Annotated in this window: 40 protein-coding genes, 4 tRNA genes and 4 pseudogenes; 33 read left to right on the forward strand and 15 right to left on the reverse strand. The window is 38.6% G+C overall.

Translation table 11 applies throughout. The annotated features are described in order from the left end of the window. Nucleotides 1–126: 126 nt before the first annotated feature. The 3 genes from mscS (at nucleotide 127) to DBU79_RS06425 (ending at nucleotide 2,490) form a co-directional block, all read left to right on the forward strand. On the forward strand, nucleotides 127–951 hold the full coding sequence (gene mscS, locus DBU79_RS06410) for a small-conductance mechanosensitive channel MscS (RefSeq protein WP_021306170.1): 825 nt from the start codon (nucleotides 127–129) through the stop codon (nucleotides 949–951). 165 nt (nucleotides 952–1,116) lie between these two features. Then, on the forward strand, nucleotides 1,117–1,650 hold the full coding sequence (locus tag DBU79_RS06415; RefSeq protein WP_134890173.1) for a hypothetical protein: 534 nt from the start codon (nucleotides 1,117–1,119) through the stop codon (nucleotides 1,648–1,650). Nucleotides 1,651–1,716: 66 nt separating this feature from the next. Beyond that, nucleotides 1,717–2,490 carry a hypothetical protein gene (locus tag DBU79_RS06425; protein ID WP_229764033.1) on the forward strand — a complete coding sequence of 258 codons (774 nt, stop codon included), beginning with the start codon at nucleotides 1,717–1,719 and terminating at the stop codon, nucleotides 2,488–2,490. 382 nt (nucleotides 2,491–2,872) lie between these two features. On the opposite strand, the gene ftsZ is transcribed toward DBU79_RS06425, so the two are convergent. The 3 genes from ftsZ to DBU79_RS06440 all read right to left on the reverse strand — a co-directional run bounded on the left by ftsZ (nucleotide 2,873) and on the right by DBU79_RS06440 (nucleotide 7,117). Then, on the reverse strand, nucleotides 2,873–4,030 hold the full coding sequence (gene ftsZ, locus DBU79_RS06430) for a cell division protein FtsZ (protein ID WP_134890174.1): 1,158 nt from the start codon (nucleotides 4,028–4,030) through the stop codon (nucleotides 2,873–2,875). A 130-nt stretch (nucleotides 4,031–4,160) separates the two neighbouring features. Further along, nucleotides 4,161–5,654 carry a cell division protein FtsA gene (gene ftsA, locus DBU79_RS06435; RefSeq protein ID WP_195834241.1) on the reverse strand — a complete coding sequence of 498 codons (1,494 nt, stop codon included), beginning with the start codon at nucleotides 5,652–5,654 and terminating at the stop codon, nucleotides 4,161–4,163. Beyond that, nucleotides 5,654–7,117, reverse strand: coding sequence for a peptidylprolyl isomerase (locus tag DBU79_RS06440; RefSeq protein ID WP_154411901.1), 1,464 nt, complete (start codon nucleotides 7,115–7,117; stop codon nucleotides 5,654–5,656). The genes ftsA and DBU79_RS06440 overlap by 1 nt, the downstream gene beginning before the upstream one ends. Nucleotides 7,118–7,246: 129 nt before the next feature. On the opposite strand from DBU79_RS06440, the gene DBU79_RS06445 reads away from it, so the two are divergent. Then, nucleotides 7,247–8,557 (forward strand): adenosylmethionine--8-amino-7-oxononanoate transaminase, encoded by a 1,311-nt coding sequence (locus DBU79_RS06445; protein WP_154411902.1) that lies wholly within the window; start codon nucleotides 7,247–7,249, stop codon nucleotides 8,555–8,557. Nucleotides 8,558–8,669: 112 nt separating this feature from the next. Here DBU79_RS06445 and gatC read toward each other — a convergent pair whose 3' ends face one another. The 3 genes from gatC to DBU79_RS06460 are packed head-to-tail and all read right to left on the reverse strand — an operon-like array spanning nucleotide 8,670 to nucleotide 11,527. Then, nucleotides 8,670–8,951 (reverse strand): Asp-tRNA(Asn)/Glu-tRNA(Gln) amidotransferase subunit GatC, encoded by a 282-nt coding sequence (gatC, locus tag DBU79_RS06450; RefSeq protein ID WP_154411903.1) that lies wholly within the window; start codon nucleotides 8,949–8,951, stop codon nucleotides 8,670–8,672. 14 nt (nucleotides 8,952–8,965) lie between these two features. Then, entirely contained in the window at nucleotides 8,966–10,441 is a 1,476-nt protein-coding gene (gpmI, locus tag DBU79_RS06455; RefSeq protein WP_154411904.1) for a 2,3-bisphosphoglycerate-independent phosphoglycerate mutase, read from the reverse strand. A 12-nt stretch (nucleotides 10,442–10,453) separates the two neighbouring features. Then, complete coding sequence (locus DBU79_RS06460; RefSeq protein ID WP_154411905.1) at nucleotides 10,454–11,527, reverse strand: hypothetical protein; 1,074 nt, start codon at nucleotides 11,525–11,527, stop codon at nucleotides 10,454–10,456. A 111-nt stretch (nucleotides 11,528–11,638) separates the two neighbouring features. Here DBU79_RS06460 and glyS point away from each other — a divergent pair, with 111 nt between their 5' ends. The 17 genes and pseudogenes from glyS to DBU79_RS06550 all read left to right on the forward strand — a co-directional run bounded on the left by glyS (nucleotide 11,639) and on the right by DBU79_RS06550 (nucleotide 33,596). After that, nucleotides 11,639–13,744, forward strand: coding sequence for a glycine--tRNA ligase subunit beta (gene glyS / locus DBU79_RS06465; protein ID WP_154411906.1), 2,106 nt, complete (start codon nucleotides 11,639–11,641; stop codon nucleotides 13,742–13,744). Further along, complete coding sequence (locus DBU79_RS06470) at nucleotides 13,734–15,032, forward strand: TolC family protein (RefSeq protein ID WP_195834242.1); 1,299 nt, start codon at nucleotides 13,734–13,736, stop codon at nucleotides 15,030–15,032. The genes glyS and DBU79_RS06470 overlap by 11 nt, the downstream gene beginning before the upstream one ends. Continuing rightward, nucleotides 15,029–16,108, forward strand: a complete 1,080-nt coding sequence (locus DBU79_RS06475) for an efflux RND transporter periplasmic adaptor subunit (protein ID WP_154411907.1) — start codon at nucleotides 15,029–15,031, stop codon at nucleotides 16,106–16,108. Before DBU79_RS06470 ends, DBU79_RS06475 begins: the two co-directional genes overlap by 4 nt. Next, nucleotides 16,108–19,167: an efflux RND transporter permease subunit gene (locus tag DBU79_RS06480; protein WP_195834243.1), complete on the forward strand. Its 3,060-nt coding sequence runs from the start codon at nucleotides 16,108–16,110 to the stop codon at nucleotides 19,165–19,167. Before DBU79_RS06475 ends, DBU79_RS06480 begins: the two co-directional genes overlap by 1 nt. 15 nt (nucleotides 19,168–19,182) lie before the next feature. Then, entirely contained in the window at nucleotides 19,183–19,464 is a 282-nt protein-coding gene (locus DBU79_RS06485) for a DUF3240 family protein (RefSeq protein ID WP_000880319.1), read from the forward strand. Between the two features lie 457 nt (nucleotides 19,465–19,921). Further along, nucleotides 19,922–21,568 (forward strand): dynamin-like GTPase family protein, encoded by a 1,647-nt coding sequence (locus DBU79_RS06490; protein WP_154411909.1) that lies wholly within the window; start codon nucleotides 19,922–19,924, stop codon nucleotides 21,566–21,568. A 2-nt stretch (nucleotides 21,569–21,570) separates the two neighbouring features. Beyond that, nucleotides 21,571–23,903, forward strand: a pseudogene (locus DBU79_RS07805) (dynamin family protein). Further along, nucleotides 23,900–26,050 (forward strand): acyl carrier protein, encoded by a 2,151-nt coding sequence (gene acpP, locus DBU79_RS06505; protein WP_154411911.1) that lies wholly within the window; start codon nucleotides 23,900–23,902, stop codon nucleotides 26,048–26,050. The pseudogene DBU79_RS07805 and the gene acpP overlap by 4 nt, the downstream one beginning before the upstream one ends. Nucleotides 26,051–26,181: 131 nt before the next feature. Continuing rightward, nucleotides 26,182–27,120, forward strand: a complete 939-nt coding sequence (locus DBU79_RS06510) for an NAD(P)H-dependent glycerol-3-phosphate dehydrogenase (protein ID WP_050835648.1) — start codon at nucleotides 26,182–26,184, stop codon at nucleotides 27,118–27,120. Nucleotides 27,121–27,133: 13 nt separating this feature from the next. Further along, nucleotides 27,134–28,030: a glycine--tRNA ligase subunit alpha gene (gene glyQ / locus DBU79_RS06515; protein WP_154411912.1), complete on the forward strand. Its 897-nt coding sequence runs from the start codon at nucleotides 27,134–27,136 to the stop codon at nucleotides 28,028–28,030. Nucleotide 28,031: 1 nt separating this feature from the next. Further along, complete coding sequence (locus DBU79_RS06520) at nucleotides 28,032–28,763, forward strand: GTP cyclohydrolase I (protein ID WP_154411913.1); 732 nt, start codon at nucleotides 28,032–28,034, stop codon at nucleotides 28,761–28,763. Nucleotides 28,764–28,772: 9 nt separating this feature from the next. Beyond that, nucleotides 28,773–29,537: a zinc ribbon domain-containing protein gene (locus DBU79_RS06525; RefSeq protein WP_050850154.1), complete on the forward strand. Its 765-nt coding sequence runs from the start codon at nucleotides 28,773–28,775 to the stop codon at nucleotides 29,535–29,537. Continuing rightward, the gene (waaA, locus tag DBU79_RS06530; RefSeq protein WP_154411914.1) at nucleotides 29,538–30,719 is read left to right on the forward strand and encodes a lipid IV(A) 3-deoxy-D-manno-octulosonic acid transferase; all 1,182 of its coding nucleotides are present in this window, start codon (nucleotides 29,538–29,540) and stop codon (nucleotides 30,717–30,719) included. A 24-nt stretch (nucleotides 30,720–30,743) separates the two neighbouring features. Then, on the forward strand, nucleotides 30,744–31,472 hold the full coding sequence (locus DBU79_RS06535) for an RluA family pseudouridine synthase (RefSeq protein WP_154411915.1): 729 nt from the start codon (nucleotides 30,744–30,746) through the stop codon (nucleotides 31,470–31,472). 9 nt (nucleotides 31,473–31,481) lie between these two features. Next, entirely contained in the window at nucleotides 31,482–32,336 is an 855-nt protein-coding gene (gene lgt / locus DBU79_RS06540) for a prolipoprotein diacylglyceryl transferase (protein WP_154411916.1), read from the forward strand. Beyond that, nucleotides 32,333–32,964, forward strand: a pseudogene (gene rdxA / locus DBU79_RS06545) (oxygen-insensitive NAD(P)H-dependent oxidoreductase RdxA). The gene lgt and the pseudogene rdxA overlap by 4 nt, the downstream one beginning before the upstream one ends. Before the next feature lie 65 nt (nucleotides 32,965–33,029). Beyond that, a complete protein-coding gene (locus DBU79_RS06550) occupies nucleotides 33,030–33,596 on the forward strand; it encodes a hypothetical protein (RefSeq protein WP_154411918.1) in 567 nt (188 codons plus the stop codon). A gap of 1 nt (nucleotide 33,597) precedes the next feature. Here the strand turns inward: DBU79_RS06550 and DBU79_RS06555 are convergent, their stop codons facing one another. Then, complete coding sequence (locus DBU79_RS06555; RefSeq protein ID WP_154411919.1) at nucleotides 33,598–34,254, reverse strand: CinA family protein; 657 nt, start codon at nucleotides 34,252–34,254, stop codon at nucleotides 33,598–33,600. 10 nt (nucleotides 34,255–34,264) lie between these two features. After that, nucleotides 34,265–34,879, reverse strand: coding sequence for a recombination protein RecO (recO, locus tag DBU79_RS06560; protein WP_156544415.1), 615 nt, complete (start codon nucleotides 34,877–34,879; stop codon nucleotides 34,265–34,267). Between the two features lie 80 nt (nucleotides 34,880–34,959). On the opposite strand from recO, the gene accD reads away from it, so the two are divergent. The 3 genes from accD to DBU79_RS06575 are packed head-to-tail and all read left to right on the forward strand — an operon-like array spanning nucleotide 34,960 to nucleotide 37,318. Beyond that, nucleotides 34,960–35,829 carry an acetyl-CoA carboxylase, carboxyltransferase subunit beta gene (gene accD, locus DBU79_RS06565; RefSeq protein WP_000505037.1) on the forward strand — a complete coding sequence of 290 codons (870 nt, stop codon included), beginning with the start codon at nucleotides 34,960–34,962 and terminating at the stop codon, nucleotides 35,827–35,829. Nucleotides 35,830–35,842: 13 nt separating this feature from the next. Continuing rightward, on the forward strand, nucleotides 35,843–36,295 hold the full coding sequence (gene rlmH / locus DBU79_RS06570; RefSeq protein ID WP_128045474.1) for a 23S rRNA (pseudouridine(1915)-N(3))-methyltransferase RlmH: 453 nt from the start codon (nucleotides 35,843–35,845) through the stop codon (nucleotides 36,293–36,295). 9 nt (nucleotides 36,296–36,304) lie between these two features. Next, nucleotides 36,305–37,318 carry a LapA family protein gene (locus tag DBU79_RS06575; protein ID WP_154411920.1) on the forward strand — a complete coding sequence of 338 codons (1,014 nt, stop codon included), beginning with the start codon at nucleotides 36,305–36,307 and terminating at the stop codon, nucleotides 37,316–37,318. A 364-nt stretch (nucleotides 37,319–37,682) separates the two neighbouring features. On the opposite strand, the gene DBU79_RS06580 is transcribed toward DBU79_RS06575, so the two are convergent. The 7 genes from DBU79_RS06580 to DBU79_RS06610 all read right to left on the reverse strand — a co-directional run bounded on the left by DBU79_RS06580 (nucleotide 37,683) and on the right by DBU79_RS06610 (nucleotide 40,782). Continuing rightward, nucleotides 37,683–38,045: a hypothetical protein gene (locus DBU79_RS06580; RefSeq protein ID WP_000953800.1), complete on the reverse strand. Its 363-nt coding sequence runs from the start codon at nucleotides 38,043–38,045 to the stop codon at nucleotides 37,683–37,685. A 284-nt stretch (nucleotides 38,046–38,329) separates the two neighbouring features. Further along, the gene (locus DBU79_RS06585; RefSeq protein ID WP_154411921.1) at nucleotides 38,330–39,811 is read right to left on the reverse strand and encodes a Na+/H+ antiporter NhaC family protein; all 1,482 of its coding nucleotides are present in this window, start codon (nucleotides 39,809–39,811) and stop codon (nucleotides 38,330–38,332) included. Nucleotides 39,812–39,936: 125 nt separating this feature from the next. Further along, a tRNA-Ser gene (locus DBU79_RS06590) sits at nucleotides 39,937–40,024 on the reverse strand. A gap of 47 nt (nucleotides 40,025–40,071) precedes the next feature. Continuing rightward, nucleotides 40,072–40,146: transfer RNA gene (locus DBU79_RS06595), tRNA-Cys, on the reverse strand. Between the two features lie 79 nt (nucleotides 40,147–40,225). Continuing rightward, a tRNA-Leu gene (locus tag DBU79_RS06600) sits at nucleotides 40,226–40,312 on the reverse strand. Between the two features lie 64 nt (nucleotides 40,313–40,376). Beyond that, nucleotides 40,377–40,676 carry a TRL-like family protein gene (locus DBU79_RS06605; protein ID WP_154411922.1) on the reverse strand — a complete coding sequence of 100 codons (300 nt, stop codon included), beginning with the start codon at nucleotides 40,674–40,676 and terminating at the stop codon, nucleotides 40,377–40,379. Nucleotides 40,677–40,707: 31 nt separating this feature from the next. After that, nucleotides 40,708–40,782: transfer RNA gene (locus DBU79_RS06610), tRNA-Gly, on the reverse strand. A 327-nt stretch (nucleotides 40,783–41,109) separates the two neighbouring features. On the opposite strand from DBU79_RS06610, the gene DBU79_RS06615 reads away from it, so the two are divergent. From DBU79_RS06615 to DBU79_RS06655, 9 genes and pseudogenes are all read left to right on the forward strand, one after another. Further along, complete coding sequence (locus DBU79_RS06615; RefSeq protein ID WP_000665808.1) at nucleotides 41,110–41,487, forward strand: RidA family protein; 378 nt, start codon at nucleotides 41,110–41,112, stop codon at nucleotides 41,485–41,487. A 21-nt stretch (nucleotides 41,488–41,508) separates the two neighbouring features. Beyond that, entirely contained in the window at nucleotides 41,509–42,741 is a 1,233-nt protein-coding gene (locus DBU79_RS06620) for an NAD(P)/FAD-dependent oxidoreductase (protein ID WP_154411923.1), read from the forward strand. Nucleotides 42,742–42,781: 40 nt separating this feature from the next. Further along, on the forward strand, nucleotides 42,782–44,134 hold the full coding sequence (locus DBU79_RS06625; RefSeq protein WP_154411924.1) for an alanine/glycine:cation symporter family protein: 1,353 nt from the start codon (nucleotides 42,782–42,784) through the stop codon (nucleotides 44,132–44,134). Nucleotides 44,135–44,140: 6 nt separating this feature from the next. Continuing rightward, on the forward strand, nucleotides 44,141–45,274 hold the full coding sequence (gene alr, locus DBU79_RS06630; protein WP_154411925.1) for an alanine racemase: 1,134 nt from the start codon (nucleotides 44,141–44,143) through the stop codon (nucleotides 45,272–45,274). Nucleotides 45,275–45,345: 71 nt separating this feature from the next. After that, the gene (locus DBU79_RS06635) at nucleotides 45,346–46,122 is read left to right on the forward strand and encodes an amino acid ABC transporter substrate-binding protein (protein ID WP_154411926.1); all 777 of its coding nucleotides are present in this window, start codon (nucleotides 45,346–45,348) and stop codon (nucleotides 46,120–46,122) included. Next, nucleotides 46,106–46,819 (forward strand): amino acid ABC transporter permease, encoded by a 714-nt coding sequence (locus tag DBU79_RS06640; protein WP_154411930.1) that lies wholly within the window; start codon nucleotides 46,106–46,108, stop codon nucleotides 46,817–46,819. The genes DBU79_RS06635 and DBU79_RS06640 overlap by 17 nt, the downstream gene beginning before the upstream one ends. Nucleotides 46,820–46,886: 67 nt before the next feature. Then, nucleotides 46,887–47,276 (forward strand): DUF262 domain-containing protein, encoded by a 390-nt coding sequence (locus tag DBU79_RS08060; protein ID WP_154411927.1) that lies wholly within the window; start codon nucleotides 46,887–46,889, stop codon nucleotides 47,274–47,276. After that, nucleotides 47,254–48,581: pseudogene (locus DBU79_RS06650) on the forward strand (GmrSD restriction endonuclease domain-containing protein). The gene DBU79_RS08060 and the pseudogene DBU79_RS06650 overlap by 23 nt, the downstream one beginning before the upstream one ends. 258 nt (nucleotides 48,582–48,839) lie before the next feature. Next, nucleotides 48,840–50,224, forward strand: a pseudogene (locus DBU79_RS06655) (MFS transporter). The last annotated feature ends 483 nt before the right edge of the window (nucleotides 50,225–50,707 follow it).

Raw genomic sequence — 50,707 nt, forward strand, 5'->3', positions numbered from 1 at the left:
CTAGGAATACAACAAAAATCCCAAATTGAGAGAATTTTATAGCTCTTTATAGGATTTTATAGGTTTGTAGTAACGGTAAGTTATCTTGTCTCTTTTAGCGATTTTGTGATTTGCAAGGAAAGATTTATGGATGAAATTAAAACGCTGTTAGTGGATTTTTTTCCGCAGGCAAAGCATTTTGGGATAATCTTAATCAAGGCTGTCATTGTCTTTTGTATAGGTTTTTATTTTTCGTTTTTCTTACGGAATAAAACCATGAAGCTTTTATCCAAAAAGGATGAGATTTTAGCGAATTTTGTCGCGCAGGTTACTTTTATCTTAATCCTTATCATCACCACAATCATTGCGCTCAGCACGCTAGGCGTGCAAACCACCTCTATTATCACTGTTTTAGGAACGGTGGGGATTGCGGTGGCGTTGGCTTTAAAAGATTACCTTTCAAGCATTGCTGGAGGGATAATCCTTATTATTTTGCACCCTTTCAAAAAAGGAGACATCATTGAAATCTCTGGCCTAGAGGGCAAAGTAGAAGCGCTTGATTTTTTTAATACTTCTTTACGCTTGCATGACGGACGCTTGGCGGTTTTGCCTAATAGAAGTGTCGCTAATTCTAATATTATTAATAGCAATAACACGGCATGTCGGCGCATTGAATGGGTTTGTGGGGTAGGGTATGGGAGCGATATTGAACTGGTGCATAAGACTATAAAAGATGTTATTGATGCAATGGAAAAAATTGATAAAAACATGCCCACTTTTATTGGGATCACGGATTTTGGACAAAGTTCGCTGAATTTCACCATTAGGGTTTGGGCAAAGATTGAAGACGGGATCTTTAATGTGAGGAGCGAACTCATTGAACGCATCAAAAACGCCCTAGACGCTAACCACATTGAAATCCCTTTCAATAAGTTAGATATTGCTATTAAAAATCAAGACTCTTCTAAGTGATTGGCGTGAGACGCATTGATTGTAGTGATACTTGAATTTTAAAGGAGAACTTATGTCTAGCGATTTTAAAAACCTTTTCATCGGTGCGGATAATTCTAAACGCACCAAGTTAACTTAATAGCGAAAAAAACCCTATCAATTCTCATTCGTTATCATCTCTTATTGATGCCTGCCTTTAAGGAATACAAGGAAGCTAAAAGCCAACTACCTCTCTTTAAAATCTCTGTCAATCCTAACCAATCCCTATCCGCCCAACTAAACAAGTATGATAAGAAAAAGTCAGCGTTAAGAGCCGTTTTAAACACAAGGTCAAAAAGAGACAATAACCTAGTGGATTATGATGATTTGACTATGGCTCAAAAAATGAATACCACCGCTTTATCTATGAGCCGATTATACGAGCAGATGCTAAACTGCCCAGTAGCAGTTACCTCTGGTTATAGGACTTATAACGATAAAGCCATTATTGCGGATTATGGATTAAAAGAAGCCACCAAGATTTTAGAACTGAATGCGACAACAGAGGGCGAGAAAAAAGAGGAAGTTGAAGCCCTTTTAAAACCCTTTATGCTCACTAACGCTGATAACGAAAAAAGAACCAAGTGGTTGAGAAAAAAGCTAGACCTATACAAGGGCTACATAGGATACAAAATTGTTAAAGGTTATACAGAGAAGCAAGTATGCCACAAGCTAACATAGAAACTAGCTTCATTTGTTTTGAACTCAAACCATTCCATTAATAAAAATCAGTTCAAAGACATCATAGTGAATTTGGGTAGGGAGTTCAACCAAGACAGCATTATTATCAACAGCCCTAAAGATAAGCGTGGGGCTGTATTCACTTTAATATGCACTACCCCTTACCCCTACTTGATGCTTGATGGGGAAAAAACAAGACTTGGAGAACCCTTTGCTGAATTAAAAGACCCTAAATTTAGGAACTCTATCGCTGATGAAGCCTTACCTAATGGCCAGTCAAACCCTGACTTTTTGATTGCTTTCACGGAGTTTATGCGTAGCGTTGCTAAACACAGCTACAGCGAAACTAAAAAAGATAAAATCAAAAGAGATGATAAATCTAAATCCGCTAGGTTTGGGTTCTCTACCTATGAAAGTATAGTAAGAACTTATAAGGCAACCGAACAAAAAGACATTACCGCTAACAGCGTTCTTGCTAAATTAAAAGTCAATTTGATAGAGAACGGACAGAGAAAAATAAGAGGAACTAGGGGTGGTTGGGAAAATTGGAGCAAGTGGATTCCTGGATACTCCTACGACTTGAACGCTTCCTTTACTATGGATAGCGTTCTAGATAACACATACAAACCCAAACCCCTTAAAACTAATCAATTTGATACTAACGCTGGGTATTGTTTTATTAACGAACAAGACCTACTCAATCAGCTCATCAATGTGAGCGCGAAACTATCCCACGACACCTTATTAGCGATAAGACAAACAGAAAACATAAACCTAGTTTATGCTTTGATTAAAGACACCACTTATATGATTTTATCTTTGAGATTGATAAAGCGGTGAGAATTTCAATCAGCTAGTCATTGAAGTCCCCCAAATCCGTCCTTAAGAATGCAGAACTCAATCAAGTTAAAAATGTATTGACCTCACAAATTCATAACGGGGCGTATAGTTTTAGAGGCGATGTGTATAGGAGTAAACACCTGGATTTATACTAGATTGAGTTATAGCGTTTTATTAACTATAAGAATTAGGGGGTGTTTGGGATATTCCCCTTTAAGCACTTTATAAAATCCCCCAAACGCTCTAAAAATCAGCATAACGAAAAATCAAAGTTTTAAAATCAAAACTTTTTAATTTTATTCTAAAAAAATAAATGAGAGCAAACCCAACAAACCGCTTTATTATGACCCTATAAAAATAGGGGGGAAAGCGAGATCTGCAATTAATCTTGCTGGATCCTTATGGCTGTGGGTGTGGATAGTTCTTCTTCAGTAGGGATTCTTAAAAAATCGCTATTACCCACTTTTCTTGTTTGTTTCACCACAGGCTGAGAAGGCGTAGCGATAGATTCCAAACTCGCTCCACCGCTGTTTCTTTCAGCACCGGTTGCAATGATAGTAACGCGCACATGATCAATGGGGATACTCTCGCTCGTGTGTTGGCCAAACTTAACATCAACATCTTGATTGGCTCGTTCTTGAATAGATATGCAAGCTTGAGAATAAGCATACATAGGATAATCAGGGTGGTGCTCAAAAAAGACAATAATGCTCTTAGCCCCATCAATAGAAGCGTCATCAAGAAGAGGCGATTGGATCGCATTTTCCACTGCTAATTTAGCGGATTCTTCGCCAGTGGCCTCACCAATACCCATTAACGCAAAGCCTTTAAAGCCAAGAGCACTCTTTAAATCGGAAAAATCAACATTAATATCACCGGGCTTAGTGATGATCGTAGAAATACCGCTCACAGCCCTAACCAAGACATCATCAACTTCTTTATAGCATTCTTTGGTGCTGGCGTTTTTTTTCATGGTCAAAAGAATTTTATCATTAGGGATAACCAAAATAGAATCGCTAGTTTGCTCCAACTCCTTTAACCCCTCTTCGGCTTTCTTGCTTTTTTGAGATCCTTCGTATTTGAAAGGCTTAGTAACGATAGCAATCGTGAGTGCTCCCACTTCTTTTGCGATTTTAACGATAGTAGGGGTGGCTCCAGTCCCAGTCCCTCCTCCAAGCCCTGTAGAGACAATGACTAATTTGGCGTCCTTAATCGCTTCTCTAATTTCATTAGTGCTTTCTTCAGCGGCTTTCCTACCAATATCAGGAACCCCTCCAGCGCCTAAACCTCCAGTAGACTCTTTGCCTAAAAGGATTTTAACCGGAGCGGGATTGTTTTTGAGATGTTGGCCATCAGTGTTCGTTGCAATGGGGGTAACATCTTGATGCACGCCGTATTCAACCAGGTGTTTAATCATGTTAGACCCCCCACCTCCAACACCGATGACGACAATCTTAGCCCCTTTATAAGCTGGATCGCTTACTTCTTCAATGCTCGCTTGACCAATATTATAATTTTCCATCTCTGATTGATGAACCATAGCCACATTCCCCTTGAGATACGATTTTTGCAAATCTTAAACTTTGATAAATAGCTAAAGGATTATACCATGTTTTCTGGCTTTTGATAACTATCAAGGCGTTTTTATCGCATAAAGAAATTGCTGTATCTTAAAAGATTTTAGAAATCTTATCAAGGAAACTTTTAAAAAAACCTTTTTGTTCGGTGGGTTTTATAGGCAAGAAGTCATCGTTTTTAGCGGTGTTTAAAGGAGCGTTAGGGGTTTTTAAATCGCTCAAATTCCTTTCTGTGGGCGATGAATGGATATGGGGGGTAGGGCTTGATTGATGGGCTGTTCTTGTGTAATCATCGCTTTCATGGTAGCGGATAACCCCTTTAGAGTCTCTTTCATAATTGGTATGCCCCCCTGCTTTGTATAAAATCAAGCCAACCACGACTGAAAAGCGAGGATCTTTCAAGTCTTCAAACATGCCCATGATATTGTATTTTTCCATAGGGGCCGCCAAACGCACCGGGTAATTAGTGAAATGGGTTCTGGCTAATTCCTTGATCCCTTTCATTAAAGCCATCCCACCGGTTAACACAACGCCCCCACCCAAATGCTCTTCTAATCCGCTATCCTGAATGCTCCTGTGGATGATTTTAAAAGTTTCTAAAGCCCTTTCCCTCATGATAGTTTGGATTTCACTAAGCGGCACAATATGGCTTTCATGGCCATCAGAGCCGGTGGTAGGGATTTGGACATTTTGAGAGGGCGTTTCTTCACCACCTTCAAAAGAAAGATCCCCATATTTGATCTTAACTTCTTCAGCGTAAGGGAATGGGGTGTTGAGCATGTGCGATAAATCCGTGGTTAAATGGTGAGAGCCTACGGGTAAGTATTTGTTATAGCGTATGGAATTGCCGCTATAAATCGTAAGGTTGCATGTCTCTCCGCCCATATCCACGCAAGCCACGCCCAATTCCCTTTCATCATTAGACAAGGTGGCAATCGAGGCTGCATAAGAATTGATCACGATGTTTTCAATCTCCACCCCAGATTGGATCATGATTTTTTCTAAATTTTCAATGTTGTTTTTTTCTGTATAGACAATATGGATAAAGACTTCTAAGCGAGTCCCGCTCATTCCTAAGGGGTCATTCACTTCTTGTTTGTCTAAAGTGAAGCGATAAGGGAGGGCATGCAAAATATGTTTATCATTATCTAAGCCTGCTTTAGCGCATGCGTTATTGATAGCACGATTGATTTCATCTATAGTGACCACATTGTCTTTAGTGCTAGCCACACCGGTAATATCTCTAATGCTTTCAGTATAAGCTCCAGAAAAAGAAACAATCGCCTTAGTTTTAGGGTGGTATTCCCCAAAATGGGGCATGGGGTTATTTCTGTCTTCATCAGCGTTCAAACCTGCCATTTTTTTAGCGCTATTAATCACTTCTTTAATGGCGTTAGAAGCGTGAGCAAGGCTATTAATGCGCCCTCTTTTAATGGCTTTTGAATTGATTTCTTTAGAGTCTTGATGGGCTGTGCCAATGATGCGCAAAATCCCTTCTTTAAATTCAGCCACTATCGCGCAAATCTTTCTAGAGCCTATATCAACCCCTATAACGATTTCTTTATGTTCCATGATTTCCCCTTGCATTATTGAATGTATTTGACTATCTTATAGCGTTTTTTCAATTCTTCTATCAACGCTTTATCAAAAAAATCCGTTTTAGTGTTATTGACTAAACGCTGCATATACTGGCTTTCTTCTGCACTAAAGGAGTGGTTGAAATTTTGCTCTGTGATTTGATAGAGCACCACTTTATTACCTATGGTTACAAACCCCTTTTTTTCTTGGCGGTTAAAAAGGGTGTTGATAAACTTAGCGCTTTCTTCTTGGTTAAGTTCGCTAATAGTGCCTCCAAAATTAGGGCTTACATAGCCCACGCTTTTGCCTTTAAAATCCTTAAGTTTTTCTTTAGCTAAGGTTTGTAACGCCGTAAGGGTTTTTTCTTGAGTCAAGCGGGTTTTAAGAGCGCTTTTAGCTTCATTAAAATTTTGTAATTCGTCTTTAATTTGAGAAATGAGCTGCACCACAATAAAACCATCTTTAAAAGGCTCTGGTTTTAGGATTTCAAGGGGCTTGAGAGCGGCGAGTTTTTGCGTGATTTCAGCAGTATAAGGGGAGTTGTTTTCTTCAAAATCTTGCGTGGTGTAGTTTTGCGCGTTCCCTTTTTTGAGAGCGATATAACTCCTTAAGGCTTTTTCATTCGCTTTTTGCATGCTTAAATCATGCTTGACTTGCTCTTGAACGCTTTTAAAATCCTGCAATTTCCCCTCTTTGTCCAAATAAGACACCTTGTTTTTATGGTAGTACTCCTCCAACTCTTTCAAATCAGGTTTTTCTAAACTAGCGTCAAAATATAAAGAGCGTGTTTTAAAGCTTGTGGGCTTTTTAAAATCCTTTTTATGGGACTCGTAATATTTTTTCATCTCTTCTTCATTAAGAGAGATTTTAACATCACTAGGATTTAGAATAAGAATGTCTAATTTGTCTTGCAATTTTGCCCAAAGCGATAAACTGGATTGCTCCAAAGGGGTAGTGGTTTTGGGGAATAGAGCGCTGATTTTTTGAAGGATTAAAAGCCTTTCAACGCTTTCTTCAAAATGCTTGGGGCGGTAATGGCTTTGTTTTAAGATATTTTTATACAATTCTTCATCAAAAACGCCATCTTTTTGAAAAACGCTCGTTTTTCTGATCTCTTTGGCCACTTCTTGCTTCGTAGCGCCAAGCCCTAAATCTAAAGCGAGATTCCTCAATAAGGCTTGATTGATGAGCGAATCTAGAGCGCTTTTTTCCAAATGCATGGCTTTGATTTGATCTTCAGTGAGTTCTTTAAAGTTGGGGATAGACTCAGCATAGGCGTCTTTAAGGCGGCGGTATTCTTGGGCTAATTCTTCTTGAGAAATCTTAATCTGTCCCACTTTGGCAGCGCTATCGCTATCTAAAGAAAAGCTGTATTGCCCCCAGCCTATCATCCCGGCGGCAATAAAAGCGATCGTGCTTATCCATATTGTAACCACTAAATACTTTCTATGATTTTGCATCCATTCAATCATAAGAACTCTAATCCCTTTTAAAAAATCAAAAATGTGAAATTCAGGTTTAAACAACCTTATAGTAAAATCAAATAACCTTATTTTAACCAAAGGTTATTAAAATTATCCTTATTATAGAGGGTTTTTAACATGAATTTTCAAGAAAATTTAGCCGCTTTGGATTTGGAGTATCTTTGGCACCCTTGCTCGCAAATGCAAGAGCATCAAAATTTCCCCATTATCCCCATTAAAAAGGCTCAAGGGATTTATCTCTATGATTTTAATGATAACGCTTACATGGATTTAATCAGCTCATGGTGGGTGAATCTTTTTGGGCATAATAACGCCTACATCAGCCAGCAGCTCAAAAATCAAATTGATGATTTAGAGCATGTCCTTTTGGCTTCTTTTAGCCATAAGCCCATCATCACGCTCTCTCAAAGGCTTTGCCAGCTCACTCATATGGATAAATGCTTTTATGCGGATAACGGCTCATCTTGTATTGAAATCGCTTTGAAAATGAGCTATCACGCCCATTTTTTAAAAAACCAAACGCGCCCTAAAAAGCTTTTTTTATCGCTTTCTAATTCCTATCATGGCGAGACTTTGGGAGCGTTAAGCGTGGGCGATGTGAAACTTTATAAAGACACTTACACCCCCTTATTGCTCAAGAATCTCATCACACCCGTGCCTAAAAACGACAATGAAATAGAAAATAGTTTGAACGCTTTAAGGCGTTTGTTAGATAAGCATCATGAAGAAATTTGTGCCTTCATTGCAGAACCTCTTTTGCAATGCGCAGGGAATATGCATATTTATAGTGCAAAGTATTTAAAACAAGCCGTTTTATTGTGTAAGCAAAAAAACATCCACATTATTTTTGATGAAATCGCTACCGGGTTTGGGCGCACAGGGAGCATGTTTGCTTATGAACAATGCGAAATTGAGCCTGATTTTTTATGCTTGTCTAAAGGGATTAGCGGGGGGTATTTGCCTTTAAGCGTGCTATTAACCTATAATGAAATCTATAACCAATTTTACGCTCCCTATGAAGAAAATAAAGCGTTTTTGCATTCGCACAGCTACACAGGAAACGCCCTGGCATGCGCATGCGCGAACGCTACGCTGGATATTTTTGAAAAAGAAAATGTTATTGAAAAAAACAAGGCTTTAAGCGAGTTTATTTTTAGCGCACTCCAAAACGCATTAAAACCCTTGATAGAGCAACAAGTGGTGTCTAACTTAAGGCATTTGGGCATGGTCTTTGCCTTTGAAGTCTTTATTCAAACCAAAGAGCGTTTGAGTTTGGCGGTTTTTAAAAAAGCTCTAACTAAAGGTTTGTTGTTGCGCCCCTTAAACAACACGATCTACCTCATGCCCCCTTACATTATCACGCATGAAGAAATCAACAAGGCGGTTGCGGGGTTAGTGGAAATTCTTGATGAGTTAAAAAATGGCTGAAAGCGTTTTTAAAATAGTAAAAAGCTTAATTTCAGTCAAGCGATAGCTTTTTCTGTTTGTTTGGTTTCAAAAATCAAGCTTTTAACCTGATATAAAACCTATTCAATCAAACCTATTCAATGATTTTAGGCACAACGAAGTAATGATCCTGGCTGTGTTTGTTGTGGCTTAAAATCTCTTTGGCAATGTTAGGTTGGTTTTTGGGCTCGTCTTCTCTTAAGGGGGTGCTAAGATGCGTATCTGTTTTTAGATCATGAGTTTCTAAAGCGAAAATGTTTTCTACAAAGCCTAAAATCTCGGCTAAATGGCCTTTAACGCTCTCTTTATACTCATCTTTAATCTCTAGCATGCTCAATTTTTCTAAGCGTTGCAATAATGCGTCATCAATTTGCATTCTTTTCCTTTAGTTTAAAATAGGGGTTCGTCCATCGTTGCTGGGGCCTTGATACCCATGAGCTTTAACACGCTGCTAGCGATATTGTTTAACGCTCCGTTTTTAATGGATTTGACTCCATTCCCTAAAACAAAGCAATACACGCTCCCGGCGGTGTGGTTGGTTAAGGGGTTTTGGTTTTCATCTTTCATGCGTTCGCAATTCCCATGATCGCTTGTTAAAAGCATGGCGTAATTTAATTCTTTAGCCAGTGAAAGGATTTCCCCTAAGCATGCATCCACCGCTTCTACCGCTTTGATGCTCGCTTCAAAATTCCCCGTATGCCCCACCATATCGCCATTAGCAAAATTCACAATGATCAAATCCGTGCCTAATTTCATCTGCTCTAACACCGCAAGGGTTACTTCTTTGGCGCTCATTTCAGGCTTTAAGTCATAAGTGGTTACTTTTGGGCTTTGGATAAGCACCCGGTTTTCATTTTTAAAAGGCGCTTCCACTCCGCCATTGATGAAAAAGGTTACATGCGCGTATTTTTCAGTTTCAGCGATATGGCTTTGGGTCAGGTTGTGTTGAGAGACCACTTCAGTGAGCGTGTTTTGAACGCTTTCTTTGGGGAATAAAACAGGGTAGGGGAAAGTGTTATCATAAGGCGTCATGGTAGCGATATGGAGTTTTTTAAAAGTTTCGCGCTCAAAGCCATTAAATTCCTTTTGGCCTAAAGCGCTCACGATTTCTCTAGCCCTATCATTCCTGAAATTGATAAAAATGAAACTTTCACCATCTTGCATGCCGCAATAATTTTTAAAACAAGTGGGCATGATAAATTCATCGGTGATACTTTTATCATACTGGCTTTGGATATACTCGCTAGGGCTTAAGGGCGTGTTATTAAGCCCCATTAAGCTATGATACGCAAGCTCAATCCTTTCAAAGCGCTTATCCCTATCCATGGCATAAAAACGACCGCTTATGGTAGCGATTTGAATGTTTTCATTGCAGATATTTTGCATTTGTTTTAAATAAGTTAAAGCGCTTTTAGGAGCGACATCGCGCCCATCGGTGATTAAATGCAGACAGACTTTTTTGCCGGATTTTTCACACTCTAAAGCCAAAGCGATAAAATGCTCAATGTGTGAATGCACGCCTCCATCGCTCATTAAACCCATAAGATGCACCATTTTGCTTTTGTGGATCGTGTTTAAAAAAGCGGGGTTGTTTTTTAATCCATCGTTTTGAAGGCTTAAAGAAATTTTGACTAAATCCTGATACAGCACCCTACCAGCCCCAATGCACATATGCCCCACTTCAGAATTCCCCATTTGCCCTTCAGGCAAGCCCACGCTCAAGCCATGCGTATCAATCAAGCTATAAGGCAAGGTTTTAAACATCAAGTCATAAGTGGGTTTTTTGGCATGGAAGAAAGCGTTATGATCGCTATCTTTACGATACCCAATGCCATCAGTGATAATCAAAAGAGTTTTTTGCACCATTTTTAGGACTTTTTAAAGCTCTTGCATGAGAGTGATGTGGTTAGCTAAAATCGCATTCCTTTGCCCTGGAGAGCAATTTTTGCACACTTCTTTATTTTTGGAATTTTTGGAAGCGGTTTTGGTGTTGTTTTTAACGCTGATATTATTTTTAGAGGAGCGTTTTGGACTCGCTTTAGCCGGTTTTTTTGGGCTTTTTTTAGCGGGTGTGAAATCAGTGCTATTGATTTGAGCGAAATACATGGGTTTATCTTTTTCTTTTTCTGGCTTGTTGGTTATTCGCTCGCTAGTTGCCTCTTTCATTTCTTGGGGTTTTTCTGCTTGGGTTTCCTCTATTTGAGTTTCTTTGGTCTCTGTTTGAGCTAAAGTTTGGGGCATGGCGTTGCCGATAGGGTCTAAATCCAAGTTGCTATTAGCGCTTTTTTGCAATTCTTGGTCATTACTGGACTGCGAATCAAAGATTTTAGATTCTTTCAAACGCCTGATCCTGTCTTGTATCTCTTCATAATACTTTTCAGCTTCGGCGTTAGATTTTTCGCTCCTTTCCCAACGACTGCCCTTGTTGTAAGATTTAATCATGTCTTTTAGATTGTCATGGTAGCGTGTTTTCCAATAGAGCAACTCTTTTAGAGCCACCTCAGAAGCAAGGGCGTCGTTTCTAATGAGCAATTCCCCCATCACATTACGCAAAAAGGGGCTATCATTATGCCCATAGCTTTTTAGAACGCTTGGGATATAAGAATGATACACGCCCGCGCTCGGATCGGAAAAATTGATTTTATAAACCCCTGCGCATGATTCTTTCCATGCGATGCCTGCCATTTCATAGCCTAAATTTTCTTTAGAGCCGAATTGATAGGCGAACTTTAAGACTTCTTTTTGCTTAGCGTTAAAGTCTTTAAGATTATCGCAATTGGTCATCATGACTTTAGTAACGGGCGATTTGGGTTTGTTTTTAACCCCCTTAGCGGGCTTAGGCTCTGTTTTAGTGGGGCTTTCTGCTGTGGCTAAGCTTAAAGATGCACTTAAGGCTGTGCCTAGAAATAAGGCTTTAAAGATGGTGTGAGTGAGTGGGGTTAAATGTTTCAAAACGCCTACCTTTTGTATTGAGAAATAAACTAAACTAAGAATAAATTCAAGTATAATTCTAACATGATTTAGTCTTAAAAGTGATTTTGTTTTTTAGGGAGAATTGAGATTTTGCATTCAGATGAATTGTTAGTAGAGATTTTAGTTGAAGAATTGCCCGCGCAAGCGTTATTGAATGAATATAAAGAAATGACTAAAAAACTCCACGCTCTTTTTCAAAAACGCGCTTTAGAAGTGGGAACTATAGAGGTTTTTTACACCCCTAGGCGCTTGTGTTTGTTCGTTAAAGGCTTTCCCCTTTTAACTCAAGAAACTAAAGAGGAATTTTTTGGGCCTCCCGTTAAAATCGCATGCAATCATCAAGATAAAACGCAAGGGCTGAACGCACTAGGTTTAGGGTTTTATCAAAAATTAGGACTAAAGGATCACCAGCATTTCCAAACAGCGTTTAAAAACAATAAAGAAGTGCTTTATCACGCTAAAATCCACGCGAAAGAGCCTACAAAAGATTTGATCATGCCCATTGTGTTAGAGTTTTTAGAGGGTTTGAATTTTGGGAAGTCTATGCGTTGGGGCAATGTGGAAAAAAGCTTTATCAGACCCATTCATAATATTTGCGTGTTGTTTAATGGGGAAAATTTTAACGATATTGAAGTCAAAGAGTATGGCTTTAAAACCAAGCAAGCCACCAAAGCGCACCGACAAGAGGGTTTTGATTTTATTGAAGTGGATAGCCCTAAAGCGTATTTTGAAGTTTTAGAAAAAAACCATGTCATTTTAGACCCTAAAAAGCGCGAAGCTAAAATCTTACAAGAAATCAAAGAGCTAGAAACAAAGCATCACATTAGCGTAGAAATAGACAGGGATCTGTTAGATGAGGTTGTAGCGATCACGGAATACCCCAGCGTGCTTTTAGGGGAGTTTGACAAGGCGTTTTTAAAATTACCCAGTGAAATCATCATTACTTCCATGAAAGAAAACCAGCGCTATTTTGCAACCTTTTGTCAAAAAAGCCAAGAAGAAAACCCAACATTACACAACGGCTTTATTGTGGTGAGTAACGCTATCAATAAAGACAAGCAAAAAATCATTTTAGGCAATCAAAAGGTTTTAAAAGCCCGCTTGAGCGATGCGGTTTTCTTTTATGAAAACGATCTCAAAAAGCCTTTAGATAACGCCCCTTTAGAGAGCGTGGTTTTTGTGCAAGGTTTAGGGACTTTAAAAGATAAAATGGAGCGCGAATCAACCATCGCTCAATATTTGACGCAAAAATATATTTCATCTTTAAACATGCCTTTAGAAAAAGCCCTTGAGTTGGTTAAAAGAGCCGTTCAAATCGCTAAAGCGGATTTACTCAGTGAAGTGGTGTATGAATTTAGCGAGCTTCAAGGGATCATGGGCTATTACTACGCTTTAAAACAAAATGAAAACGAATTAGTTGCCTTGAGCTTGAAAGAGCAGTATCTACCCACAAGCGAAAACGCCCCCTTGCCCTCTAGTGTTTTTAGTTCAATCGTGGCTTTGAGCTTGAAATTAGACAGCTTGTTTTCTCTTTTTAGCGTGGGTAAAATCCCTAGCGGATCTAAAGATCCTTTTGCTTTAAGGCGCTTGAGTTTTGGATTATTGAAAATCATCGTGCATTATGGGTTAGAATTTGACTTGAAAGCGGATTTAAAAAATCTCTTTGAAAAAGTGGCCGTTTATCAAAGCTTTGATTTAGAGATTTTAGAAAAGTTTTTACTGGAGCGCTTTAATAATTTAATAGATTGTAACCCCTCTATTATAAGGAGCGTGTTAAACACCAACGAGCGAGATATTGTTAAAATCATTCAGAAAGTCAAAGCCTTAAAACGCTTTTTAGACGATCCCAAGAACACTCAAAAAAAAGAGTTGCTTTTTAGCGCTTTCAAACGCCTAGCCAATATCAATAAAGACAGAAACCCTAACGAATCAAGCGAGTTTTTCACGAGTCTTTTCAAAGAATCGCAAGAGCATGCCCTTTTTGAAGCGTTCAATGCGATCAAAACGAGCGCTTTTGAGGGTTTGGATAGCAAAATAGAGGCTTATTTTGGTTTGCATGCGCCTTTAGAAGAATATTTTAAAAGCGTGTTAGTGATGGATAAAGATATAGAAATCCAAAAAAATCGTAAAAATTTCTTATGGGGCGTGTATCAAAGTTTCTTAGAGATTGGGGATATTAAAGAAATTGCGATTTAATTCTTTCAAACGCAAAGTACGGCGTTTTTTGGGGGTAACTTTTTTTATAAGCATGTTTAGCGTGGGCATGCTTAGCGCGAAAATCTTTACCCTACAGGAGTTTTTTAAAGAAGTAGAAACCAACTCTATGGAGTTGATCGGCAAAAAAGCCGATTTTAAAAGCCGTTTGAATGAGCAACGCTCCGTGAACGCTTGGGATTTCCCCTATATTTATAATGAAACTTCTATGGTGAAAAACTTCCAAGGCATTGTAGAAGCGCAGCCCAGAACCCTTTTAATGGTAAGGCCCAAGCTCCCATGGGTGAGTTCGCTTTTATCCAAAAGCCTTTCTATCAAAACCATTCAATACGATAAAAGCTATCAATTGAATAAAAATCTCGCTTTTATTGGCGCTAAACGCTTGTATTTGACTTATGTGATGACTAAAGAAAAGTATCAGGTGTATGTGCAACGAGAAGCGAACTTTTATTCGCAGCTCAAAATCGCTAAAGAAAAAGTCAAAGCCGGCAGCATGAGCGAAAAAGATTATATCAACTTCAATAATTCTTATTTGGAATCCAAACTCGCTAAAACCAATGTGGAAACCAAACTCATAGATTTAGAAAAAATGCTAGACACGATGCTAGCGATTGTGGAGCCGGTCAAAGAGGGGGTGCATTTTGACACTTATTTAGATCATTTGCATGATGTCAAGGTGATCGGTTTGGATTTTGAATACGTGCGATTAGAGCCTGAAGCCTTAAAGTTCAAATTGGATCGCTCGTTGTATGTGGATATTTTGGATTTGACGGCTAAAGATTATCAAGTGAATGCGAAACTAGCTAATAGAGATGTGTTTAATGCATTTGAGTTTGGGATTGGCTCTGAAAGCTATAACTCTTCCACTAACCTTTCTATAGAAGTGCATATCCCTTTACCGGTAACGCCTAAAAACATCTATCAAAAGCGTAAATTCTTGGATTTGCAAAGCGGGACGCTCGCGCAAAATGAAGTGATGAAACGAAACATTAGAATCAACGCCAACTCCTACTTAAACCAGCTCAAAACCAAAGAAGCATACATTGAAACCCAAAAAGAAGCCATTGCCAATAAGAAGCGTTTGATGGAAATGGGGCGCATCGCTTATGAAGCCCAAAAAATCGGGCTTTTTGAATACTTGATTTATCAAAATTCTTACATGGACGCTCTCATCACTCTAGCGGAAGCGAAGATTGAATACATTGATATTAGCGCGCTTTTAGAAGAGACTTTAGGGGAGAGTTTGACCAGATTAGGAGAATTGCATTGAAACGAGCGTTATTGTGGTTTATATTAATGGGCGTTTTTTCAATGGGTGTTTCTTTGGAAGCCAAAGAGTATCCAGAAATTGTTTTAGAAGAAAAAAACTTGCAACCCATGGGGTTAAAGGTGATTAAATTAGATAAAGAGATTTTTAGTAAAGGGCTTCCTTTTAACGCTTATATTGATTTTGATAGTAAAAGCTCTGTGGTGCAGAGTTTGAGTTTTGATGCGTCTGTGGTCGCTGTTTATAAAAGAGAGGGCGAGCAGGTGAAAATGGGGGATGCGATCTGTGAAGTGAGCTCTATTGATTTGAGCAATTTGTATTTTGAATTGCAAAACAACCAAAATAAATTAAAAATCGCTAAAGATATTACTAAAAAAGATTTAGAGCTTTATAAGGCCGGGGTGATCCCTAAAAGGGAGTATCAAACTAGCTTTTTAGCCAGCCAGGAAATGGGCTTAAAGGTGGAACAATTAGAGAGCGCGTTTAAAAGCTTTGGCGTGGATCCCAAAAACCCTAAAGGGCAGTATGGTTTTAGGATTGTGGCTAGAGATAGCGGTCTTTTAGCGTTAGCGCCTAAAAATGTGGGCGAGAAGATTTTAGCTTTCACTAGCTATGTGCGTATTTCAAAAAGCGATGATTTGATCGCTCAAATCAAATTGCCTGTAGGCGTTTCTAAATCCATTAAAAGAGATTCGCCGGTCTATAATGAAGAGGGGGAAAAAATTGGAGAGATTCAAAGCGTTTCGGTGGTGTTAGACAAAGGCTCTAACACGATTTTAGCCACCGCTTTATTAGATGAGGGCAATTACCATGTGGGGGAAATGGTAGAAATGTATATTCAAGGCTCACAGCCTAAAGGCTCGGTTTTGATCCCTTCAAACGCTTTGATTAGAAACGGAAAGGATTACCTGGTGTTTGTGAGAACGCCTAAAGGTTTTAGGCCTGTGGTGGTTCAAGTTTTAGAAGAGCGCAGCAAGATTTTTATCGTGAACGCTCAAAATTTACACCCTAATGACAGCGTGGCAGTGGGGTCATTGATAGGGTTAAAAGGCATGATCAACAATTTAGGGGAAGAATAATGCTCGCTTCCATTATTGAATTTTCCTTACGCCAGCGAATAATCGTGATTGTTTGCGCGATTCTTGTTTTGTTTTTTGGGACTTATAGTTTTATTAATACTCCAGTAGATGCTTTCCCGGATATTTCGCCCACTCAAGTTAAAATCATTTTAAAACTTCCTGGCTCTAGCCCTGAAGAAATGGAAAACAACATCGTGCGCCCTTTAGAATTGGAGCTTTTAGGGCTAAAAGGGCAAAAATCTTTAAGAAGTATTTCAAAATATTCTATTTCAGACATTACGATAGATTTTGATGACAGCGTGGATATTTATTTAGCGAGAAACATTGTTAATGAACGCTTGAGCAGCGTGATGAAAGATTTACCCGTGGGGGTTGAAGGGGGCATGGCGCCCATTGTTACGCCGTTGTCAGACATCTTTATGTTCACCATTGATGGCAATATCACCGAGATAGAAAAACGACAGCTTTTAGACTTTGTGATCCGCCCGCAGTTAAGAATGATTAGCGGCGTGGCGGATGTCAATTCTATTGGAGGCTTTAGCAGAGCGTTTGTGATTGTGCCGGATTTTAACGACATGGCCAGGCTTGGGATAAGCATTTCTGATTTAGAAGAGGCTGTGAGAGTGAATTTAAGAAACAGCGGAGCGGGGCGCGTGGATAGAGATGGCGAAACTTTTTTAGTCAAAATCCAAACCGCTTCTTTGAGTTTAGAAGACATTGGCAAAATCACCGTTTCCACTAATTTAGGGCATTTGCACATTAAGGATTTTGCGAAAGTCATCAGCCAGTCTCGCACCCGCTTAGGGTTTGTTACTAAAGATGGTGTGGGTGAGACCACAGAAGGGTTAGTGCTTTCTTTAAAAGACGCTAACACCAAAGAAATCATCACTCAAGTATATCAAAAACTAGAGGAATTAAAACCCTTTTTACCGAGCGGCGTTTCCATTAATGTTTTTTATGATCGCTCAGAATTTACGCAAAAAGCCATTGCCACCGTTTCTAAAACGCTCATTGAAGCCGTTGTTTTAATCATTATCACGCTCTTTTTATTTTTAGGGAATTTGAGAGCGAGCGTGGCTGTGGGTGTGATTTTACCCTTAAGCTTGTCCGTGGCGTTTATTTTTATTAAGATTAGCGATCTGACTTTAAATTTGATGAGTTTAGGGGGGTTGGTTATCGCTATAGGCATGCTCATTGACTCAGCCGTGGTGGTGGTGGAAAACGCTTTTGAAAAATTAAGCGCTAACACTAAAACCACCAAACTCCATGCGATCTATCGCTCTTGTAAAGAAATCGCTGTTTCAGTGGTGAGCGGGGTGGTGATTATTATTGTGTTTTTTGTGCCGATTTTAACCTTACAGGGGTTAGAGGGCAAGATGTTTAGGCCTTTAGCGCAAAGCATTGTGTATGCGCTTTTAGGCACTTTAGTTTTATCCATCACCATCATTCCTGTAGTGAGCTCTCTTGTCTTAAAAGCCACGCCCCATAGCGAAACCTTTTTAACGAGGTTTTTAAACAGAATCTACGCCCCTTTATTGGATTTTTTTGTGCATAACCCTAAAAAAGTGATTTTAGGAGCGTTTGTTTTTTTAATCGCAAGCCTTTCTTTATTCCCTTTCGTGGGGAAGAATTTCATGCCCGCTTTAGATGAGGGCGATGTGGTTTTGAGCGTGGAAACCACCCCTTCTATCTCTTTAGATCAATCTAGGGATCTCATGTTAAGCATTGAGAGCGCGATTAAAAAGCATGTCAAGGAAGTTAAAACCATTGTCGCGCGCACAGGGAGCGATGAATTGGGGCTGGATTTGGGGGGCTTGAATCAAACCGATACTTTTATTTCTTTCATCCCTAAAAAAGAATGGAGCGTGAAAACTAAAGATGAATTGTTAGATAAAATTTTAGATTCTTTAAAAGACTTTAAGGGGATTAACTTTTCTTTCACCCAACCCATTGAAATGAGGATTTCTGAAATGCTTACAGGGGTTAGGGGGGATTTAGCGGTTAAGATTTTTGGAGATGATATTAGCGCCTTAAACGAGTTGAGTTTTCAAATCGCGCAAGCTCTAAAAGGGATTAAAGGCTCTAGTGAGGTTTTAACCACGCTCAATGAGGGCGTGAATTATTTGTATGTAACCCCCAATAAAGAAGCGATGGCGGATGTGGGGATCACTAGCGATGAATTTTCCAAGTTTTTAAAATCCGCTTTAGAGGGCTTGGTTGTAGATGTGATCCCTACAGGGATTTCACGCACCCCGGTGATGATCCGCCAAGAGATCGATTTTGCAAGCTCTATCACTAAAATCAAAAGTTTGGCTCTGACTTCCAAATACGGCGTTTTAGTGCCTATCACTTCTATCGCTAAGATTGAAGAAGTGGATGGCCCTGTTTCTATCGTGCGTGAAAATTCAATGCGCATGAGCGTGGTGCGCAGTAATGTGGTGGGGCGCGATTTAAACTCTTTTGTAGAAGAGGCTAAAAAAGTGATCGCTCAAAACATCAAACTCCCTCCTAGCTACTATATCACTTATGGGGGGCAGTTTGAAAACCAGCAACGGGCCAACAAAAGGCTTTCTACCGTTATCCCTTTAAGCATCTTAGCGATTTTTTTCATTCTTTTTTTCACTTTTAAAAGCATTCCTTTAGCCTTGCTCATTCTTTTGAATATCCCTTTTGCGGTTACCGGAGGCCTTATTGCATTGTTTGCGGTAGGGGAGTATATTTCAGTGCCAGCGAGCGTGGGCTTTATCGCTCTTTTTGGGATTGCGGTTTTAAATGGCGTGGTGATGATAGGCTATTTTAAAGAGCTTCTCTCACAAGGAAAAAGCGTAGAAGAATGCGTTTTATTGGGCGCTAAAAGGCGTTTGAGGCCGGTTTTAATGACCGCTTGCATTGCCGGTTTGGGTTTGATACCTTTATTATTTTCTCATAGCGTGGGATCAGAAGTCCAAAAACCTTTGGCGATCGTGGTGCTTGGAGGCTTGGTTACCTCAAGCGCTTTAACCTTACTCTTACTACCGCCCATGTTCATGCTCATTGCTAAAAAGATTAAAATCGTTTGAATTAAAGGGGTTAAAATGCTAGCTTTAGAAATTTATATTGATATTTGCTTGAAAGACGCTTTAATAGATTATTTATTTGAAAAAGGCTTTGATGATTTTTTTTATGTGGAATGCTATAAATACGCCGCTTCTTCGCTGCTTTTAAGCCAAAAAGAGCAGGTGAGCGGGCGTAAAGACTACGCTAAATTCAAGCTTTTTTTAAGCGATGAAGTGGCTTTATCTCTAGCCCAAGCTTTAAAAAACCAGTTCGCTTCTAAAGAAATGAAATTGTTTTATTCTCAAACGCATGGGTTGTAAAACGCATGGCGTTTTTCATTAAATGCCAATAACTAAAATTTTTAACTTTTTTAAAAAATGGGGTTTTAGTTACTTTGTTTTTGAAACTCATTCTCTTAAGGGGATATGGGGGTATTTTGCGCTTAACTCTCCCCCCTTAACCCCCAACTAAATCCCCATAACCCAAGAAGACCGCTTTTTATAAGCTATCGTTTGATTAAAATCAAGCTCTTTAATATTTTTGAGCTTTTTTAGTTTTGATTGTGAAAAATCAAGTATAATACCCACCATTAAATGGTGCTAGGAGTTTGTAATGACTATTATTCTTAAAAATCCGCTTTCTCTTTCTTTCTCTCTCTCTCTCTAGTCAGCCGTTTTATCTTTTCACCCCCATATAAACCCATACCCATATAAACCCATATTTTAGGGATTTTTGCGTCTTGTTTAGATTTTAATTTTTAATTTTAAAGGATTGGTAATGATTTTATGCACACAGACGAATTTTGTGGAGTTTTTAGAACAGGTTTTAGAAGTTTTAAAAGAAGTGGAGATTGATAAAACAGAATGCTCTACTCTTTTAGCAAGCATTCAAAAACAACAGCTTGTGATACCCGTTGTGGGGAATTTTAGCGCAGGCAAAAGCACGCTATTAAACCGCTTTTTAGGCAGTAGCGTTTTGCCTACCGGTATCACGCCAGAGACTTCTTTAGCCACTGAGTTGCACTATAGCGCTAACGAACGCATAGAGGCTTTTTCAAACAATGATGAAAAAACAGAGAGTTTTGAACTGAATGAGCAAAGTTTTGAAGTGATTAAAGACAATGCCACGAAGTATTCCTACCTTAAGGTTTATTTGAATAATGAAGCCCTAAAAGATAGCACGCCTTTGGTGTTTGTGGATATGCCAGGCTTTGATAGCCCCATTTCAAGCCACACCCATGCCATTTTGGAATATTTAGAAAGGGGCGTGCATTTTGTCATTCTCACAAGCGTAGAAGAGGGCAACCTTACTAAACGCATGGTTAGGGAATTAAAAAACCTTTTAGAGTTTGACAAAGGCCTTAGCTTTATTTTGAGTAAAACGAATTTAAGGACGCTTTCGCAAGTGGGAGAAATCTCTCACTACATTCAAGATCAAATCCAAGATCACCTTGATTTGACAACGCATCTTATTTATTCTAATAAAGACAATAACGCTCTTTTAGAGGTAGCGGATAAAATAGACGCTGAAAAGCTTTTTAGCGCTTTGTATTTGAAACGATTGAAGTTTTTAAATTCCCAGTTACAAAACAGCTTAAAAAGCGTGATTAAAAGCTTTGATTATTCTAAAGAAAAGGCTTTAGAAGAAATACAAGCGTTGGATTTGGGCGTTAAAGACATTGAAAAAACCTATGAAAAATTAAGGGCTAATTTAGAAGAAGAATATTCTAGCGTGGCTGTGGGATCGGTGGTTAAAAAAGTGGTAGAAGAGGTCAGGGAGCAAAAATCCTATTTAGCCTCTTTAACCAACAAGCCTAACGAGTTCAATAGCGAAATAGAAAGCATCATGCAACAAAGCTTGATCAAAAACGCTAAATTAGAGATTGAAAAGATCAATCTTTCTTTTTCAAAAGATTTTGGCACCGAATTTGCAAGCTTGAACAACACACAGCTTTCTAGCGGCTTGTCTGTAAATTTAGAGCATAGCCTTGAATTAGGGATCAACGCCTTAAGCGTGATCTTAGCCAAGAACCCGGTTACAAGACCCTTCGCGCTGATCTTACAAGGGTTAAAACCTCTTTTAAAAGAATTATTGACCTTGTTGCCTAATATCATCGCTTCATTCTTTAAAAATGAGGAAAAAGAGAGGGCGAAATTAGAAAATCTGATTGAAGCAAAAGTGATACCAGAGGTCCAATACAATCTTAAAAAAGTTTTACCGGGCTTGTTTAATGAATGCTTGGAAAATTCCCTAAAAGGTTTAAAAGATCGGTGCGAATTAGAAATCACGCATAAAAAACAAGAAATCGCGCTCGCTCAAAAAGAAAAAGAAAAACACTTAAACGATTTAGAAAATCAAAAACAAATCTTAGAAAACAAGATCAACGCTTTAAGCGATCTAGAACAACAATATTTAAAGGATTAATAATGAACGCTCAAGAACTCATTAAAAAAAGCGCTTTAGTTGAAAAAACGCTACAAGAACAAGGCTTGCAAGAAAGAGCTAGGCCTTTTATCAGCGATAACGCTATGATCAAAACCGAAGAGTTGGAAAAAACGCTAAAAGAGTTGCAAAATACAAATAGGGATCTTAAGGTCGGTATCATCGGGCGCGTGAAAGCGGGCAAAAGCTCGCTCTTAAACGCTTTGATTTTTGAGGGTGTAGAGGTTTTACCCAAAGCGGCAACGCCCATGACGGCTAGCCTTACCATTTTAAAATACGCCAAAACCTTGAGCGCTGAAGTGGAGTTTTATAGCCCAAAGGATATTGCAGAGCTTAAAAACGAACATGAACGGTATGTAAGGGAGTTTAACAAAATTGTTGATGAAGAAGTCAAAAAACAAAAAGAAAAACAGAGTCTTTCAAACAGAGCTAAAGAGAGATTTAGGAATGTTGGCAACATGCTTAACAGAAATAAAAGCGATGAAGCGCCCAAAGAGAGGGTTTTAAGCGATGAAGAAATAGTAAAAAAGGCTGAAAGGATCGCTAAAGATAAATTAAAAGGGGACGAAAAACTCGTTTCATCATACGATCAATACGAAAAAATGAAAAAAAGCGGATCGCTCAACACGGAAAAATTGGATCCGCGCATTCAAGCCAATAGCTTACAAGATCTGAATCAAAAATTGCTCCAATTCGTGGGTGCGGACGGGAAGTATATGCCCTACACTAAAGCGGTGCAAATTTCTTTGAATAACCCCAATCTTAAAGATTTGGAAGTGATTGACACCCCGGGCGTGAACGATCCGATTGCCTCAAGAGAAGAGCGCACCAAAGCCTTATTGAAAGATTGCGATGTGGTGTTTATTGTAAGCCCTTCTGGTCAGTTTTTAACGGAGAGCGATATGAGTTTGTTTGACAGGGTTTCTAACAAAGAAGGCCTTCAAGAAATTTATTTTGTGGCAAGCCAAGCCGACAGCGCTGTTCTTTCTATGAGTGAAGTGGAAAAATCTGGCCATCATCTCCCTACAGCCTTAGAAAATGCGCAAAAAGCCCTTTCATCTCAATTAAATAATATCATGGAAAAGTTGATTGAAAACTACCCTAACCAACGAGGGATTTTTGAAAAAGCAATCAAAAATGGCGTCATTCTGGCTTCAGGGGTTTGCTTTAGCATGTATAAAGATTTAACAACCAAGCTTCTTGGGAAAGAAACCAAAAAACAGAAGAGTATCACAATGCCTTACGGAATTTAAGAGATTTTTACCCTGACGCTTTTAATAGCGATGATAAGTCTAAAGAAAGCTTATTGTTTTTAAGCAATATGAGCGCGATTGAAGAGCGTTTAGAAAAAGCCGAAAAAGAGAAAGAAAAAATCATGTCTCAAAAATGGCAAGATTATGTGCAAGGCCAAGCAAAGAACCTCCATTCATTAATAGTGCAGTTGTTGCAAGATTTGGAAGAAGAAAAAAAGAGGGTTAAAAACGCTGATATTAGCGCTATCAAAGAGCAGATAAAGACTTATGAAAACCTTTCTGGTAACATTGACATGAAGTTTAGGGAAGCGTATGAAGAATTTATCTTGCATTTCATCAAAAATATTAGAGCTGGCTTGGAAGAAACATTGAAGAAAGCTATCCAAACGGCTAAAACGCGCTCTAGAGAAGAAGAGAAAGAAGAGCGTTATATTGAAAGAGTGAAGCAAGGCGGTGCTTGGGGGAGCTTTAAAAGGAATTTTTTATTTTGGGCTGATGATGATGCGGGCTATAATGAAGTAGAACGCACAAGAGCAACCATTAAGGCCGGAGCGGTGCTTGATTATTTGACAGAGATGCATGAACGCTGCGAAGGAGCTTTGAATGACAGCGCTAATTCTTTTAAAGTCGTTTTTAGAAAAGAACTCTACGCTAAAGTTTTTTCTCAATTGCGTGAAATCATCTCTGATGATTTGATTGATGAGGTGGCTTTCAGAAAAAGCGTGCATGCTGTCTTGGATCGCATTGAATTTAAGGAGTTTGATTACACTGATAAGCTTCCTAGCGAGATAAGGGGGAAAACGGGTAATTTAAAAGGCGATGAAGCTAATGCTTTCATACAAAGCGTGGGGAATTATGTGAGGAATTTTGAAGCTGAGACTAAAAAAGATGTGAAAGGCTATATCCAAGGTTTAAGAGAGAGTTTAGAAAAGCAAAATTTCGCCAGCGACACGCTTCAAAAACTTAAAGAAAACATGCAAAATTTGCACAATCAAGTCCAAAACAAAGAACAATCCATCGCTCAATTAGATGCGCAAATCAAGGCTTTAAAAGAGATTCAATGAGTGTTAATTTTTTTAATGACAAATTTAGTGCGGCTGAAAACCACCACAATACAGAGGGTTTAAAAGAACGCTACGATCTAATCGCTCGTATTTTAAACGCTAAAACAAACAATGAAGGGCTAGAAGAATACCAGCAAATCTTAGACAACGAGTTTTTAGAGTTCGCTAGCGGCGTGGATTCGCTCAAAGAAAAGGAAATAGCGTTACTGATGCTCCAAGAAATTCAAAAAGAATTGCAATTAGTAGCGAGCTACCCTAGTTTGTTCCAAAAAACCATCGTTGCGGTGGGGGGAGGGTTTAGCACGGGCAAATCCACTTTTTTAAACAATTTGTTGGGCTTGAAATTAAAACTCCCTGAAGACATGAATCCCACCACGGCTATCCCCACTTATTGCTTAAAGGGTAAAAAAGAAGTTTTAATGGGGTTTTCTCAAAATGGAGGCATGGTGGAATTACCACATCTCGCTTTTGATCATCAGTTTTTAAAATCCCTTGGCTTTAATTTGAAAGAAATCATGCCTTTCATGCTTTTGAGCGCTCCTAGCGTGCCTTTTGAATTTTTATGCTTCATAGACACGCCCGGTTATGACTCCGCCGATCAAGGCTATACGGATGGGGACAAAGAAGCCTCTAAGGAATCCCTAAAGCACGCCAAACACATTTTATGGCTCGTTAGTTGCGAGCGTGGGGGTATTGAAAGCGATGATTTAGAGTTTTTGCAAGAATTATATGAAGAAGAAGGCAAGCAGGTTTTTATCGTATTGAGTAGGGCTGATAGGCGCACCAAAAGCCAGTTAGAAGAAGTCGCTATTAAAATCAGAGAAACTTTAAAAGATAATGGCATTGAGTTTTTAGGGATTTGTGCTTACAGCTCTACAAGGTATCAAGAATACAAAGAGTTCAGCGAAAAAAGCAAAGTTTTTGACTCGCTTGAGGAATTTTTAAAAAAGTTAAATCAAAGGAGCGAAAAACAAAACGAAATTTTAGAATCTTTATACGAGGTGCATGGGATGTATGAAAAGGCTATTAAGCAAGACGCTAGCCAATTCAAACGCTACCAAAAGGCTTTGCATTCTGTCAAACTGGATTTGATGCAAAAAGGCTTTGATGACTTCAGCAATAAAATTTTTAGAAGAATTGAGAATTTAGAAAAAGAATTTTCCGAGCAAGAGCGATTCAAAAGAGAGAGTTTAGCGCGATTGAACGGAGTGATTGACTTGTTTAAAGAAAGTATTGATAAGGTTTTTGATCGTGTGAGCGCTTTCACTTGGGAAAAATACAAAGCAGAAAACGACGACGAAGAGGACGAAGAAGAAAACTACAGGGAATTTGAAGAAATCAAAGAAATGGCACTGTATTTTAGGGATCGCAGTTTGTTTTATTTGGATTGGTATGAATTGAGCCAAGAAAAAATCCAAGAACATAGAGATTCGATAGATGAAGATAATAAACTGCTCCAATTAGACTATTCTTTAAAAAACTTGTCAAGGCTCAAAAGATACAAAGAAAAAAATAATGAAGTTTATCAAGAGTCTTTAAACAATGAGAGGCTTCAAAATAATTTGCGAAAGTGGAGGGATTTAAAAAACACACCGACAGAACAAAACAAAAGAGAATTTGAAGAAATCAAAAAAATGGTGTTGTATTTTAGGGATCGCAGTTTGTTTTATTTGGATTGGTATGAATTGAGCCAAGAAGAAATCCAAAAAGAAAGAGATAGCATGGATTATGATAATGAACTGCTCCAATTAGACTATTCTTTAAAAAATTTGTTAAGGCTTAAAGGATACAAAGAAAACAATAAGGAATTTTATCAAGAGTGTTTAAACGATGAGGAGCTTCAAAACGATTTGCGGGAGTGGAGGAGAACAAAAAATCAACAAAATAACAATAAAGCTTTCAATACGAATGATACGAATTTATTTGAAACTATTCGGGCAGTTATTGCTGAGCAGTTGAACATAGATGCATCACAAGTTACGCCAGAAGCGAAATTTGTGAAGGATTTGGGTGTGGACTCTTTAGATATCGTGGAATTAATCATGGCGTTAGAAGAAAGGTTTGGCATTGAGATTCCTGATGAGCAAGCGGAAAAAATCGTCAATGTGGGCGATGTAATGAGATATATTGAGAAACAACTAATTTAACGCTTTTTAATTTTAAAATATTATTTAATATGTATATGTTTTAATCAAAGACAGCGTTTTGAATGTAAGGGCTATTTTAAACTTATTATTGTAAAATGGTGAGTTTTACAATCAATGAGATTAGGAATTTAATGGAAATTGCAGTATTTGGTGGCGGGGCGTGGGGGAGGGCTTTAGCCTTTGCTTTTGGAGAAAAGAGTGAAGTCAAAATCATTTCAAGGCGCGATTTAAACGAGCCGTTAAAAAAGCTCAATGACGCTTTGATTTCTAAAGGTTCTGCCCCCATAGAGCAAGTGGATTTACAAAGAGGCTTAAAAGCAAGGCTCTATGTCATCGCTATTAGTGTGCAGCATCTAAGGGAATGGTTTCAAAACGCTTCTTTACCCAAAAACGCTAAGGTTTTAATCGCTTCTAAAGGGATAGAGGTTTTAAACAGGGCGTTTGTGAGCGAGATTGCAAAGGATTTTATCGATCCTAATTCTTTGTGTTTTTTAGCGGGTCCGAGTTTTGCGGCTGAAATCATTCAAGGCCTGCCTTGCGCGTTAGTCATTCATTCTAATAACCAGGCTTTAGCGCTAGAATTTGCCAATAAAACCCCCTCTTTTATCAGAGCCTACGCCCAACAAGACATCATAGGGGGTGAAATCGCTGGCGCGTATAAAAATGTGATAGCCATTGCTGGGGGGGTTTGTGATGGTTTGAAATTAGGCAATAGCGCTAAAGCGAGTTTATTGTCTAGAGGTTTGGTGGAAATGCAGCGTTTTGGGGCGTTCTTTGGGGGCAAGACGGAGACTTTTTTAGGGCTTTCTGGGGCTGGGGATTTGTTTTTAACCGCTAATTCTATTTTATCTAGGAATTATCGTGTGGGTTTGGGGCTAGCCCAAAACAAGCCTTTAGAGATGGTTTTAGAAGAATTAGGCGAAGTGGCTGAAGGGGTGAAAACGACCAACGCCATTGTGGAAATCGCTAGAAAATACGGCATTTATACGCCCATTGCGAGCGAATTAGCCTTGCTTTTAAAGGGTAAGAGTGTGCTAGAGAGCATGAACGATTTGATCAGACGCGCTTAAAAGGAAAGAGAGCATGCAAGATTTTTCAAGTTTATTATTAAAATTACAAGAGTATTGGAAGAATCAAGGCTGTTTGGTGATCCAGCCTTATGATATTCCTGCAGGAGCTGGGACATTCCACCCGGCCACGCTTTTAAGGAGTTTGGATAAAAAGCCGTGGAATGTGGCGTATGTCGCGCCCTCTAGAAGGCCTACTGATGGGCGCTATGGGGAAAACCCTAACCGCTTGGGGAGTTATTACCAATTCCAAGTGGTCATCAAGCCAAGCCCTTCTAATATCCAAGAACTCTATTTAAAAAGCTTAGAAGTGTTAGGGATAAACCTTAATGAGCATGATATACGATTTGTAGAAGACAATTGGGAGAGTCCGACTTTAGGGGCATGGGGGCTTGGCTGGGAGGTGTGGCTTGATGGCATGGAAGTTACGCAATTCACTTATTTCCAGCAAGTGGGGGGCATTCCTTGCAACCCTATCCCTGTAGAAATCACTTACGGCTTAGAAAGATTGGCGATGTATGTCCAAAAAGTGGAAAATATCCTAGAGATTGAATGGGCTAAAAAAGATCATGACAGCGTGAATTACGCGCAAGTGCATTTAGAAAGCGAATACGAATTTAGCAAGTATCATTTTGAAATAGCGAGCGTGAAAAGGCTGTTAGAAATGTTTAAAAACGCACAAGCTGAAGCCTTGCATTGCTTGGAAAACAAGCTCCCGCTACCCGCTTATGATTTTGTGATGCTATGCTCGCATTTTTTCAATGTTTTAGACGCTAGAAAAGCGATTTCGGTGGCTGAAAGGCAAAATTATATTTTACAAATCAGGGATTTGGCAAAAGGGTGTGCCGTTCTTTATAAAGAGCAAGAAGAAGAGAGAGAAAAGCGCCTAAAAAACGCTTTAACAAAGGCTTAAAATGGCGTTAGTTAAGGAAGTGTTGGAAGTTTTAGAGTGCCTTTCGCCTTTTGAACTTCAAGAATCATGGGATAATAGCGGGTTGAATGTGGGGAGTGAAAATCATGAGTTTAGCCAGATCATCGCATGCTTAGAAATCACGCTTAAAATCGCTCTAAACGCTCCCAAAAACGCCCTAATCATCACGCACCACCCTTTAATTTTCAAGCCCTTAAAAACGCTTAATGATGAGGCTTATCCGGGTAATATTTTAAAAATCTTAATCCAAAAAAACATTTCAGTCATTAGCATGCACACGAATTTTGACAAAACGCATTTAAACAAGCATTTCGCTAGCACGCTTTTAGGGTTTGATGGCTTGATGGAAAAAGGCCTTATGTTAGTGAAAGAAAATGTTAATATGGAATTTGATGCGTTGGTAAAAAAAATCAAATCTTCTTTAGGGGTAGGATCATTGGCGTGTGTCAAAAGTTCTCCAATCATTAAAGATTTAGCGTTTGTGTGCGGATCGGGAGCGTCCATGTTCTCTTCTTTAAAAGCACAAAGCTGTTTGGTTACAGGCGATGTGAAATACCATGACGCTATGATCGCTCAATCTTTAGGGATAAGCCTGATTGACGCCACGCATTATTATAGCGAAAGGGGTTTTGCGCTGATTGTGGCTGAAATTTTGCATTCTTTCAATTATTTGGTTACAATAGAGAATTTTAAAAACCCCTTGCAAATCATTTAAAGGAAAGCGATGAACACCCACCTCAAACAATTGATTGAAATTTCGCATTTGGATAAAGAAATTGACTCCCTAGAGCCATTGATCAGAGAAAAACGGAAAGACTTGGATAAAGCCTTGAATGATAAAGAAGCTAAAAATAAAGCGATCTTGAATTTAGAAGAGGAAAAATTAGCCCTAAAATTACAGGTTTCTAAGAACGAGCAAACCTTACAAGACGCAAACGCTAAAATCGCCAGTATCCAAAAGAAAATGAGCGAGATCAAATCCGAAAGGGAATTGCGCTCTTTAAACATTGAAGAAGATATTGCTAAAGAGCGATCCAACCAGGCCAACAGAGAAATTGAAAACCTGCAAAATGAAATCAAGCACAAAAGCGAAAAACAAGAGGATTTGAAAAAAGAAATGCTAGAGCTTGAAAAATTGGCGCTAGAATTGGAAAGTTTAGTGGAAAACGAAGTCAAAAACATCAAAGAAACCCAACAAATCATCTTTAAAAAGAAAGAAGAACTCGTGGAAAAAACCGAGCCTAAAATCTATAGCTTTTATGAAAGGATTAGAAGATGGGCGAAAAACACGAGCATTGTAACGATCAAAAAACAGGCTTGTGGGGGTTGTTTCATTAGGTTGAACGATAAGATTTATACCGAAGTGCTAACGAGTGGGGATATGATCACTTGCCCGTATTGTGGGCGTATTTTATACGCTGAGGGCGCGTATGAAAACAGTGCTCAACCTCCAAAAGAAAGCCAAGAAGAAAGCCAAGAATTAGTTTGATTGTTTAAGTTTTTCTACCTTTTATTTTTAACTTTGGGGCATCTTTTTGGTGTGCCTTTCATCTTTTTTTGGAGTTTTAAAGAAAAATACCGCCATTCTTTAAAAGCTCGTTTTTTCCTCAAAGACAATTTTTTAAAAAGCGAGCCGATTTTTTGGTTTCATGCATGCTCTTATGGGGAGGTCAAATCCTTAGAGCCAATCATTCAAGCTTTAAAAGAGCCGATTTTAATTAGCGTTACCACTAATACCGGTTTTGAATTAGCCGCTCAAACTTACCGGCATTTGGAGCATATAGAAGTGCGTTACCTGCCTTTTGAAACCCTATTATTTGCATGGAAAAAAAATTTAAAACGCTTAAAAACTTTGGTGGTTACAGAAGCGGAATTGTGGTTTAATGTGTTTGATACGGCTCAAAAATTAGGGGCAAAAACCATGCTCATTAACGCTAGGATTAGCGTTCGTTCTTACCCTAAATACCAGCGTTTTTCTTTTTTTTATGAGCTTTTATTCAAACGCATTGATTTGGTTTTAGCGCAAAGCAAGGACGATAAAAAGCGCTTGTTGAATCTAGGGGCAAAAAAAGTGGTGGATTTTTTGAATATCAAGCGTTTTTCAAAGCCTGTAATCGCTTCGTTTTACCCTAAAGACCCAAGCGCTTTAAACATTGTTTTAGCCAGCACGCATGAGGGCGAAGAGGAATTAGGGTTAAAAGCGTTTTTGGAGTTCAAAAAGACTTTTAAAAACGCAAGGCTTTTTGTTGTGCCACGCCACCCTGAGCGTTTTAAAAGCGTGCAGAATTTATTGCAAGATGTTTTAAAAACGACTCGTTTTAGTTTGGAGTGTTTTTCTTCAAAAGGTTTTGTGGAATGCGATATTTTGTTAGTGGATCGCTTGGGGGAATTGAATAACTTCTACAAAATCGCAGATATTGTCATTTTAGGGGGTTCGTTTGTCAAAATGGGGGGGCATAACCCTTTAGAGCCGGCGTTTTTTAATGCGCGCTTGATCACAGGGGAGTATATTTTCAACCAAGTAGCGTTGTTTGAATTAATCAAGCCTTACAAAATCGTTCAAAAAGAGGATCTGTTAGACGCTCTTTTAGATTACAAAAATTTAGGCGTGGCGCGTTTTTTAGAAAACGGGCATGATTTAAACGAATTGCTCGCATTCATTAAACATTAAAAAGGATAAAAAATAAGGATAAACATGGAAAAAGCTTATAAAATATTGAGCGTTCAAGAAAACATTTCGCATAAAAAAGCCAAAGCTTTGATTGATTTGGGGTTAGTGAGTGTAGGGGGGAAAAAATTGATGGTCGCCAGAAAAGAATTGCCCAAAAACACGCATTTTAGCGTCCAAAAGGTTGAAAAACCCAGCGTGATTTTTGAAGATGAAAACATTCTAGCCCTTTTTAAACCTCCCTTTATAGAGAGCTATGATTTAGTTTCTTTTTTCAAAGGTTGGGTTTTGTTGCACCGCTTGGATAAAGAAACAAGCGGGGTGATTTTATTGGTGAAAGAAAATTCAGAATTCCATTTAAAAGCGAAAAAGGCTTTTAAAGACAGGGCGGTTAAAAAGGAGTATTTAGCGCTCGCTCAAGGCATTATAGAAGAAGAGCAAGAAATTAACGCTCCCATTCTCACGATTAAAACCACTAAAGCTTTCAGTAAAATCTCTAAAAAAGGGCAAGAAGCGGTTACGATAATCACGCCTTTAAAAATCATCAATAAAAAAACCCTTTTAAAAGTGGGAATCAAAACCGGAAGAACGCATCAAATCAGAATCCATTTAAAGCATATCAACCACCCCATTATAGGCGATACGCTTTATAATAATGAGCCAGGTTCAGCCAAACGCTTGATGCTCCATGCGCATAAAATCTCGTTATTGGGGTATGAATTTGAAGCGATCCCCCCTAAAGAATTTGAATTTTAAGGATTGATCATGAACGCTTGGAATACGATTTATGATCAATTTAACCCTATCGCTTTTAGTCTTGGCAGTATTGAAGTGCATTGGTATGGTTTGGCGTATGCGTGCGCGATTGTTACCGCTTTTTATATGGCGTTAAGAATGATCCAAAAAGACCCCAAGCGATTCCCCATTGAAAAGAAGGAATTTGAGAGTTATTTTCTATGGGCGGAGCTTGGCATCGTGCTAGGGGCAAGGGTAGGATACATTCTGATTTATGAGCCTAATTCCAGCTATTATTTGACGCATTTTTGGCAAATCTTTAACCCTTTTGATAGCAATGGGGATTTTGTAGGCATTCGTGGGATGAGCTATCATGGGGGGTTGGTGGGGTTTTTGATCGCTTCGTATCTTTATAGCCGTAAGGATTTAAAAAAGCTTTTGATTTATTTGGATTTGATTGCGATTAGCCTGCCTTTAGGGTATGTTTTTGGGAGGATTGGGAATTTTTTAAATCAGGAGCTTGTGGGGAGAATTGTCCCCAAAGACAGCCATTTAGGGCAAATCATAGGCATTATGGTGGATAATGAATTGCGCTATCCTAGCCAATTGATTGAAGCGTTTTTAGAGGGGGTTATTGTGTTTTTAATGGTGCTGTGGGCTAAAAAACACACCAAAACGCATGGGTTGCTTATTGTGGTTTATGGCTTGGGGTATTCCTTGATGCGCTTTATTGCGGAATTTTACAGAGAGCCAGATAGCCAAATGGGGGTTTATTTTTTAAATTTGAGCATGGGGCAGATTTTAAGCTTGCTTATGGTAATTGTTTCGTTAGGGATTTTATTGTATGCTACGAAAAATTCTAAAAAAATAAAGGAAAATCAATGAAATTTTTGGATCAAGAAAAAGAAGACAATTACTAAATGAGCGCCATTCTTGCAAGATGTTTGACAGCCATTATGAGTTCTCTAGCGAAGAATTAGAAGAAATCGCTGAAATCGCCAGACTATCGCCAAGCTCTTACAACACGCAGCCATGGCGTTTTGTGATGGTTACTAATAAGGATTTAAAAAAACAAATTGCAGCGCACAGCTATTTTAATGAAGAAATGATTAAAAGCGCTTCAGCGTTAATGGTGGTATGCCCTTTAAGATCTAGCGAGTTGTTACCACACAGCCACTACATGCAAAATCTCTATCCGGAGTCTTATAAGGTTAGAGTGATCCCGTCTTTTGCTCAAATGCTTGGCGTGAGATTCAACCACAGCATGCAAAAATTAGAAAGCTATATTTTAGAGCAATGCTATATCGCTGTGGGGCAAATTTGCATGGGCGTGAGCTTAATGGGATTGGATAGTTGCATTATTGGAGGCTTTGATCCTTTAAAAGTGGGCGAGATTTTAGAAGAGCGTATCAATAAGCCTAAAATCGCATGTTTGATCGCATTGGGTAAGAGGGTGGCAGAAGCGAGCCAAAAATCACGAAAATCAAAAGTTGATACGATTACTTGGTTGTGATTAAACAAAATCAAAAACTTTTTAACTATAATCAAACCTAAAATTAAAGTTTAAGGAGTGGCATTTTGTTTAAAAGAATGGTTTTAATCGCTCTTTTAGGGGTGTTTTCAAGCGTTTCATTAAGCGCTAAGAGTATTTTAAGAGATGATGGGATTTTAGTCTCTGATTTAAAGGGCATGAAATCAGAATTGTCTGATGCTCCTGCTTGGGTTTTTGAAGACCCTAAAGTCCCTTATGAAGAGATGGGCGTGGCGTATATCCCTGTTAGTAATAAATATTTAGGGATTGAGCAAGCGACTTTAAACGCTAAATTGAACTTGATTGTGGTTTTTCATGAAATCATGATAAAGTATAAAAAACGCTTCATGGAGCAATTCCATGAGTCCGAGCAAACGACTACGAATATCAGCTACGCTATCTATAATTACCTAGCGACTAAGATTCAGGTAGCCGACACTTACACGAATTTAAAATCTGAGGTGGCTGTGGTGAAAATCAAACTAGTGGGTTGCCAGATTGAGCAAATCAAAAGGTATTTAAAAGCGAGCGTTGAAAACCTTAACGATAACGAAATCGCTTATATCGCTAAGGTCGCTCAAAAAGAATTTGGTAGCGTTTGCGCATTAAGGTAGTTTATAGCATTCTAGCGAGCATGTTTAGGGCATGCTCTACGCTTTTATTTTGAATGCTTTCTCTGTCCCCTTCAAAAAAACAGCGATCAATTAAAGCTTGAGATCCTAACTTTTGTGCACCGATATAAATCGTGCCTACAGGATTAGCCTTGCTCCCCCCATTAGGGCCAGCCACCCCACTGATCGCAAGCGCTAAATCCACTTTAAAATTTAAAAACACGCCTAGTAGCATTTCTTTCACGCATTCTTCGCTATAAACCCCAAAGACTTTTAAAGTCGTGGCATTGACTTTCAATAATTCGTGCTTAACCTCTTCATTGTAACACACAACACCCCCCATAAAAACCGCTGAAGCCCCGCTAATGGAAGTGAATGCATGCGATAATAACCCCCCAGAGCAGCTTTCAGCCACCGCAATTTTTAAACCTAAAGATTTCAAGCGCTCTATTAAAGCGTTTGCGCTTTTTTTCTGATCGTCTAATTCCACAATATTGGAGTTAAAAAGCGTTTTAAGATAGATTCTTGCTTGTTTGATATTCTCGCCTTTTAATTCAATGCAATCTTCTTTGACTTGAGCGAGAATGTCCAATCGTTTCAATTCTTTTTCAATCAAAATAAAACCGCTCTCATTATCCATATTCAAAAATTTAAATTTCATTTTTAACCTTTCAAAACCCTAAATTCAGCGTGCGCCATAATTCTTCCACTTCTTCTATTTCTAAATCAATCGTACTTTGAGTGCGAAAAAAAGCTTGGATTTTTTCTAAATCCAGGCTTTTAGTTTTCAAACAAGAGGGGTGCGCTAGAATAAACCCTTGCGCTAAAGCGACAGAACGCTCTAATTTTGCATCGCATAAAAAACAAGAATTGTAATTTTGCAAGCGCCCTTCAAAATTCAAAAGCGTGGCATACATTTCTAAAATCACTCTTAAGGGGTGCTGTTTGGAGAGTTTGTTAGCCCCATCATCTAAAGTGTCAAAATAGATACTATCCAAAGAATGCACGCCTTCTAAATGCTTGAACAAGAGGGTGCAAAAGCGTTGCCAAAAAAACAAGCGCTCCATTTCTCTTTCCCAAAGATAGCCTAAATGCAAAATATTCCTTAACTTGGGTAAAAATTTATCATCGTTTTCTTCTTCAAAATCAATTTTACGCCCCACATTCAGCACGCTATGGCGTTTGCCATAGAAACGATAGAGGGTTTTGAGCTGGTTTTTGGTTAAAACGCGCACGATCAAATCTTCATCTCTTATGCTTTGTGTTTGTAAAAGAAACCCTTGCATCACTACTCTTAAGCTAATTTTGTTTATTATAAGCAAAACTTGGATACAATCCTAATAAAACTGCAAAATTAAGGAAAAACATGGGATTTGCAGATTTCTTTAAAAATTTTAAGATCAATAAATTGCGGACAGCACCAAGTAAGGAAGAACAGCCAAGCCATTGGGTGAAATGCCCTAAATGTTATGCGTTAATGTATCATAAAGAAGTGTTTGGTAAATACAGCGTGTGTTTGAAATGCCATTACCATTTCCGCATGAAAGCGGCTGAAAGGATTGAATTTCTATGCGATGTGGGGAGTTTTGAAGAGTTTGACAAGCACTTACGGCCTAATGATCCTTTAAATTTCGTGGACAAAGAGAGCTATAAACAACGCATTAAAAAATACGAAAAAAGGACTAACCGCCCAAGCTCAGTGATCAGCGGTGAGGCTAAAATCAACCGCATGCCTTTGCAGATCGTGGTGTTTGATTTCAGCTTTATGGGAGGGAGTTTAGGCTCTGTGGAGGGGGAAAAGATTGTAAGAGCGATCAATCGCGCGGTCGCTAAAAGAGAAGCGTTATTGATTGTTTCAGCGAGTGGGGGGGCTAGGATGCAAGAATCCACTTATTCGCTCATGCAAATGGCTAAAACGAGCGCGGCTTTGAACCGATTGAGTGAGGCCAAACTCCCTTTCATTTCGCTCTTAAGCGATCCCACTTATGGGGGCGTTAGCGCATCTTTTGCTTTTTTAGGGGATCTTATTATCGCAGAGCCTGGGGCGATGATAGGTTTTGCAGGGCCTAGAGTGATTAAGCAAACTATAGGGGCGGATTTGCCTGAGGGCTTTCAAACAGCGGAATTTTTATTAGAGCATGGCTTGATTGATATGATTGTGCACAGGAAGGATTTGAAAAAGACTTTGAGCGATCTCATCGCTATGATGACGCATAAGACTTCAAAGATTTTTTAAAGTTTTAACATTGATGCGTTGCGTGGTGTATTCTATCGCTAAAAGTTCGCCCCTAGAGTTAGTGAAAATCTATCAAAAGCAATGCAAGCGATTTGATTGCGAGTTGGAATTAGTGGATTTATTCCCTAAGAATACCGCCAACGCTCAAAAAGTTTCTAAAGAACTCGCTCAAAAAAGCTACTCTCTAGCCTTTGAGCCGTATTTAAACCCTAAGGCAAAAAACATTGCTTTACACCCTAAAGCTCAAGGGGGCGATAGCTTTGCGTTTAGTAAAATGTTAGAAAATCATCTTAATATTAATTTTTTTATCGCTGGAGCGTATGGGTTTGAAGAAAATTTTTTAAAGGATTGTCAAGCTTGGAGTTTGAGCGAGATGACTTTTAGCCATGAAGTGGCTAAAATTGTCTTATGCGAGCAAATCTATAGGGCTTTGAGCATTATTTTTAAGCATCCATACCACAAATAGGAGGTGCACATGCGTTTTTACATTATCTTTACATTTTTGTTTATTGTGGGTTTTGGCGTGTTTGTTTATAGCATCGATCCGCAAGCTTACGCCTTTAATTTAGGGAGCTACAGCTTTAATCTTCCCATTGCGGTATGGCTTATGGGCGTTTTGGGCATGTTCGCTTTTTTTTCATGGGTTTTTTTATTCAAGCACAACCTTAGCCATAAAATCCGCTTATACCACGAAAAAAGGGATTTTGACAAATTGCTCAAACAAATCCTGTCCCAAGACACCCAAAAGACTTTTTTAAAAACGAAATTTAAAAGCGATCTCGCTAAAAACCTCTCCCAAATCTTAGCCCGCTATGATTTAAAGGCTGATTTAAACACGCCAAATAGCGGGTGCGAAAAAGTGGATAACCTTTTTAAGCATTACCACAATATAGAAAACAACACCCTTGAGCCTAAAGATCACGCTAAGCATTCGTTAGCTTATGAACATGCTTATTTTTCTAAACGCTTGAAGGCTTTCATTCATAACGATTTAAAAAACGCCTTTGAAGTGTTAACAAACGCACAAATCCCTTTGGAATTACGCCGCTACGCTTTTATAGAAATCGCCCAAAAAGGCAGCAAAAAAGAGGTTTTAAAGGCTTTGAATGCGATGCAAGACAACTTGGATAAAGAGTGCGTGAAGTCTTTTTTAAAAGCCTTTTTTGAAAAATCCTTAAACACAGACACTTTAAAAATTTCAGAGCTTTGCAAAAAGGTGGGTTATGATAAAGACGATTATTTAAAGCTCGCGCAAAAAGCGCAAAAATTTCTTGTCCCCGATCAATGGTTCCAATTTTTTGAGATTTTAAGCCAAGAAGACGATAAGGCGCAAAAAGCCTTTTTATTCGTGTTGTTAGAATTAGAAATGAACGATCTCGCTAAGGAGCATCTAGCGGTTTTATCTTTTGAAGAATACATGCTTTTAAACGCTTACATGGATTTGAAACAAGAGCATAAAAAAGCCTATAAGTTAGAAGCGTTTTTGTAGGGGGTTGTTTGGCTTCATGTTTTTAGGGCAGATAAAAATAGATGGTTGCAAAAAATCAATCATCAAGGAATGGGCTAATTGGATCGCTTTTAGCGCCAAATGATAAGAGGAAAGACTAATCCTTTAAACCTTAATGAAACTAATCCTAAAAGAAACAATTAAAGCCAAAAATACGCTTTAACCCACCATAAAAAGTTTTAGTAACCCGTATTTGATGAAAACAGAGCCTTTTTATTTTCACTCAATCACTACAACAAAAGAGTTTTAAGAAGATTTAAAAAAAGGGCTAAAAAATAAATTTGTGCTTTTAAAAGATGATATTTTAAAGACGATAAGGGTATTAAAGAATACCCCAAATAACGCTTTAAAAACGCACCACCATAGTGGCCATGTATGAACCTGATTTGAAGTTGCTAGGAGCGCCTTCGGGCAATTTGATATGGAAATACTTTTGACAACCATTAACCGCTTTTTCATAATTTTTAGTGAAAGAATGATGATGGCGGTTTTCTAAAGGCCCTTTCATGTGTTTGCTCGTCAACGCAGAATGCTTTAATTTGACAAACAGAAGCAAGTTTTCACCAAACAACGATTTCATCGTAAAAGCAAACGCTCGTTTATAAAATGTCCGTTTGTCAATATCAATCCCAATAATCCCACTTCCAGCCGAATAGACTAAAGGCTTTGAATACAATCTCAGATCATCGCCATTCAAAACGCTTAACAAAATCCCTAAACTTATTAGTGTCCTAACCCCATTTTCTTTCCTTAAGATATAACATTATCCGTATGTTTAACAGATAAGGAAATTTAACTTAAAACACCTTAATGGTTGATTAAAAAATTAAAAAAAATGTATTTTTTAAAAAAGCGTTACGATTTAGAGGTTTGTGAAGATTTTTATAATTGATGGTTATTTTTGAATAATTTTTTTAAATTGATTGATAATGAGATAAGACTCTTTTTTAATCCAGTAGGGATCGCTAAAACCTTATTTTAATTTTTAAGTTTTTAGTTTTCACCATACAACCTTTTTAAAAGATAAAACACCCCCACAAGCAAAGCTATACCGATTAAAAAAGCGAGCGAGCGAGAATGCATAAAACTTGCCACCCCTAAACTCACCGCGCTACAAAGCATCGCAATAGTTGCATAAGGGAATTGTGTGATGAAATGGCTTTGCACCGAACACCCTGCCCCCGTAGCCGATAGGATAGTCGTGTCAGAAATGGGGCTTGTGTGATCGCCATAAACCGCGCCAGAAAGGATCGCTGAGACAATCAAAATAATATCGCTTTCATTGGCCATGCCCGCTCCAATGGGAAGCATGATCGCAAACGCCCCCCAGCTTGTGCCGGTAGAAAAAGCGATAAACCCAGAGATTAAAAAAAAGATTAAAGGCATATACGCACCTCCCCCATTATTTAAAAACTCCTTGCTAATGTGAGCCAAGTAAAGCCCTGTTTGAGCGTCATCTCTAATCACAGGTCCGATAGCCCAAGCGAGCGTTAAGACTAGTATCGCCGGCCCCACACTCTTAAAGCCATCAAGCATGAGTTTAAAAAAGCTCTCTTTTTCTAAAAATGGATAAGCTAAAAGATAAGTAACAATGAGCGAAAACAGCCCTCCATAAAAGAGCGAAAAACTCGCATCAGTGTTTTTTAAGATCACTGCTGTATAAACAAGCAATGATGAAATAGACACAATCAATAATAAAATAGAAAGGGGCAACAAACTCAAGGGGGCTAGTTTTGAAGAACTTTCTTCTTGCTCGTTATAAAAATCCTTCACGCCTATGTTTTGATACTTTCTCATGCTAGGGAGGTTGATTTGCCATAAAATAGTGAGAAAGACTGCAATGAGCGCAAAAATCGCATAATAATTACTGCTTAAGCTTTGAACAAGCACCGAAAAACTATCTTTCAATAAGGGCGAGCTGTCATTATTCATGATCCCCATAATATATGCCCCCCAGCTAGAAATGGGGACTAATAAGCACACCGGCGCTGAAGTAGAGTCTATGATATAAGCCAAGCGCTCTCGTGTGGAGTTATGAGCGTCGTTTAAAGACTTTGAGATTTGCCCCACGGTCAGGGCGTTAAAATAATCATCTACAAAAATAATGATGCCTGAAAAAAAGGCGATAAATTCAGGGGTTTTAGCGTTTTTAGAGTATTTTTTAGCTTTTTTGACAAAGTTTTGCACGCTACCGGATTTTAAAATCACTTGGCTTAAGATGCCTAAAAAGATTAAAAACCCAAAAACATAGAGGTTGGAAAGATTGAAATGAAGCCCCTTTTCTGGCTCATAAGTGTAAAAAACGGAAGTGATTTTATGATAAATATATTCTACAAGTTGAGAAAGGTGTAAAGAATGCATTAAAACAGCGCTCACTAAAATGCCTATAAACAACGAGAGCGCGACTCTTTTAGTGAAAACCACCATTAAAATAACGCTAAAAGGAACAATAAGACTTAACGCTGACAATCCCACCGAATAAAATCCTTTAAACTAATCCTTAAATTTCAATTAAAAGAGACAATCAATATTCACAAAATTCTTTGTTAAAAGAAGAGATGAATTTGCCAAAACAAATCGCTTAAAAGATTTTAATCAAGTGGCCGGGAGAGAGGGATTCGAACCCCCGGAGGTATGACCCTCAACGGTTTTCAAGACCGCCGCTTTCAACCACTCAGCCATCTCCCGCTATTTTCATAAAAGTCCCTTACAAAAGTCCCTAAATGACTACAATATGGAGGCGACACCCGGATTCGAACCGGGGGATCAAGGTTTTGCAGACCCATGCCTTACCACTTGGCTATGTCGCCTTAAATTTAACACTAGTGCGTCTATTGAGATAACAAAATCAAACCATATATTTATTAAATTTGGTTTAATTTGCAATGATGGTGCCCAAAGCCGGACTTGAACCGGCACGGTATTGCTACCGAGGGATTTTAAGTCCCTTGTGTCTACCAATTCCACCACCTGGGCAATTCAGGCTTTAAGCCTAGAGTGGAACGAAAGATGATCTAACTACGCTCTCTAAATATTAAAACTAGTCGCCTTGAACGATCGTGGTGTATTTGCCAACAATACCTAAAAAGTTGTTTGTCTCACGGCTCACCATTTTAATCTTGGTAACACCACCGCTTTTAGCTGCTTTTTCTACCGAACAATTGCCGGTAGCCACAAGACTAAAAAAACTCCAACAACTCGCACGCCCTTCTTTGGAGTATTGTGCATCATTCCCAGAAACTGGCATCGTTACCATGGTAACAAGAGCACCAGTTGGTTGATAAGATGCACAACCACTCATCAAAACGCCCAAGCATGTGCTAGTTAACTTCAAACGCAATCTTAAATCCTCTTAAATACTAATTAAGTTATGGAGCGGGAAACGGGGATCGAACCCGCGGCCCCGACCTTGGCAAGGTCGTGCTCTACCACTGAGCTATTCCCGCACTCTTTATTCAAAAAGACGATTGTTATTGTATCTAAACTCAATAATAAAAGTCAAGGTTTTGTTAAAATTTCCAATTCTCTTTTAAAAACAGATTGCGGCTTTGCTCTTTTAGTGGCAGTGTCTATAAAAATGCTCAAAGGCATTTTGTAAAATAAGCCATAAATTCAAATAAAACCCGTTTAAGAGTTGCTAAATATGGGTAAAAAATATACAATACCTTATAATAAGATGAAAATTCAAGGCGTTTTGCGCTCATTTTTTATTTCTTTATAATTTGATTGCATAATAATAGCTGTCATAACACATAATTATAGGAGTTTCAATCATGAAAGAAGTCATTCATTCAACGCTAGCCCCAAAAGCGATAGGCCCTTACTCTCAAGCTATCGCTACTAACGATCTTGTTTTTGTCTCTGGGCAATTGGGTATTGATGCAAGCACCGGCGAATTTAAAGGCACGGATATTCATTCTCAAACCACGCAATCAATGGAAAATATCAAAGCGATTTTAAAAGAAGCAGGGTTAGGGATGGATAGCGTGGTTAAAACGACTATTTTATTGAAAAGTTTAGACGATTTTTCGGTGGTGAATGAAATCTATGGGAGTTATTTTAAAGAGCCTTATCCGGCTAGAGCGACCTTTCAAGTGGCTAAACTGCCTAAAGACGCTTTAGTAGAAATTGAAGCGATAGCCATTAAGTAATCTATTAAAGGGACTATCAGCATGAAAAAAGAAGTCGTGGTAATAGGTGGTGGGATTGTAGGGCTTTCTTGCGCGTATTCTATGCATAAATTAGGGCATAAGGTTTGCGTGATTGAAAAAAGCGATGGTGCAAACGGCACTTCTTTTGGGAATGCTGGGCTTATTTCTGCGTTTAAAAAAGCCCCGCTCTCATGCCCTGGTGTGGTGTTAGACACCCTAAAGCTCATGCTCAAAAACCAAGCCCCTTTAAAATTCCATTTTGGGCTTAATTTAAAGCTCTATCAATGGATTTTAAAGTTTATGAAAAGCGCGAACGCCAAATCCACGCACCGCACCATGGCGTTGTTTGAACGCTACGGGTGGCTGAGTGTTGATATATACCATCAAATGCTAAAAGATGGCATGGACTTTTGGTATAAGGAAGATGGGCTTTTAATGATCTACACTTTAGAAGAAAGTTTTGAAAAAAAGATTAAAACTTGCGATAACAGCGGTGCTTATAAGATTTTGAATGTGAAAGAGACCAAAGAATACATGCCTATTGTTAATGACAATATCTGTGGGAGCGTGCTTTTAACCGAAAACGCGCATGTGGATCCGGGCGAAGTGATGCGCTCTTTGCAAGAATATTTACAAAACGCGGGCGTGGAATTTCTTTGTAATGAAGAAGTGGTCGATTTTGAGTTTAAAAATAACTTTATTGATGGCGTTATCACGCACAAGGAAAAAATCCAAGTAGAAAAAATCATTCTAGCCACCGGGGCTAACCCCGCTCTCATTAAAAAAACCAAGAACGATTTTTTAATGATGGGGGCTAAAGGTTATAGCATCACCTTTAAAATGCCTGAAGAATTAAAGCCCAAAACCTCTTCTTTATTCGCAGATATTTTCATGGCAATGACCCCACGAAGAGACACCGTTAGGATCACTTCTAAATTAGAATTAAACACCAACAACGCTCTCATTGATAAAGAGCAAATCGCTAACATGAAAAAGAATTTAGCCGCTTTCACGCAGCCTTTTGAAATGAAAGACGCCATAGAGTGGTGCGGTTTTAGACCCTTAACCCCTAATGATATTCCTTATTTAGGGTTTGACAAACGCTATAAAAACTTAATCCATGCGACAGGGCTAGGGTGGCTTGGTATCACTTTTGGCCCAGCCATTGGTAAAATCATCGCCGATTTAAGCCAAGACGGAGCGAATGAAAAAAATGCCGATATTATGCTTTTTTCTGCATTTTTTAGGGATTAAGGAATTTCTTTTTTAAACCCTAGTTTATTAAGGAGTTTTTATGGAAACGATTGATTCGGTGGTGCGTTTGTTATCTAATTTTGTGTGGGGGATTCCCATGCAAATTTTATTAGTAGGCACCGGCTTGTTTTTAACCTTTTATCTTAGGGGTTTGCAATTCAGTAAGATTTTTTATGCGATCAAAATCCTTTTTGACAAAGAGTCCCAATCTAAGGGCGACATTTCGCAATTTTCTGCTCTCATGCTCTCTTTAGGAGCGACTGTAGGCATTGGGAGTATCGTAGGTGTAGCGACCGCTATTAGCATTGCAGGGCCAGGTGCGGTGTTTTGGATGTGGGTTACCGGGCTTGTTGGCATGGCGACTAAGTATTCTGAGGGGATTTTAGCGGTGAAATACAGGGAAAAAGGGGCGTTTGGATACAACGGAGGGCCTATGTATTACATCAAAAACGGCCTTAACATGCCCAAACTCGCCATGGCGTTTGCGATTTTTACGATTATTGCAAGCATTGGCACCGGTAACATGACGCAATCTAATGCGGTTTCTTCCATTTTAAGCGAACAAGCGAACTTGCCCAGTTGGGTTTCAGGCTTGTTGCTCACTCTTTTAACCGCTGTTATTGTCATAGGGGGGATTAAATCCATTGGTAAATTCACTTCTTACTTGGCTCCTATTATGGTGCTTTTGTATTTGATCGCTATTATTTATATTATTGCTAGCCATTTTGATTTAGCCATTCAAGCGATCAAACTCATTTTTGAAGAAGCCTTTAACCCTAAACCCGTTGTGGGCGGAGCGAGCGGCGCGTTGGTAGCGACGATGATAAAAACGGGCGTGGCTAGAGGGTTGTATTCTAATGAAGCGGGGTTAGGGAGTTCAGCCATTATTGCTGCGAGCGCTCAAACGCACCACCCGGTGCGCCAAGCCCTAGTGTCCATGCTCCAAACTTTTATTGTAACTTTAATAGTGTGTTCGGCAACAGCGAGCGTGATTTTAATGGCTCCAGAATACAACACCTTGCTCCCTAATGGGGAAAAATTAAGCGCTAATTTGCTCACTCTAAAAAGCACGGAGTATTTTCTAGGATCATTAGGGGCAGTGGTGATTTTTTTGACCATGATCTTTTTTGCCTACTCTACGATTATTGGTTGGGCTTATTATGGGGAAAAATGTGCTGAATACGCCTTTGGTGAAAAAAAAGTGAAATATTACCGCTTGATCTTTTTAGCGAGTGTGATGGTGGGGGCTATGGCTAAAATTGATTTTGTGTGGAATTTAGCGGATCTTTCTAACGGGCTTATGGCTATCCCTAATTTGATCGCTTTGATTTTGTTGCATAAGGTGGTTTCTTCAGAAACGCGCTGGTATTTTAGCAAATATTCTAACAAGTAAGACGGCATGTTAAAAAGGGCGAGTTTTGTAGAAGTGAATACCGCTTCTTTAAGGCATAATTTTAGCGCAGTCAAAAGCATTGTCCCTAAAGACGCCCACATCATGGCAGTTGTCAAGGCGAACGCTTATGGGGCAGGGGCCATAAAAGCGAGCGAAATTTTTTTACAAGAAGGGGCTAATTATCTAGGGGTAGCGACCTTAGATGAAGCTTTAGAATTGCGCTCTCATTTCTCTAAAACCCCCATTTTGATTTTAGGTTATAGCCCTAATTCTAACGCTTCCATGCTGATTGATAACGATTTGAGCGCTATGATTTTTAGTCTTGAACAAGCGGAAGTTTTTTCTCAAATGGCTTTAAAATCTCAAAAACGCTTAAAAATTCATCTCAAAATTGATACCGGCATGCACCGCTTGGGATTAGAGCCTAATTTTAAAAGCATAGAAATCATTAAAAAAATCCGCGCTTTAAAGGGCTTGGAGGTGGAAGGGATATTCACGCATTTAGGCAACGCTGATGCTAGGATTAAAACCCATGCTAAAAACCAAATGAAAGCCTTTAACGCTTTTTTAGAGCAGCTTTTGGATCAAAAAATAGAGTTTCAATACCGCCATGCCTACAATTCCGCCGGCATCCTTTCTTTGTGTAATGGGAATGAAAATCGCTTCTTAAATCTCTATCGCCCAGGCATCATGCTCTATGGTTTTTACCCTTCTAATGGAATGAAAGAAACATGCCCAACCATTTTAAAAAATGTTATCAGTTTAAAAGCTCAAATCGTTCAAATCAGAAGCGTTAAAAAAGGCGAATTTATTGGCTATGGCGAGCATTTTTACACCAATGAAGAAACTTTAGTGGGTGTTTTGGCTCTAGGGTATGCAGACGGGTTAGTGCGCGCTTTAGGCAATCGCATTCAAGTAGCGATCAATAACCAACTAGCCCCCCTTATTGGCAAGGTGTGCATGGATCAGTGCTTTGTCAAGCTCAATAATATTCAAGCCAAAGAGGGCGATGAGGTCATCTTGTTTGGGGATAAAAGCGCTAAGGCTAACGACGCAAGCGAAATCGCTGCACTTTTAAACACCATTCCTTATGAAACCATCAGCACCCTATCCAAACGCTTGGAGCGCGTTTATATTTAAAATCAAACCATGCAAAATTTTTATTTTGCGCTAGAATGCGCGAAAAATAAAAATGTAGGATTGATTATAAAATGAAAAAAGTTTTATTTCTCTTTTTACTGGTAATAAGCTTTTTGGGGGGTTTTTTGAACGCTTCGAGCTTGTATGAAAGGCTTGTTAATAAAGAAACGATCAGCGTTGGCACAGAAGGCATTTACCCCCCTTTCACTTACCACAATAAAGAAGGCAAGCTCACCGGCTATGATGTGGAAGTGGCTAGGGAGTTGGCTAAAGAGCTTGGCGTGAAAATCAAATTCAACGAAACTTCATGGGATATTATGCTTACAGGCTTGAAATCGGGGCGTTTTGATATGGTCGCTAACCAAGTGAGTTTGACGACTAAAAAACGCCAAGCGACTTTTGATAAAAGCTTGCCCTATAGCTATTCAGGAACGATCATGCTGGTTAGAAAAGATGAAAACCGCATTAAAGACATTAAAGACATTAAAGGTTTGAGAGCGGCTAACACTTTAAGCTCCACTTATGGGGAAATCGCTTTCAAATACGACGCTCAAATCGTTTCGGTGGATTCTATGGCGCAAGCTTTGTTGTTGGTGGCGCAAAAACGAGCCGATTTGACCTTAAATAGTTCTTTAGCGATCTTAAACTACCTAAACACTCACAAAAACAACCCCTTTAAAATCGCATGGGAGTCCAAAGAAAAAGATGGGGGCGCTTCCTTTGTCATCAACAAGCACCAAGAAAAAGCCTTAGAGCTTATCAACCAGGCGATGCAAAGATTGATAGATAGGGGGGTTTTAAAACGCTTAGGCGAACAATTTTTTGGAAAAGATGTCAGCCAGCCATAATTTGTCTTTGTTTTTTGAATCTTTAGATTTGAGCAAGGAGCGTTTGGAATTATTATTAGAGGCTTTCTACCCCATGCTAAAAGCCGCTTTTTGCATTTCTTTGCCTTTAGCGATCATTTCTTTCATTTTGGGCTTATTCATTGCGGTTTTGGTGGCTCTCATTAAGATCGCGCCCCCTAAACATTTCATTCATAAGGCTTTATTAGCGGGCGTGAATTTCTATGTTTCGCTCATTAGAGGCACGCCTTTATTGGTCCAAATCGTGGTGGTGTTTTATGGTTTGCCCGCCCTTAGAGTCTATATTGATCCGATCCCGGCAGGCATTATTGCCTTTTCTTTTAATGTGGGGGCATACGCTTCAGAGACTTTGAGGGCGAGCTTTCTTTCTGTCCCTAAAGATCAATGGGATTCAAGCTTGAGCTTGGGCTTGAATTACTTGCAAACCTTTTGGCATGTCATCTTTTTTCAAGCGCTCAAAGTCGCCACGCCCAGCCTGAGTAACACTTTCATCAGCCTTTTTAAAGAAACTTCTTTAGCTTCGGTGGTAACGATCGCAGAGGTTTTTAGAATCGCGCAGCAAAAAGCGAACGCCAGCTATGACTTTTTGCCTATTTACTTGGAAGCCGCTTTGATTTACTGGCTTTTTTGCTTGATTTTAGAAGTGATCCAAAAGCGCATGGAAAAAATCTTAAATTAAGTTGGCTCAATCTAATCTCTTTAATATTTGATTATAATACAGCCTGAATAAAAATAAGGAGATTCTCATGGGTGTGTTTTTGGATAATAGCATTAAAAATGTGGTAGATGAATTGAATGTTCGTTATTTTTTGCCTGACATTCAGCGTGAATATGTGTGGCTCAAAAAAGCCGATGAAAAAAAGATAGAGCAACTTTTTGACTCCATTCTTAGGGGCTATCCTATTGGCTCTTTTTTATTTTGGAAATTACAAAAGGAAGATATAGCCAAGAGCGACGAACAAGACGAGAATAAACTCAATTTCCAACTCTATCAATTCATTACAAATTACGATGAGCGAAAGCCTCACAATGAAAAAATGCGTATTGAACAAATCGTGCGTGATGAGTTGTTTATTGTCCTGGATGGCCAACAGCGCTTAACCTCGCTTTATATTGGGCTTAAAGGCAACTCTTAAGAAAAAGGGGGCTAGAAACGATAACCCCAACGCTTATGAAGAGAAGCGTTTGTATTTGAATTTGAAGCACCAGCCAAACATGGACGATCCAGAAGACAATTACCAATTTGAATTCCATGCCAAAGCGCCTGCAAACGATGAAAATCATTTTTGGTTTAAGGTGGGGGATATTTTAGAGTTGGAAAGTGTGTGGAATTATGCAGAAAAACAGGGTATAAAAGGTAATGCATTGGATTTACTAGAAAAGCTAAAAGACGCTTTTCACACCAAACAACTCATCTCATTTTTTGAAGAAAAAGAAAAAAATCTTAATAAAGTTTTAAATATCTTTATCCGTGTCAATAGCGGCGGGGTTAAGTTAAGCTATTCGGATTTATTGATGTCCATTTTGACAGCAAGCTTTTCAAGCGATATTAGAGAAAAAATGAATGAGTTAGTGGATGCTTTAAAAGACAAAGACTTTCCAAATGTGGAGCAAGACCAGGTGCTAAAAACTTGCTTGTTTCTCATTGGTAAAGACACTACTTTTGAATTAAAAAATTTTAATAAAAATAATATCAAAGAGATTGAAGAAAATTGGGAAAAAATTACAGAAAGCATCTATAACGCTGCAAAACTATTAGAAACTTTTGGTTATGTAAAATATCTGGGTTCAGCTTATATTCTATCCACTTTAGCCTATTTTTATTTTTAAAACAAAAAATGGATAAAAACGATGAAGAACAAGCCCTAAAATTTGTCCGCAACGCTCAAATCACGAGTTATTTTAGTAACTCAACGGATACAAAATTAAACAACATAGCCAATAGCATGAAGGATGCGCAAACTTTTGAGCGGTTCAACCACAATTTAGCCAAACATGAGAAAAATCCTTTAAAAATCACTAACGATGCTATAGAAGAAATGATGTGTTCTAGTAGCGATTCTCGAGTCTTTCCTATCTTACAAATCTTATACCCAAACTTGAACTGCAAAACCACCACTTTTCATATAGACCATATTTATCCAAAGTCCAAGTTTGATGAGAAAAATAAAAAATTAAATAAAGATTTCTATAAGTGTGAGAATCATCTATACAACCTCCAGCTTTTAGAAGGCCAAGAAAACAGCGCCAAAAAGGATAAAGACCCAGAAAGTTGGCTCAAAGAAGAATATAAAAATGAGCAAGCCATAGAAGAGTATAAAAAAAGAAATTATATTGACCCTACCCTAAAATTAGAATGGGAAAACATCAAGGAATTTCGTGAAAAAAGAGAAGAAGCTATCATTGAAAAATTAAAGGAAGTGTTATTGCCCAAGTCTTAATAGGAGTGTTTTCGTGGCTGATATAATCAAGTAAGCGTTTAAAACGGGTAAAACAAAATTTAAACTCGTTTAAGTGATTCTTAATGATAAAAAAGGTAGAATGATTCACTTTTTAAGTGCTAATCAAATTTCATTTAATGCTTGTTATCTAAAAAATGCTGTTAAGGTGTAAGGTAGTTATATAAAATCAATCTTATCCATCTTAGTTTCAAAATGACAAATTTAAAACAGGGCGATAGCCTAGTGAAAGGATAGTCAATAAAACATTTAGGCAAAAAAGAGGTAAGAACCTTAGGGTTATCTTCGCTTGGCGGGACTTTAGAATTTTACGATTTTATCATCTTTGTATTTTTTACGAGTATCATTGCCAAGCACTTTTTCCCAAACACCCTCAGCCCCATTTGGTCTGAAATCAACACTTATGGTATCTTTGCTGCAGGTTATCTAGCGCGCCCGCTTGGCGGCATAGTGATGGCTCACTTTGGGGATAAATTCGGTCGTAAAAACATGTTCATGCTCTCTATTTTATTGATGGTGATCCCAACCTTTGTGCTGGCTTTGATGCCAACTTTTAATGATTTGGTGAGTTTTGGCGTTGATAGCATGGGACTTACCCCAAAAAATGCTCATTATCTTGGTTACATAGCTCCTGTTTTTTTGATATTTGTTAGGATCTGTCAAGGCGTTGCTGTGGGTGGTGAATTGCCTGGCGCTTGGGTTTTTGTCCATGAGCATGCTCCGCAAGGCCAAAAAAACACTTATATCGGTTTTTTAAGCGCTTCTGTAGTTTCTGGGATTTTGCTTGGGAGTTTGGTTTATATTGGGATTTACATGGTTTTTGACAAGCTTGTTGTTGAAGATTGGGCTTGGCGGGTTGCTTTTGGGCTTGGAGGGATTTTTGGTATCATTTCTGTCTATTTGAGACGCTTTTTAGAAGAAACTCCTGTTTTTCAGCAAATGAAGCAAGACAATGCCTTAGTTAAATTCCCGCTTAAAGAGGTGTTTAAAAATTCTCGCTTTGGCATATTAATCTCCATGCTTATCACTTGGGTTTTAACCGCTTGTATTTTGATTTTTATCCTCTTTGTTCCCAATTTTACCCTTACGCATCCTAATTTTCATTTCACTCCGTTTGAAAAAACCTATTTTCAAATTTTAGGACTTGTTGGTATTGTAAGTTCTATTATTTTAACCGGGTTTTTAGCCGATAAAATCAAACCGCACAAAGTTTGTATGGCTTTTAGTGTGGCCTTTGGGTTTTTTGGCTTTTTATTCTTCAAAGAATTTTATTCTAACGCGCCAAGTTTAGTCAATACCGTAGCTTTATACTCTTTTTAGCCTGCTTTTGTGCGGGTATTATGAATTTTTGCCCCATTTTTATGAGCGATGTGTTTAGCGCTAGAATCCGTTTTAGCGGGATTTCCTTTGCTTATAACATAGCCTATGCTATAACCGCTGGCTTTACCCCTCAACTTTCAAGCTGGTTAAACGCAAAAGCTATAGCAGCACCTGAAAGCTTGCAAAGTTATGGTCTAAGTTTTTATATTTTTGTGGTTGCTTCAATCGCTTTTCTCGCATCGCTTTTAATGGCGCCAATTTACAATAAATCTAATACCCAACACGAAGTGTCGCCCACAGCATGAAAGAAGCGCAAACTTTTGAATCATTCAACCAAGATTGAGCCGATTTTCATTAAACCATATTATTTTAAAAAATCATATTGACCCTAGAATTAAAAATATAGAGAAATTTCGTGGAAAAAGAGAGAAAAAGCTAAAAAAGGAAGCATTATTATTTAAGTTTTAATAGGGTGTTTTAGTGCTACTTGTTGTAAGGGTTTAACGCTTAGCGTTGGTGGATTTTGGTTATGGTGAAATTCTTAACATTCAAAGATTTTTGAACTTATCGTTTTAGATTTCATTTTGTTGTAAAACTCTTAAGGGGGTGGGGGGATATTATAATTCCTCTCTGCAACCTCATTAAAACCCCCCCTAGCTCCCTATGGAGTGTATCACAATAAGATTATCGCTTGATTGAGCTTTTCAATATTTTCACGCTCAAAACACCCACCCATAATTAAAAAACACCTTAAAATGGTTAGCCCCTTCATTGAAAATAAAAGAGTT

The organism is Helicobacter pylori (genome assembly GCF_009689985.1).
GTDB lineage: Bacteria > Campylobacterota > Campylobacteria > Campylobacterales > Helicobacteraceae > Helicobacter > Helicobacter pylori_CG.

What these genes read in the sequence shown, in the direction of transcription:
- mscS (WP_021306170.1), top strand. Translation starts at nt 127, where the DNA reads ATGGATGAAATTAAAACGCTGTTAGTGGATTTTTTTCCGCAGGCAAAG.
- DBU79_RS06415 (WP_134890173.1), top strand. Translation starts at nt 1,117, where the DNA reads ATGCCTGCCTTTAAGGAATACAAGGAAGCTAAAAGCCAACTACCTCTC.
- ftsZ (WP_134890174.1), bottom strand. Translation starts at nt 4,030, where the DNA reads ATGGTTCATCAATCAGAGATGGAAAATTATAATATTGGTCAAGCGAGC.
- ftsA (WP_195834241.1), bottom strand. Translation starts at nt 5,654, where the DNA reads ATGCAAGGGGAAATCATGGAACATAAAGAAATCGTTATAGGGGTTGAT.
- DBU79_RS06440 (WP_154411901.1), bottom strand. Translation starts at nt 7,117, where the DNA reads ATGATTGAATGGATGCAAAATCATAGAAAGTATTTAGTGGTTACAATA.
- DBU79_RS06445 (WP_154411902.1), top strand. Translation starts at nt 7,247, where the DNA reads ATGAATTTTCAAGAAAATTTAGCCGCTTTGGATTTGGAGTATCTTTGG.
- gatC (WP_154411903.1), bottom strand. Translation starts at nt 8,951, where the DNA reads ATGCAAATTGATGACGCATTATTGCAACGCTTAGAAAAATTGAGCATG.
- gpmI (WP_154411904.1), bottom strand. Translation starts at nt 10,441, where the DNA reads ATGGTGCAAAAAACTCTTTTGATTATCACTGATGGCATTGGGTATCGT.
- DBU79_RS06480 (WP_195834243.1), top strand. Translation starts at nt 16,108, where the DNA reads ATGCTCGCTTCCATTATTGAATTTTCCTTACGCCAGCGAATAATCGTG.
- DBU79_RS06485 (WP_000880319.1), top strand. Translation starts at nt 19,183, where the DNA reads ATGCTAGCTTTAGAAATTTATATTGATATTTGCTTGAAAGACGCTTTA.
- DBU79_RS06490 (WP_154411909.1), top strand. Translation starts at nt 19,922, where the DNA reads ATGATTTTATGCACACAGACGAATTTTGTGGAGTTTTTAGAACAGGTT.
- acpP (WP_154411911.1), top strand. Translation starts at nt 23,900, where the DNA reads ATGAGTGTTAATTTTTTTAATGACAAATTTAGTGCGGCTGAAAACCAC.
- DBU79_RS06510 (WP_050835648.1), top strand. Translation starts at nt 26,182, where the DNA reads ATGGAAATTGCAGTATTTGGTGGCGGGGCGTGGGGGAGGGCTTTAGCC.
- glyQ (WP_154411912.1), top strand. Translation starts at nt 27,134, where the DNA reads ATGCAAGATTTTTCAAGTTTATTATTAAAATTACAAGAGTATTGGAAG.
- DBU79_RS06520 (WP_154411913.1), top strand. Translation starts at nt 28,032, where the DNA reads ATGGCGTTAGTTAAGGAAGTGTTGGAAGTTTTAGAGTGCCTTTCGCCT.
- DBU79_RS06525 (WP_050850154.1), top strand. Translation starts at nt 28,773, where the DNA reads ATGAACACCCACCTCAAACAATTGATTGAAATTTCGCATTTGGATAAA.
- DBU79_RS06535 (WP_154411915.1), top strand. Translation starts at nt 30,744, where the DNA reads ATGGAAAAAGCTTATAAAATATTGAGCGTTCAAGAAAACATTTCGCAT.
- lgt (WP_154411916.1), top strand. Translation starts at nt 31,482, where the DNA reads ATGAACGCTTGGAATACGATTTATGATCAATTTAACCCTATCGCTTTT.
- DBU79_RS06555 (WP_154411919.1), bottom strand. Translation starts at nt 34,254, where the DNA reads ATGAAATTTAAATTTTTGAATATGGATAATGAGAGCGGTTTTATTTTG.
- recO (WP_156544415.1), bottom strand. Translation starts at nt 34,879, where the DNA reads ATGCAAGGGTTTCTTTTACAAACACAAAGCATAAGAGATGAAGATTTG.
- accD (WP_000505037.1), top strand. Translation starts at nt 34,960, where the DNA reads ATGGGATTTGCAGATTTCTTTAAAAATTTTAAGATCAATAAATTGCGG.
- rlmH (WP_128045474.1), top strand. Translation starts at nt 35,843, where the DNA reads ATGCGTTGCGTGGTGTATTCTATCGCTAAAAGTTCGCCCCTAGAGTTA.
- DBU79_RS06575 (WP_154411920.1), top strand. Translation starts at nt 36,305, where the DNA reads ATGCGTTTTTACATTATCTTTACATTTTTGTTTATTGTGGGTTTTGGC.
- DBU79_RS06615 (WP_000665808.1), top strand. Translation starts at nt 41,110, where the DNA reads ATGAAAGAAGTCATTCATTCAACGCTAGCCCCAAAAGCGATAGGCCCT.
- DBU79_RS06620 (WP_154411923.1), top strand. Translation starts at nt 41,509, where the DNA reads ATGAAAAAAGAAGTCGTGGTAATAGGTGGTGGGATTGTAGGGCTTTCT.
- DBU79_RS06625 (WP_154411924.1), top strand. Translation starts at nt 42,782, where the DNA reads ATGGAAACGATTGATTCGGTGGTGCGTTTGTTATCTAATTTTGTGTGG.
- alr (WP_154411925.1), top strand. Translation starts at nt 44,141, where the DNA reads ATGTTAAAAAGGGCGAGTTTTGTAGAAGTGAATACCGCTTCTTTAAGG.
- DBU79_RS06635 (WP_154411926.1), top strand. Translation starts at nt 45,346, where the DNA reads ATGAAAAAAGTTTTATTTCTCTTTTTACTGGTAATAAGCTTTTTGGGG.
- DBU79_RS06640 (WP_154411930.1), top strand. Translation starts at nt 46,106, where the DNA reads ATGTCAGCCAGCCATAATTTGTCTTTGTTTTTTGAATCTTTAGATTTG.
- DBU79_RS08060 (WP_154411927.1), top strand. Translation starts at nt 46,887, where the DNA reads ATGGGTGTGTTTTTGGATAATAGCATTAAAAATGTGGTAGATGAATTG.